The sequence below is a fragment of the Pararhizobium sp. P1_E7 genome (assembly GCF_056405855.1).
Genome location: NZ_JBFUBH010000027.1, coordinates 1 through 57671 on the forward strand (window position 1 = coordinate 1; position 57671 = coordinate 57671).

Annotated in this window: 46 protein-coding genes, 2 pseudogenes and 1 riboswitch; of the genes and pseudogenes, 8 read left to right on the plus strand and 40 right to left on the minus strand. The window is 61.0% G+C overall.

Annotation, left to right across the window (positions count from 1 at the left end; genetic code table 11):
* From AC1D17_RS19985 to AC1D17_RS20015, 7 genes are all read right to left on the minus strand, one after another.
* A partial coding sequence (locus AC1D17_RS19985; protein WP_477567070.1) for a hypothetical protein occupies window positions 1–375 on the minus strand: 375 nt, incomplete at its 3' end.
* Window positions 376–1033: 658 nt separating this feature from the next.
* The gene (locus AC1D17_RS19990) at window positions 1034–1996 is read right to left on the minus strand and encodes a glycoside hydrolase family 26 protein (RefSeq protein ID WP_477567071.1); all 963 of its coding nucleotides are present in this window, start codon (window positions 1994–1996) and stop codon (window positions 1034–1036) included.
* A 1-nt stretch (window position 1997) separates the two neighbouring features.
* Complete coding sequence (locus AC1D17_RS19995; protein WP_477567072.1) at window positions 1998–2525, minus strand: DUF995 domain-containing protein; 528 nt, start codon at window positions 2523–2525, stop codon at window positions 1998–2000.
* Complete coding sequence (locus tag AC1D17_RS20000; RefSeq protein WP_477567073.1) at window positions 2518–3981, minus strand: UDP-glucose dehydrogenase family protein; 1464 nt, start codon at window positions 3979–3981, stop codon at window positions 2518–2520. The genes AC1D17_RS19995 and AC1D17_RS20000 overlap by 8 nt, the downstream gene beginning before the upstream one ends.
* A 32-nt stretch (window positions 3982–4013) precedes the next feature.
* Entirely contained in the window at window positions 4014–5876 is a 1863-nt protein-coding gene (locus AC1D17_RS20005) for a glycosyltransferase family 2 protein (protein WP_477567074.1), read from the minus strand.
* On the minus strand, window positions 5860–6852 hold the full coding sequence (galE, locus tag AC1D17_RS20010) for a UDP-glucose 4-epimerase GalE (RefSeq protein ID WP_477567075.1): 993 nt from the start codon (window positions 6850–6852) through the stop codon (window positions 5860–5862). Before galE ends, AC1D17_RS20005 begins: the two co-directional genes overlap by 17 nt.
* An 11-nt stretch (window positions 6853–6863) precedes the next feature.
* On the minus strand, window positions 6864–7892 hold the full coding sequence (locus tag AC1D17_RS20015) for a UDP-glucuronic acid decarboxylase family protein (protein ID WP_477567076.1): 1029 nt from the start codon (window positions 7890–7892) through the stop codon (window positions 6864–6866).
* 1133 nt (window positions 7893–9025) lie between these two features.
* Here AC1D17_RS20015 and AC1D17_RS20020 point away from each other — a divergent pair.
* Entirely contained in the window at window positions 9026–9976 is a 951-nt protein-coding gene (locus tag AC1D17_RS20020) for a glycoside hydrolase family 26 protein (RefSeq protein ID WP_477567077.1), read from the plus strand.
* Between the two features lie 14 nt (window positions 9977–9990).
* Here AC1D17_RS20020 and AC1D17_RS20025 read toward each other — a convergent pair whose 3' ends face one another.
* The 18 genes and pseudogenes from AC1D17_RS20025 to AC1D17_RS20110 form a co-directional block, all read right to left on the minus strand.
* Window positions 9991–11577 (minus strand): ArnT family glycosyltransferase, encoded by a 1587-nt coding sequence (locus AC1D17_RS20025; RefSeq protein ID WP_477567078.1) that lies wholly within the window; start codon window positions 11575–11577, stop codon window positions 9991–9993.
* A gap of 396 nt (window positions 11578–11973) precedes the next feature.
* Window positions 11974–13182: pseudogene (locus AC1D17_RS20030) on the minus strand (ISNCY family transposase); the annotation flags it as partial.
* A gap of 403 nt (window positions 13183–13585) precedes the next feature.
* Window positions 13586–16138, minus strand: coding sequence for an SH3 domain-containing protein (locus AC1D17_RS20035; protein WP_477567079.1), 2553 nt, complete (start codon window positions 16136–16138; stop codon window positions 13586–13588).
* Between the two features lie 214 nt (window positions 16139–16352).
* On the minus strand, window positions 16353–17348 hold the full coding sequence (gene nrdF, locus AC1D17_RS20040; RefSeq protein ID WP_477567080.1) for a class 1b ribonucleoside-diphosphate reductase subunit beta: 996 nt from the start codon (window positions 17346–17348) through the stop codon (window positions 16353–16355).
* Between the two features lie 31 nt (window positions 17349–17379).
* Window positions 17380–19563 carry a class 1b ribonucleoside-diphosphate reductase subunit alpha gene (gene nrdE / locus AC1D17_RS20045; protein ID WP_477567114.1) on the minus strand — a complete coding sequence of 728 codons (2184 nt, stop codon included), beginning with the start codon at window positions 19561–19563 and terminating at the stop codon, window positions 17380–17382.
* Window positions 19560–19967, minus strand: a complete 408-nt coding sequence (gene nrdI / locus AC1D17_RS20050; RefSeq protein WP_477567081.1) for a class Ib ribonucleoside-diphosphate reductase assembly flavoprotein NrdI — start codon at window positions 19965–19967, stop codon at window positions 19560–19562. Before nrdI ends, nrdE begins: the two co-directional genes overlap by 4 nt.
* Window positions 19968–19995: 28 nt before the next feature.
* Entirely contained in the window at window positions 19996–20217 is a 222-nt protein-coding gene (gene nrdH / locus AC1D17_RS20055) for a glutaredoxin-like protein NrdH (protein ID WP_477567082.1), read from the minus strand.
* 372 nt (window positions 20218–20589) lie between these two features.
* Window positions 20590–20813, minus strand: a riboswitch (cobalamin riboswitch).
* Window positions 20814–20953: 140 nt separating this feature from the next.
* Window positions 20954–22168 (minus strand): ROK family transcriptional regulator, encoded by a 1215-nt coding sequence (locus tag AC1D17_RS20060; RefSeq protein ID WP_477567083.1) that lies wholly within the window; start codon window positions 22166–22168, stop codon window positions 20954–20956.
* Between the two features lie 248 nt (window positions 22169–22416).
* The gene (locus tag AC1D17_RS20065; protein WP_477567084.1) at window positions 22417–23226 is read right to left on the minus strand and encodes a phosphate/phosphite/phosphonate ABC transporter substrate-binding protein; all 810 of its coding nucleotides are present in this window, start codon (window positions 23224–23226) and stop codon (window positions 22417–22419) included.
* A 104-nt stretch (window positions 23227–23330) separates the two neighbouring features.
* Window positions 23331–24251, minus strand: a complete 921-nt coding sequence (locus AC1D17_RS20070) for a fatty acid desaturase (RefSeq protein ID WP_477567085.1) — start codon at window positions 24249–24251, stop codon at window positions 23331–23333.
* Window positions 24252–24406: 155 nt separating this feature from the next.
* The gene (locus AC1D17_RS20075) at window positions 24407–24967 is read right to left on the minus strand and encodes an RES family NAD+ phosphorylase (RefSeq protein ID WP_477567115.1); all 561 of its coding nucleotides are present in this window, start codon (window positions 24965–24967) and stop codon (window positions 24407–24409) included.
* Window positions 24933–25304: an antitoxin Xre/MbcA/ParS toxin-binding domain-containing protein gene (locus AC1D17_RS20080; RefSeq protein WP_264222342.1), complete on the minus strand. Its 372-nt coding sequence runs from the start codon at window positions 25302–25304 to the stop codon at window positions 24933–24935. The genes AC1D17_RS20075 and AC1D17_RS20080 overlap by 35 nt, the downstream gene beginning before the upstream one ends.
* Before the next feature lie 78 nt (window positions 25305–25382).
* The gene (locus tag AC1D17_RS20085; protein ID WP_477567086.1) at window positions 25383–26183 is read right to left on the minus strand and encodes a crotonase/enoyl-CoA hydratase family protein; all 801 of its coding nucleotides are present in this window, start codon (window positions 26181–26183) and stop codon (window positions 25383–25385) included.
* Window positions 26180–27061: a hydroxymethylglutaryl-CoA lyase gene (locus AC1D17_RS20090; protein ID WP_477567087.1), complete on the minus strand. Its 882-nt coding sequence runs from the start codon at window positions 27059–27061 to the stop codon at window positions 26180–26182. The genes AC1D17_RS20085 and AC1D17_RS20090 overlap by 4 nt, the downstream gene beginning before the upstream one ends.
* Window positions 27061–29046, minus strand: coding sequence for an acetyl-CoA carboxylase biotin carboxylase subunit (locus AC1D17_RS20095; RefSeq protein ID WP_477567088.1), 1986 nt, complete (start codon window positions 29044–29046; stop codon window positions 27061–27063). The genes AC1D17_RS20090 and AC1D17_RS20095 overlap by 1 nt, the downstream gene beginning before the upstream one ends.
* Window positions 29047–29164: 118 nt before the next feature.
* Window positions 29165–29548 carry a RidA family protein gene (locus AC1D17_RS20100; RefSeq protein ID WP_477567089.1) on the minus strand — a complete coding sequence of 128 codons (384 nt, stop codon included), beginning with the start codon at window positions 29546–29548 and terminating at the stop codon, window positions 29165–29167.
* An 11-nt stretch (window positions 29549–29559) separates the two neighbouring features.
* Complete coding sequence (locus AC1D17_RS20105; RefSeq protein ID WP_477567090.1) at window positions 29560–31167, minus strand: carboxyl transferase domain-containing protein; 1608 nt, start codon at window positions 31165–31167, stop codon at window positions 29560–29562.
* A gap of 44 nt (window positions 31168–31211) precedes the next feature.
* The gene (locus AC1D17_RS20110) at window positions 31212–32375 is read right to left on the minus strand and encodes an isovaleryl-CoA dehydrogenase (RefSeq protein WP_477567091.1); all 1164 of its coding nucleotides are present in this window, start codon (window positions 32373–32375) and stop codon (window positions 31212–31214) included.
* 384 nt (window positions 32376–32759) lie between these two features.
* Here AC1D17_RS20110 and AC1D17_RS20115 point away from each other — a divergent pair, with 384 nt between their 5' ends.
* Window positions 32760–33980: a TIGR03862 family flavoprotein gene (locus AC1D17_RS20115; protein WP_477567092.1), complete on the plus strand. Its 1221-nt coding sequence runs from the start codon at window positions 32760–32762 to the stop codon at window positions 33978–33980.
* A 10-nt stretch (window positions 33981–33990) separates the two neighbouring features.
* Here AC1D17_RS20115 and AC1D17_RS20120 read toward each other — a convergent pair whose 3' ends face one another.
* The 5 genes from AC1D17_RS20120 to gcl all read right to left on the minus strand — a co-directional run bounded on the left by AC1D17_RS20120 (window position 33991) and on the right by gcl (window position 39376).
* Window positions 33991–34410 (minus strand): DUF4174 domain-containing protein, encoded by a 420-nt coding sequence (locus AC1D17_RS20120; RefSeq protein ID WP_477567093.1) that lies wholly within the window; start codon window positions 34408–34410, stop codon window positions 33991–33993.
* A 125-nt stretch (window positions 34411–34535) separates the two neighbouring features.
* Window positions 34536–35804: a glycerate kinase type-2 family protein gene (locus tag AC1D17_RS20125; RefSeq protein WP_477567094.1), complete on the minus strand. Its 1269-nt coding sequence runs from the start codon at window positions 35802–35804 to the stop codon at window positions 34536–34538.
* 62 nt (window positions 35805–35866) lie between these two features.
* Window positions 35867–36796, minus strand: a complete 930-nt coding sequence (locus AC1D17_RS20130) for a 2-hydroxy-3-oxopropionate reductase (RefSeq protein WP_477567116.1) — start codon at window positions 36794–36796, stop codon at window positions 35867–35869.
* Window positions 36757–37569, minus strand: coding sequence for a hydroxypyruvate isomerase (gene hyi / locus AC1D17_RS20135; protein WP_477567095.1), 813 nt, complete (start codon window positions 37567–37569; stop codon window positions 36757–36759). The genes AC1D17_RS20130 and hyi overlap by 40 nt, the downstream gene beginning before the upstream one ends.
* 22 nt (window positions 37570–37591) lie before the next feature.
* A complete protein-coding gene (gene gcl / locus AC1D17_RS20140) occupies window positions 37592–39376 on the minus strand; it encodes a glyoxylate carboligase (protein ID WP_477567096.1) in 1785 nt (594 codons plus the stop codon).
* Window positions 39377–39595: 219 nt separating this feature from the next.
* On the opposite strand from gcl, the gene AC1D17_RS20145 reads away from it, so the two are divergent.
* On the plus strand, window positions 39596–40459 hold the full coding sequence (locus AC1D17_RS20145) for an IclR family transcriptional regulator (RefSeq protein WP_477567097.1): 864 nt from the start codon (window positions 39596–39598) through the stop codon (window positions 40457–40459).
* A 121-nt stretch (window positions 40460–40580) separates the two neighbouring features.
* Here AC1D17_RS20145 and AC1D17_RS20150 read toward each other — a convergent pair whose 3' ends face one another.
* The 3 genes from AC1D17_RS20150 to AC1D17_RS20160 all read right to left on the minus strand — a co-directional run bounded on the left by AC1D17_RS20150 (window position 40581) and on the right by AC1D17_RS20160 (window position 45219).
* The gene (locus AC1D17_RS20150; RefSeq protein ID WP_477567098.1) at window positions 40581–41600 is read right to left on the minus strand and encodes a glycoside hydrolase family 25 protein; all 1020 of its coding nucleotides are present in this window, start codon (window positions 41598–41600) and stop codon (window positions 40581–40583) included.
* Between the two features lie 1052 nt (window positions 41601–42652).
* On the minus strand, window positions 42653–43987 hold the full coding sequence (guaD, locus tag AC1D17_RS20155; RefSeq protein ID WP_477567099.1) for a guanine deaminase: 1335 nt from the start codon (window positions 43985–43987) through the stop codon (window positions 42653–42655).
* The gene (locus AC1D17_RS20160; protein ID WP_477567100.1) at window positions 43984–45219 is read right to left on the minus strand and encodes a urate hydroxylase PuuD; all 1236 of its coding nucleotides are present in this window, start codon (window positions 45217–45219) and stop codon (window positions 43984–43986) included. The genes guaD and AC1D17_RS20160 overlap by 4 nt, the downstream gene beginning before the upstream one ends.
* A gap of 138 nt (window positions 45220–45357) precedes the next feature.
* Here AC1D17_RS20160 and AC1D17_RS20165 point away from each other — a divergent pair, with 138 nt between their 5' ends.
* Window positions 45358–46275, plus strand: coding sequence for a LysR family transcriptional regulator (locus tag AC1D17_RS20165; protein WP_477567101.1), 918 nt, complete (start codon window positions 45358–45360; stop codon window positions 46273–46275).
* 2 nt (window positions 46276–46277) lie between these two features.
* On the opposite strand, the gene AC1D17_RS20170 is transcribed toward AC1D17_RS20165, so the two are convergent.
* Window positions 46278–47255 carry a quinone oxidoreductase family protein gene (locus AC1D17_RS20170; protein WP_477567102.1) on the minus strand — a complete coding sequence of 326 codons (978 nt, stop codon included), beginning with the start codon at window positions 47253–47255 and terminating at the stop codon, window positions 46278–46280.
* Window positions 47256–47357: 102 nt separating this feature from the next.
* Here AC1D17_RS20170 and AC1D17_RS20175 point away from each other — a divergent pair, with 102 nt between their 5' ends.
* Complete coding sequence (locus AC1D17_RS20175) at window positions 47358–47771, plus strand: winged helix-turn-helix transcriptional regulator (RefSeq protein WP_477567103.1); 414 nt, start codon at window positions 47358–47360, stop codon at window positions 47769–47771.
* A gap of 5 nt (window positions 47772–47776) precedes the next feature.
* Here the strand turns inward: AC1D17_RS20175 and xdhC are convergent, their stop codons facing one another.
* Genes xdhC through uraH form a run of 4 tightly spaced genes read right to left on the minus strand, consistent with a single transcriptional unit; the run spans window position 47777 to window position 52834 of the window.
* The gene (gene xdhC / locus AC1D17_RS20180; protein ID WP_477567104.1) at window positions 47777–48643 is read right to left on the minus strand and encodes a xanthine dehydrogenase accessory protein XdhC; all 867 of its coding nucleotides are present in this window, start codon (window positions 48641–48643) and stop codon (window positions 47777–47779) included.
* A 5-nt stretch (window positions 48644–48648) separates the two neighbouring features.
* Complete coding sequence (gene xdhB / locus AC1D17_RS20185; protein WP_477567105.1) at window positions 48649–50985, minus strand: xanthine dehydrogenase molybdopterin binding subunit; 2337 nt, start codon at window positions 50983–50985, stop codon at window positions 48649–48651.
* A 10-nt stretch (window positions 50986–50995) separates the two neighbouring features.
* Window positions 50996–52471, minus strand: a complete 1476-nt coding sequence (gene xdhA / locus AC1D17_RS20190) for a xanthine dehydrogenase small subunit (RefSeq protein WP_477567106.1) — start codon at window positions 52469–52471, stop codon at window positions 50996–50998.
* A 3-nt stretch (window positions 52472–52474) separates the two neighbouring features.
* Entirely contained in the window at window positions 52475–52834 is a 360-nt protein-coding gene (gene uraH, locus AC1D17_RS20195) for a hydroxyisourate hydrolase (protein ID WP_477567107.1), read from the minus strand.
* Between the two features lie 165 nt (window positions 52835–52999).
* On the opposite strand from uraH, the gene puuE reads away from it, so the two are divergent.
* The 3 genes from puuE (at window position 53000) to AC1D17_RS20210 (ending at window position 55430) form a co-directional block, all read left to right on the plus strand.
* The gene (gene puuE / locus AC1D17_RS20200) at window positions 53000–54418 is read left to right on the plus strand and encodes an allantoinase PuuE (RefSeq protein ID WP_477567108.1); all 1419 of its coding nucleotides are present in this window, start codon (window positions 53000–53002) and stop codon (window positions 54416–54418) included.
* Window positions 54419–54430: 12 nt separating this feature from the next.
* Window positions 54431–54916 carry an ureidoglycolate lyase gene (locus AC1D17_RS20205; protein WP_477567109.1) on the plus strand — a complete coding sequence of 162 codons (486 nt, stop codon included), beginning with the start codon at window positions 54431–54433 and terminating at the stop codon, window positions 54914–54916.
* A 145-nt stretch (window positions 54917–55061) separates the two neighbouring features.
* A complete protein-coding gene (locus AC1D17_RS20210; RefSeq protein WP_477567110.1) occupies window positions 55062–55430 on the plus strand; it encodes a YciI family protein in 369 nt (122 codons plus the stop codon).
* A 173-nt stretch (window positions 55431–55603) separates the two neighbouring features.
* Here AC1D17_RS20210 and AC1D17_RS20215 read toward each other — a convergent pair.
* Both AC1D17_RS20215 and AC1D17_RS20220 read right to left on the minus strand, forming a co-directional pair.
* Window positions 55604–56052, minus strand: a pseudogene (locus tag AC1D17_RS20215) (PNPOx family protein); the annotation flags it as partial.
* 140 nt (window positions 56053–56192) lie between these two features.
* Window positions 56193–57485: an NCS2 family permease gene (locus tag AC1D17_RS20220; protein WP_477567111.1), complete on the minus strand. Its 1293-nt coding sequence runs from the start codon at window positions 57483–57485 to the stop codon at window positions 56193–56195.
* Between the last annotated feature and the right edge of the window lie 186 nt (window positions 57486–57671).

The following is a 57671-nucleotide window of genomic DNA, read 5'->3' on the forward strand; positions in this document are numbered from 1 at the left end:
CCCTTGTAGGCTGCTCCTACGATATGAATGTAAAGCTTCCCGGTGAAGAATAGCGCCTTCGTTGGCGAAAGACACACAATGCGCATTCTTCTCATTCTTGGCTCCCTCATCGTTGGAACGATTGCCGGCATTTACGTGTTCGGGTTGATCTGGCGAACCACTGCTCCGGAAGGTGCAGTGGCGATGGTCATTGGAGGGGGCACACCAGTTGTCCTCGGAGCTTTGGCATTTCTTGGCACAAAGGCGGCTGACGGTCGGCGGCCAAGCTTCCGCGATGTACGGACATGGCTTGCCCTTCTGGGGATAGCGGCGGCGGCCGGGCTCTTCGTGATCTTGATCGTCGCTCTTTTTCTGGTGGTTCAGCGTGGATAGCATCACTTGGCCCTGTCGGCCCGAGCTATTTTGGCGAACTTGTAGAGTTTCTAGGGTAGCGTAGACCTTTTGACGCGCCGCGGGTCTTCAGGGGCAGGCAGCAGAAGACAGTATCGTCATCTGACTACACTGACACGTGTACAGTCCTCTGATTTCCACTACTCTACGGTGGATAAGGTGCGGGCGGACCAGATCAGAATTTGCTGCACATTTTCGGATCTCACGCGAGCCGATCGTGGCGCTTTCGTCGAACACCTCTCCAATCCGGCCACCGGCGGGCGTCCGGCCCTTCACGTCAACTGGATCGCGAAACGTCAGGAAACTCCGGGCGGCTCAAGGCGATTCAACGCGACAGAATGGCGGTCAGGTATAGGAGGAGAGGGTCCATTCCTCGATCCAGGCGCAAGAGCTCTACTAACCGCGACGTATCTGCGTCCTCTCCGCGATGCCGAGCGCGCTCTGTCTGCCGGACGTGGGTCTCGGCTARCTCAAATTCTGCAAAACACGCACGAGATAACCGATGATGGCATACCTTTTGATAAAGCAGCGCATAAACATCGACAGGAGCGGCGATGGCCGTTGCTCATGTTCGCTAAGCTGTCTGATCGGCCAGCTGAACGAGGGCCCGGCGCACCGCGCCGAGCCTACTCGCTGGCTGGATTCAGTTCACGCCCGCGTCAGGTTTCACGCGCCAGTTCGGGCGGCCGAGCCCGAAGGGCCATGCAATGACGTCGCGATCGTTGAAATAGACCACTTCCTTGAGATCCGGAAACTGCGGATCCGCGGCGGTGACGGTTTGTATCCATGGCTGCATGTAGGCGGCGTCGCCTTCATACCCCAATTCGGCAACCCAGATCGGTTTTTTGAACGGTGCCACTCGATCGTAACCCGGCTTCAATGCTTCCGTGAACGTCTTGGGCGCACCATAGACCTTCATGTCATACCCCTGCAGGCCAAAGACCGAGAGACCGACGAGATCGACGTAGTTATCGCCGGGATAGTATTTCTCCAGACCCTCCAACCCTTTTGGAGACCACATTATCTGCACCGTGGGGACGTCCTTGCGAAACGCGTCGGCAACCTTCTTGTAGGCCGTGATATAGTCCTGCGCGGGCCAGTTGGACCACGAGAAGCGGCCGGACGTGTCTTCCATTTCCTGACCCCAGCGGATGATCACCGGGCTCTTCAAGGTTTTCACCACATCGACAATTGCCCTGACGTTGGCGTCGTAGTCCCCGGCCAGCACCTTGCGGCGCAATTCGTCGGAGCTGAGCCGCCAACCTTCGTTCCAGGACCACGGCTCGATGGAGATCAGCAATTTGCGATTGCGCTGCATGGCGTAATTGTCGGCCACGGTCAGCGTCGTCAGATCGACGTCTTCCCAGGGTAGGAAGAGCGCTTCGGTAGCGACACCGGTTTGGGCTCCAAAGTCCCCATAGGGGTCATAGGCGCCGAACTTGGTCGCGTTTTCATGGAGGATCGGCCGCTTGTCGGTCGCGGTTGTATTCGTGCCGGCATCCTGCGCATAGGCGGGCCATGGGGCTGCGCCGGGGAGGATGGGTATGAGGACGGGCATCAGCAGAAGTGCGCCTCCCGCCACTGTTCGTACAAGTCTGTGTTTCATTTCAGCCTCCTTGGCTGGCCGAAACAGTCAAGCTCTTCTTGAGCCTGGCTATGTTCGGTGAGACCGTGTCTTCCGTTACGAGCTTTGCATATTCATCTTCAGGCTTAGGTCTGTAGGTCTTGAAGATGTACCAGTCTCCATCGGGTTCGCGCCGTTGATAGATTGTGCCGCGGTCGCGAACATGCTGAAAACAGGTATTGGCTGGCGCGCTGCCTTCCTGAGTGACCCATACGGCCACCAGACAGAGACGTCCTTCGTTGTCGAGTTTCCATCTGCCCTCGGCAAATGTCGCTTTACCCGGCTTGTCGGAAAAAGCGATGAGGCGCCGGCCCTTGCCGATGAAGCGGGCGCCGCCGGCAGACCACTTCCAGGTTTTGTCGCTATAGATCTGGCGCAATTCGTGGGCAGTGACCGGAACGGTGTTCTTTGGCAGTATGGTCGATCGGGCATGCGCCGGCGTCAGCAGTGTCCCGACCAGCATGGCGCCGACCGAAAGCGCTATAGCGCCGGCACTTGCGATTTTAATCATGGTCAAGTTCCTCCCTGCCACCTGCGGCGCCTGGTTTGACAAGGCTGGGATCACGGAGGCTGCGAATACCGTTGCGTACCTCAACGCTGGGCGGGATATAGCTGACACGGCGCTTGAGCCTGATGACGCTGTTTTCCGGCGCGCGCTTGGCAGGATGGCCGACACGCTCAACCGTGAATCCGTATCTGTTGACCAGCGTATCGACGTCGTAAACGCCACGCAGATCGAGAAGCACGCGCCGCTTCATCGTCGTAGCCAGCCGCTTGAAGTCGAGATTTTGAAGGCACTGCCAGTCCGTCATCAGGACAATAGCGTCGGCGCCCTCCGCGCATTCATAAGGGTTGCTGGAAAAGGTCACATCGCGCATCAGCACATGAGCATTCTTCATCCCACGGGGATCGAATGCATGCACATTTGCGCCTGCGGCTTGCAGCGCGTTGATGAGCGTCAGCGACGGGGCGTCGCGCATGTCGTCTGTCCCGGCCTTGAATGTCAGGCCGAGCACTGCGATCTTCTTGGACTGCAGAGTTTCGCCCAACAGTGCTCTTAGCCGGCTTCCAAGGGCACGCTTGCGGGACGTATTGGAGGCGATTGTTTCTTCGACAAGGCGCAAGGAAACGCCGCACTCCTGTGCCGTGCGCAGAAGCGCCGTCGTGTCTTTCGGAAAACAGGAGCCGCCATAGCCGGGGCCAGCCTTCAGGAACGCTGCGCCGATGCGGTTGTCCATACCCATTCCGGTCGCAATTTCATCGATATTCGCGCCGACTTTCTCGCAAAGATCGGCCATTTCGTTGATGAAGGTGATCTTTGTGGCAAGGAAGGCGTTGGCGGCATATTTGATAAGCTCGGCGCTGCGGCGCCGCGTCGCAATCATCGGCACGCCGGCGTCAACGAGCGGGCGATAGAGCGCGAGAAGCTGACCCCGTGCCCGGTCGCTATCGCAGCCGATGACGACACGGTCCGGCTTGTTGAAATCGGCGATTGCCGACCCTTCGCGCAGAAACTCGGGATTTGACGCAACCTCGAAGTCTGCGTCGGGCCGAACGGAGCGCATCAGCGCCTCAAGTCTTTCGCTGGTACCGACCGGGACGGTTGATTTGGTCACGATCAACGCCGGTCCGCTCAGGGCCAAAGCAATCTGTTGGCCCGCCTTGAAAACATATGAGAGATCGGCATCGCCGTCATGGCTGCTTGCCGGGGTCCCGACAGCGATGAAAACGACGTCGATGCCACGAACTGCGCTCTTGAGATCGGTCGAGAACTGAAGCCGTCCCGCCTGCCGATTGGATTCCACGAGATTGGTAAGACCGGGCTCGAAAATCGCAACCTCACCGCGGTTGAGCGCGTCGATCCGGGTCTTGTCTATATCAACGCAAATGACCTGATGTCCCCAGGCGGAGAAGCATGCTCCGCTCACGAGGCCGACATAACCTGTTCCAAGGATTGCAATTTTCATCTGGTTGTTCCCTCTATCGTCTTATAATTTCGTTATGAAATCCCATGCCATTTAATCTTGAACCGAGTAACCTTGACCTGCGAACCTCCCTGGCCCGCACCTGCGACGGCGAAGTGTGTTTCGGTGAATGTGATGACGTTTTGTCCGTAGGCGACCGCTTCCAGGCCGTGGATGCCGCGCGAATAGATCGCGTCGCCGGTCACCGCCAGGCACATCAGCAAGGTTGCTGCCGCGGCCAGACCTTTCCTCGATGTCGAGGCTAACGAAAGGCCATTTTCTCGGCCATGGCCGATGATGATGACTGCGAGCACGGCGGAATAGACCATCGAATTGACGATCGCGAAGATGTAGTAGCCCTTGGCGGAGCCTGGATTGGAAGCAAGCAAAGCGGCTGCCGACGAAGAAACAGACATGACAATATAGGGAGCGAGCACGCGCAACGGTGGGAAAGCGGCGATCTTGCCGTCCTTCGGCGTGATCCGGAAATCCACGAAGGAGCCTGTGATCTGGTCGCGCACTGCAAGCAAGGAGCCGGCCAGCGACCATGGCCAGCGCGCGAGCAGAAACACCGCCGATTCCCAGCCGAGAACCTTGGCGTCATGGGGCCTGAACGTTCCGGTCGAGCGCCAATAGAAAGCCAGCCCGATCAGCACGAACGACAGAGGCAGGATATGTGCGAGGAAATCGGGATACGTCACATCGACGAAATTGCGGCCCGTTGCCAGCGCTACGATCGGCAGCAGGAACATAGCCGCCATGAACAGCGAAAACAGCGGATACCAGAGCTGCGAGAACAGGAACTGGAACTGGAGCTTGCCTGAAAGGCTTGGCACGTAGTCCTTCGAATAACGAAGCAGGATCGTGACAAGGCTTCGCGACCACTGGAATTCCTGGATGGCAAGATCGGCAAAGGTTCGCGGCCCTTCGCCATGCGCAATCGCATCGATGGCGTGTACGCCCTTCCAGCCGCCGGCGTTCATCAGCAGCGTGGTCGAATGGTCCTCCGCCAGTTCGGGGCCGAGACCACCGATTTGTTTCAACGCTGCCGTTCGCACGGCATAATGCGAGCCGATGCACAGCGGAGCCCAACCATTATTATAACCAATCTGCAGGCAGCCATGGAGGCTGGCTTCCGCCTGAAGCCGCCCGCGTGCCGCCCAGCTGTGCACGGCGTTGGAATCGCAGATACTCGGAGCCGATACGTATCCTACGGCGGAATCCGCGAATGGCCGCATGATTTCCCGCAGATAGGTCCTGTCCGGCACATGGTCCGCGTCGAACTGGGCAACGAAATCATACCGGGCATATCCGTAGTGGTCGTAAAAGTAGGCAAGATTGCCTTCCTTGCAGCGTGTGCGCCGCGGCCAGGTCTTGCGATGATAGGCCTCTACACCCTGCCGGGTCGAAATGAAGATACCGCGGCGGGCGCACCATGTGATCGTCGCAGCATCCGGCGCCTCATCCGCCAGCCAGACGTCGTAGTCATAGCCAACCTGTTCGAGCATGGCGTTGAGAGTTTTCCGGACGACGTCGAACGGCTCCGAAGGTGCTTTGGTAACAACCAGGGCAATGCGTCCCGGGACGCATTGCCTAAGAATATGCCGTGGTTTCCGGCTGCCGGCGAACAGGTAGATAAAGTAGGCCGGAAGCAGGGTTATCCAGGCCATGATCAGGCTGAGCGCGACAAAAGAAACGTGCGAAATGAGGTGTTCGGGCTTGAACCACCATTGCCAGAACCAGACCAGCCCTCCGAGCCAGGCGGTAACGCCGGCGAAATATGCAGCGCGCCGTTCTCCTTCAAAGAGAGGCAACAGCAACTCGAGCGGCTTGCGTCTTTCGGCGCGCCGCCGTGCGCGGTTTGCTTCAACCGGGGGCTGCTCACGCCAGAATGTCATCGACCACCTCCAGTCCGAAAGTCGGAGCAGCCGTGCGAATGATCGTTTCGATATCCGAAAAGCGGGGGGCGAAATGCAGTTCAGACTGGGCAACCCTGAGATCGGAATAAAGCACCGGCGGATCGCCTTCCCGTCGTGCTTCGCGGCGAACCGGCACGCGCTGATCTGTCAGTCGTTCGATCGCATCGATAATCTGTTGGACGGACGTGCCCTGGCCGGAGCCCAGATTTGCCACCATGTTGTTGCCACCGGCGATCATATGCTGAACCGCCGATACATGCGCCTGAGCGAGATCTGTGACATGGACGTAGTCCCGGATGCACGTACCGTCCGGTGTATCGTAGTCGTCGCCGAAGACGGTCAGTTCAGGGATTTTGCCTGCGGCGGCCATAAGGGCGCGGGGAATGAGATGGGTTTCCGGGGCATGCCTTTCTTGAAGCTCGCCGTCGATGTCGGCGCCTGCGGCATTGAAGTAGCGCAGGGCGACATAGCGGAGATTGTATGCTGAGGCGTAGTCCATCAGCATCATTTCGCCGACCAGCTTCGTGCGCCCATAGGGATTGATGGGGATCTGCGGACTACCCTCTGCAATGGGTAGCTTGGCCGGAATTCCATAGGTGGCGCAGCTGCTGGAAAAAACGATATTTCGCAGCCTGATTTCCACGCATGTGTCGAGCAGCGACATCATGCCGGTAACATTGTTATTGTAGTATTTGCGCGGCTCAACAGTGGATTCACCCACATAGGCCGATGCGGCGAAATGAATGACGCAGACGGGTTGCCAGAGTTTGATCGCATGTTTCAGCTGGTCGCGGTCGCGTACATCGCCTCGAACCAACGGCCCCCATTTTGCATTCTCCTTGTGACCGGTCGAGAGGTTGTCATAGGCCACGGGCGTGAAGCCTGATTGATGCAGAAGCTTGCACGTATGACTACCGATATAGCCAACTCCGCCGGTAACCAGAACAGTGTCCATCTTGGCACCTTTCAGTTGCTCGCTGCGATGTGTTGCAGAGCGCGGTCGAAATAAGCGATGGCGGAGAGAAGGCCGTCTTCGATATCGACATGCGGGCGCCAGCCAAGCTGCGCAGTCGCTCGGCTGATATCGGGCCGGCGTTGCTGGGGATCGTCAACGGCGGGAAGGAGATGGATGATCGGGGATTTCGAATTGGTAAGGCGAATGATGCGCTCGGCCAGATCGATCACGGTCAGCTCGGTCGGATTGCCGAGATTGATCGGTCCGGTTACGTCGGGTGAGGTATGCAGAAATTTCACGAACCCGCTGATCAGATCATCGACATAGCAGAACGAGCGCGTTTGCAGCCCGGATCCATAAATCGTGATTGGTTCGTTGCGCAGTGCCTGGACGATGAAATTCGAAATGACGCGCCCGTCATCGGGACGCATGCGCGGCCCGTAGGTGTTGAAAATCCGGGCGACCTTGATCTTGATATTGTAAAGGCGGTGGTAGTCGAAAAACTGGGTTTCCGCACAGCGCTTTCCCTCATCGTAGCAGGCGCGAGGTCCTACCGTGCTGACATTGCCGAAATAGTCTTCGCGCTGTGGCGATATCAGTGGGTCGCCATAGACCTCCGAGGTCGATGCCTGGACGATGACTGCATCGCGACGGCGGGCAAGCTCCAACATGTTGCGCGCGCCGACGACATTGGTGAAGAGGGTGCCGATTGGATCAGCCTGGTAGGCTGGCGGCGAAGCCGGACTTGCAAAATTGAAGATTGCGTCAACCTTGACGTTGAGCGGCGTGCGCACGTCATGGCGCCGGAAGGTAAAGTTCGGCAGATCAAGCAGGTGCTTGATGTTCTCAATGCGTCCCGTCGAAAGATCGTCAACGCAGATGACGTCGTAACTTATCGCCAGGAGGGCTTCACACAGGTGGGAACCTAAAAAGCCGGCGCCGCCCGTTACAAGTATTTTCTTAACTAGTTTACTTTTAATACTAGGAAAGTGGAGAATATTTTCGGTAGTAATCTTTTTTTGAATGCCCGTACGCGCCATGTCTTAATCTCCCGCATGGACTACACAAAACCAAATGCCGAATGCAGAACCCCCTAAAATTTTATTGGGTACAAAAACGCCAGCTCGCCAATACTCCGGAAAGAGCACGAGATTGGGCAGATTCTGTCCTGTGGGCGGTTGAAAGTGCCAGATCGAAGGCTCGATCCGGACAAGTAAAAAATGGTTACCTATACATTAATTTCATTATGCCTCTGATCGTCACGGGAGTCAAAGAGGATTTAGATATCGCTTAAACGGTAAAAAACTACACGTTTTCAGTGTCAAATTGAGACGCCGCGAAAGACCCTCTTAGCGACATATACTTACAGAGGAATAATAATACTGTACGTACAACGGGCGCGCGCCGCATTCGGACAAGTAACGGCTGGGCCATAGGGGCGATCATTTACGAGATTGCTAATGAAATGGGTTGCAAATATAAGCTTACTCTGGCTATAGGGGGTTGTGTTGTGCCAAATCTGCGCATCTGACCGGATTGGCTACAAATGGTCGGAATTTCTTCACTATGTCCGTGGTCGCCTAATTGAAGAATTTCTAATAAAGCTCTCGTTAAGGATGCAATGAGATACTGGCATCCGAGACAGAAATTCGTCATTGGTGAGGCGGGGAATGAACTCGAAAAGCGTTGAGACAAAAGAGCGTCTTGTGTCTGCAAGGATGCAACTTCGCAGACTTTCATGCGTGGCCGCTATCGGCCTGGCGTCATTGCTGGCGGCTTGCTCCTCTGAGCGGCCACTCGAGTTGGCCTCCGCCGCACCGTATCACGCCCCCATGAAGGGTGCGGTTCAGAGCGTAGCTGCAATGAAGGCTTACCAGACGGGCACAAAGGTTGCCTCCGCGGACACCACCCGATACGTGGTGGGCCTGAGGACGGATACCCGCATGGTCGCATACGGCCGCGGGCCGTACATCTGTTCACCGAGCGGCTTTGGCCAGACATCGCGCTGCGTACTCCGCTGAAGTGTTCAACTGACGTTTCAGGGGAAACCCTCCTTTTGCACAAACAACCGTGCCGGCAAATCCGTGGCATGCGCGCCGCCGCATACATATATGACTGCGCATACTTGCCGCCTGGGCGCGCCTTGCCCTATCTCAAGAGATGTTTTTTCGCATTGGCGCTTGCGATTGTGCTAGCCGCCACCGGCGGAGAAGCGTCCGAAGTGGAATTGCCGTCGGTCGATACGGCGGCAAAGACGGGTTCCATCGGTGCCGGCGGGTCCACTGCCAGCGCTGCGAATCCGGTGACCCTGGGCGTCTATGATCCCCACTCCCTGGTAAAAGGCAGCGACGATTTCCAGATTGAGCATGTTTTCGTCGCCTGGCAGGCGCCGGACGAGCGTGCACTGGATCGCAAGATCAAGAGCGCCGTTCGCGACAATCGCGCCCTCATGATCTCCGTCGAGCCTTTTACCCACGCCGCTGACTGGCGGGAAGGCGGCGATCGCCTTTTCCAGGACATCCAGGACGGGCGCTTCGATTCCGAGATCGAGTGGATTTGCAACAAGGTTCGCGACATCCGCAAGCCGGTGTACATGCGCTGGGGTCATGAGATGGAGGACGTCGACGGCCGTTATCCTTKGGCGCGCAATGATCCGGAAGGTTATCGCAAAGCCTTCGTATATTTTGTATCCCGCTGCCGGACGATCCTGCCGGAGGCCCGCTACGTATGGTCGCCGAAGGGGCATAAGAACCTTGCAGCCTATTACCCGGGCGACGAATTCGTTGATATCGTCGGCATTCCCATCTGGGGCCTCGAAAAGATGGACATTGACTATTGGCGCCGCCCCAGACGCTTCAGTGAAACCGTCGAAGAGAAATACGAACGCGTGGCGGAGTTCCGCAAGCCGGTGATGATCGCGGAACTCGGCGTTTCCGGGAGCCGGACCTACAAGCAGGGTTGGTACGCGGAGATTTTCAACTCGCCGGAATATAAAACACAGTTTCCGCTGCTGCAGGCGATCCTGTTCTTCAACGATAAGGAACCTTACCGCTGGCCCATGGGATATGGTTCGCCGGATTGGCGTTTTGACCCCAAAACTCTCGCAGTGCTGGTACAGCGCTAGCGCAATTTACGCGACTAATTCGATGAGATGGCTGCGGGCGGTGTCAGCCGGTAAATGAGCATGGCGTCGTCATCGACGACACGCTCGGCGGTCCTGTCGAGATGCGCAATCAGACCCCGGTTGTATTCGACAAGTTTGCGCCCCTTCGAGTCGCGGGCGTTTTTGGCGATGCCGAACCACGCCGCGTTTCTTTCCCGCAGGCTCTCCAGTGTGCTGATCGCCTCGCCGTCGTCGAGAAGCACCGACCAGTCGTTCATCCCGCCGCCAGGCGGAAAAACCCAACCACGGCGCCTGCTGTAATAGACGGCGATCGGATCACCGATCGTGGCAGAGACTGCAACGACAAGATCCCCCGGCTTGCTCACGGAACTCAGACGCACACCGAGTTCATGACCGGACTGGGCATAAGGGGTCTTCATCAACTCCAGCCCGGGGAGGGTTCCGCCAAAAATCACGACACCCGCAATGGCCGCCAGCCGCAGCCAGCGCGATCGCGAACCAGCATGGAGGTCACCGCCGATGGCGCTCAACAGAAAGAGCCCCCGGCCGGCCAATGCCGCAACCGGCACGCTGAAGATATGGAAGTTCCATGGATTGGTTTTGATCTCACGTGCAGCGAAGAAATAGACTAGGGCCGCACCGGCGAGCCAGGCATGGAAAAACCAGGACGTTTTGCCGCGTGCCGGATCGGTCGTGGCCGGCGGTGCGACCAGCAAGGCTATGCCGGCGAGCATGATGACCGGCAAGGTATAAAGCCAATTGCTGACGATCTTCCATGCGGCAGGGACATAAAAAGCCTGGTCGAGGAATTTGGACAGCCCGTCGTCCCATAGATAGCCGCTGCCGGCGACATGATAAGGCGGATAATTCGTCCCCACATAGAGCGCCCATCGGTAGTAGCCAAGGATCAGAACGCCGGCAATCAGCGCGACGGGTACGATCGGCAGGATGCGGCGCAGATTCAGCCCACCTCTCATCTGGAGGATGGAAAATGTCGCATAGGTCATTGGAATGACCACGGCGATGCCAGGCAGCTTGGCGAGTACGCCCAGCGTCGTCAGCAAGCCGGAGATCACCAGAAGACCGGGGCGGTCTTCCTGTAGATAGGCGACATACAGCCAGGCGCCGGTGGTGACCAGAGAAAGCATCGCGGGATCAGGCAGAAACGACTGGTCAATGAAAACCGCGCCCGGCATGATGGCAAGCAGAAAGGCGCCGGCGTGCGCATGGCCTGCGTCCCACACGCGATTGAGCAAGCGATGCAGCGCAAAGACGCCCCAAACTCCGAAAACAGCGGCCACCATGCGCCCCAGCCAGTCGTGCCATCCAAACACGGTGTAAAGCAGCGCGGTAATATAGGAGATTATCTGCAGTTCGCGGCCCTGATAGGCGGGGTCCGGCCCGGTCCAGCTKACCTCCGGAAAAAAAATGTTCCAGCTGCGCGCAAAGAAGTTATCCGCCATCATGGCCGTGCTTGCCTCACGCCAGCTGAAGGCATCCACCAGGGGTTGCTGTACGTCATGAAGCCGAAACAGGGCAGCCAGCACCAATATCGCAGCCAGGACTGCAAAATCGCGTTGTCCGATACGGAACGCCGTCATCATGTCCTCCCCCTTAAATCATGACGAGGACTACGGTACAGATGCGGTAACGCCGATCAATATAAAACCGATAGCAGAGCCGAAATCTGGTTCAGTGAGGCTGACCGCGACGCGGGGTATGGTGCACTCGGAAATAGAATGTACCCCGGCTACAGGTTCTGTCAAAGCTGGTTAGATGCGCGACGTCGCCAGCCAGTTAGAAATGCGACACTCAGCATCTCCGCTGGCGCTGACGGCAGCCCCCGATCCGACCGGCTGGGCCGGGTTGCGAGGGAGGAGCGGGGGCGGGTGAAGGACACCCCTTCGGCTTTAGCTTTGAGACTATGAGTGCCAGCGGTTCATTCCGCTGCCTCCATGCGCGCCAGCGCCTGCTGCCTTTTGGCAATGACCTCAGGCGATCGAAAGCATGTCGTCTAGGCGCTTGTTCTCGACGACCTCCGAGCGATGGACCGACCGCAAGGTGTCGAAGGTTCTGTAGGGCAGAACGAAGCTCTCGTGCATGATCTCGAGGCGACCGTCCGGATAGTCGCAAACGACAACCTTCTTTCCCGCCAGCGTCTTGGCCTGCTCCGTCGGATCGAGAATGAACAAGACCTTGTCGTAGCGTAGCGTCAGGGACTGCGACAGCGTGCGGACTTCCTTCCGGCACATGGCGCCATCGAGATTCTCATGTGCGGCGAGGGGGCGGTGCATGTCCTTCGGATTGCGCGGCGGCTTGCCGAACCGGGCATTGAAGTCCGCCATGAACGCCGGCGCATAGGCGTTGGCTGCGTCGATCGTGTCGATGCCGCGCAGCCGCAGTTCCTTGACCAGACGATCCTGCAGCGTCTGGTTGGCCCGTTCCACGCGTCCCTTGGCCTGCGGGGTATTGGCGCAGATGATGTCGATGTTGAGTTCATAAAGAGCCCGGCCGAACTGCGTCAGACCGCTTGTCCGGTCTTTCTCCGAGGCATGGGTCGAACGAAAGACACCGTGCTTGTCGCTGTAAAATGCCAGAGGTTTGCCCCATTGCTGCAGATAGGCCTTCGTCGCATGGAGGTAATCGAAGGTGTTCTCCGATCCGGCGAACCGCAGATGCAATAGTTTGCCGGTGGCGTCATCGATGTAGACCAGCAGTGCGCATTTGGGACCGCGGCTCTCGAACCACCAGTGATGCGATCCATCGATCTGAACCAGTTCACCGAAACAATCGCGCCGGCCGCGCGGCTGGAAGACACGCTGCTTGCGCTCGCGTCGCGATATCCAGATGCSGGCCTCGGTCATCCATTGGCGCAGCGTCTCCTTGGCTACCGAGATGTGATGCAGTTCAATCAGCTTCTCGCGAGCCAGCGTCGGGCCAAAATCCAGATAGCGTTCGCGGATCAGATCCAGCGCCGCATTGCGAAAATCTTCGCTGTGGCGCCGATTGCTTGGCCGCGATCTCTTCTTCGAAACCAGACCGGCCGCACCGGCCCGGTCATAAGCTTGCAGAAGCCTGTGCACCTGGCTTCGACTGAGGTCGAGCAGCTCCGCTGCCTGGACAACGCTTAGGCGTCGATCATTGATCTTTTGAATGACTTCGAGGCGATGCAATTCTTTCTGCGACATGGTGATCAAACAGGACATCACGACTCCAAACGCTCATGGTCTCCACCAGGCTGAGGGTCGTCATCCTTGCTCCCAACGTTGACGTTGACCAGCGCATCGAGAGGCGAGAGTGTCGCATCTCTAACTGGCCCAACTGTCGCATTACTAAATAGCCCCTACAGGCTCAAGTCACGTAATCTATCTTATGGAACCAATCCGACGCCATGGATGCAACTGACACAGGCACGCCCATCTGCTGATAGATCACATCCATCGTGAGGAATTCAGAACCACACCCGCTCATTCGACTATAAAAAGACGGTTCACGGCTACCGGCGCCGCTCTCATTGTAGCGGATCACGACACTTGCGCCTTATGCAGCGAGGGTACCGGTCAGTGCCGTTCGAAGACAAAAGCTCCGAACGGCGAATGCATGCTGCGGTTAGCGGCGGAACCCGCCACCGCCGTGGAAGCCTCCGCCCCCATGGAAACCGCCGCCGCCAAAGTGGCCTCCGCCATGGAAGCCACCACCTCCGAAGCCGCCGCCACGCTGGAAATCACCGCCATCAAATCCGCCCGGAGACGGACGGCGGATCATGTCCTGCTGGAAGGACCGCTGGTTGCCGATCTGGCGGCCGGCACGGTCGAGGCCAAGATTGTCGGGCGCCATCGGCCGGGTGCGGTTTGTGTACCGCTGGACCGGGTTGGCGGCATCGTGGTTCTCGCCGATTTTCTGCACGGCGTCCGGATGCTTGGCCGCAAAATTCTCGCCGTGCTGCTTCAGATCGTCGGTTAACGGCTTCTGCACCGGATCCCAGCCGTCGGGCGTATGTTTTTGCCATTGGCCGTTGTCGCGGCGATAGACGTTACCATCACGGCCGGCATAGATGTCTCCACCCTTGCCGCCTGCGACAAAGCCATGATTGCCGTCGGAGTTGCGCCAGTGAACGTTGCCGCCCGCCGCGTTCGTACCGCCGGCAATATGAGCGAAGTCCGATCCGTGCTTGACGTTGGCCGAGCCCCAGGAACCGTAGACATTGTGGCCGCCCCGCGCCATCACGCCGTTTCCGGTGCGCGGATTGTAGGCGGCGATGAAGTCGCGCTCTCCGGCCGGACCTGAAATAGCGCCGCCGCGAATGTAGGTGCCGGTGCGTGGATTATAGGCCGCTCCGCCGGCGATGCCGCGATAGGGTCCATAGGCATAACCATAGCGGCCGAAGGTTCCAAAAGCCGGATTGTAGAAGGCGCCGACCCCGTAGCTGACGGGACGCGGATAGTAAGGCAGGTAACCGCCGCCCGCCCAGCCGTAATCCCAGTAGTCGTCATAGGCCCAGCCTGTGCCGTAGACAAAGGTGTCCCAGGCCAGATAGGCGCCAAGATAGCCCATGGTATAGCCGTACCAGACGGCATCCGGCTCAGACTTGTAAACACGCACATAGGTGACGTTGTAGACCGGCGAGGACGGCGGAATCTTGTAGATCTCATCCGGAACCGCCTTGGCGACGGTGAACGGACCCGTTGGGCTTGAGCCCTCGAACCAGACACCGTCCTTCAGGACGAAATACTGGTCGCCGACCTTGATGACCTGCTCGTTGGTATTGACCGCATAGGAGAGCGAGGTGCCGTCGATCGGCTGGAACTTCGGCTCGCCGCTATAGGAGACATCGACCTTCACCGAGCCGTCGGTGGAGACACGGGCCGTCTGCGGAATGCTGGCCTTCAGCCGCGCCTCGGCATTTTCCGAGGTGCCCGGTACCGATGCGCGCACTGCGTAGTAAGGCGCGTCGTCGGGAATGTTCTGGAAATCGGCCGGCAGCGCCGGCGTTGCAAATGTCCACGGACCATCCAGCGATGCGGCGGAGAACCAGCGGCCAGACAGAAGGACGTACCATTGCTTGCCCTTTTCGTCATAGAACACGTCGCTGGCGGAATTCGACGCCCATTCCAGTGCGGTACCCTTGACGGCTTCCAGCTTCGGTTCGCCTTCGAACTGGATCAGTTCGGCCGGCTTTTCCGAGTAAATCACCTTCGGCAGCGTGTAACCGTCCACCGTTGCCAGCGGAATGGCCGTCCGGGCAGCCTTCCAGCTGTCATCGTCAGGCAGTTTCGTCAGCGCGTCGGGAAGCGCAGTCGCGACCTGCCAGTCACCGGCAAGATCCTTGGATGTCAGCCAGGTCTTGTCGTCACGCAGATAATAACTCTTGTCGGCATCGGCCTGAAACAGGTCCCAGTTGGTGTTGACGGCAAAGGACAGACCCGTGACGCCCTTGACCGGAGCAAGAACGGGCTTGCCGTCCATCTGGAGAAGAATAGCCGGCGTCTGGCTGAGGAAGATCGGCGGCGGATCGGATTTCAGCCCCTGCACATCGTCCATGCGCTGATAATCGGCAAGGCTGGCGGTCAGCCGCTCCTCGGGATAGGTCAGATTGCCTGTCGGCATCAGCTTGCCGACTTCCAGCGACAGATCGGAAATTTGGCTCCGGTCGAGCGCCGAGAAATTGATCTCCGTGGCTTTGATATTGCTGAGGATGACCGTGTTGGCCTCGGCGTCGGAAGCGGTGTCCGCACTGACGCCGATGACGCCGAAGATCGGCTTTGCATCCTTAGCCGGCTTATATTCCGTGGCGATCAACGCCGAGAGCGTGGTGAAGTTTTGCCAGTCCGTCACCTGCGGCTGGTAAAGCGTGATCTCGGCACCGCTGTCGGTTGTGTAGACACGCGGCCAGCCCGGGCGGTCCGTCGTCGCGTCGGCCTTGTTCAGATACTTGCCGTTGACGAAGCCCTGTTTGCCATCGACGGAAATCGCACACCATGCGCCGCTGTCGTCACATTCGCCGAGATCAATGGCCGTCCCTTCGACCAGCTGGCCCTGGCTGTCAAATCCGGTGCCCGGACCTGAGCGGAAATTCACATTCGCAGTCGTGACCGCCGGTTCTGCCAGGGCAGAGCCGGCCGTCAATGCGGCGGTCATCAACACAAAACCAAATCTGACCATTGCTCTCATCCCTGTCATGGTGGCCTGCTGCCGGTTCTTCGGACGCGAGGTTCAGCTAATCCCACTTTGTTTTCAAAGTCTTTCAGGCTGGATAGTCCGATGTCAAGTAGCGGCACTTTGTTTGGCCGGCGGATACATATCTGTGCGTTTACTGGCGGCGTTGCGGCGGCGCCCGCCTCTGAGATGGGAGCCAAAACGGCAAACGGAGAACACGTCAGAAATCCCAGTCGTCGTCTTCGGTCGCAACGGCCTTGCCGATGACATAGGACGAGCCGGAACCGGAGAAGAAGTCGTGGTTCTCGTCGGCATTCGGCGACAGTGCCGAAAGGATTGCCGGGTTGACCTTGCAGGCCTCAGCCGGAAACAGAGCCTCGTAGCCGAGGTTCATCAGCGCCTTGTTGGCGTTGTAGTGCAGGAATTTCTTGACGTCCTCGGTCAGGCCGACTCCGTCATAGAGCGCTTCGGTATATTTGGCCTCGTTGTCATAAAGCTCGAAGAGAAGCTCGTAAGCGAAATCCTTGATCTCCTGCCGTCCCTCGACACTCAACCGCTCGAGCCCCTTCTGGAACTTGTAGCCGATATAGTAGCCGTGCACGGCCTCGTCGCGGATGATGAGCCGGATCATGTCGGCGGTGTTCGTCAGCTTCGCCCGGCTCGACCAGAACATCGGCAGGTAGAAACCGGAATAGAACAGGAAGCTTTCAAGAAAGACGCTGGCGACCTTGCGCTTCAACGGATCGGGATTGCGATACTGCTCAAGGATCAGCGCCGACTTCCTTTGCAGATGCTCGTTTTCCTCCGACCAGCGATAGGCATCGTCGACATCCGGCGTCGAGCAGAGCGTCGAAAAGATCGACGAGTAGGAGCGGGCATGCACCGCCTCCATGAAGGAGATGTTGGAATAGACAGCTTCCTCATGCGGCGTGATCGCATCCTCCATCAGTTTTGGCGCTCCGATGCTGGTCTGAATGGTGTCGAGCAGCGTCAGCCCGGTGAAGACGCGGATCGTCAGGTGCTGCTCTTCCGGCCGCAAAGTCGCCCAGGACGGAATGTCGTTGGAGAGTGGCACTTTTTCGGGCAGCCAGAAGTTTCCGGTCAAACGGTTCCAGACTTCGAGATCCTTGTCGTCCTCGATCCGGTTCCAGTTGATGGCGCGGACGCGCGACGCGGGCTTGATGGCGATGTTCATGGGTTTTAGTCCTTGATTCATATGCATGCGCAAAATGGAATTGCCCCTCACCCTACAACGTGCACGACACGCAGCCCTGCACCTCGGTGCCGGACAAGGCCATCTGCCGGAGGCGGATGTAGTAGATCGTCTTGATGCCCTTCTTCCAGGCATGGATCTGCGCCTTGTTGATATCGCGCGTGGTTGCGGTATCGCGGAAGAACAGGGTCAGCGACAGGCCCTGATCGACATGCTGCGTTGCCGCCGCATAAGTGTCGATGATCTTCTCGGGGCCGATCTCGTAGGCGTCCTGATAGTAGTCGAGATTGTCGTTGCTCAGATAAGGTGCCRGATAGTAGACGCGGCCGATCTTGCCTTCCTTGCGGATTTCGATCTTCGAGACGATCGGATGGATCGAGGAGGTCGAGTGGTTGATGTAGGAGATCGAGCCCGTCGGCGGCACCGCCTGAAGGTTCTGGTTGTAGAGGCCGGTCGTCATGACGTCCTTCTTCAGGGTCAGCCAGTCTGCCTGCGTCGGGATGTGGATGCCTGCGGTCGCGAACAGTTCCGCCACGCGTTCGGTGGCCGGGCCCCATTCCTGTTCGATGTATTTGTCAAAATACTCGCCCGAGGCGTATTTCGAGTTCTCGAAGCCCTTGAAGCTCGCCCCGCGTTCAACGGCGATCCGGTTCGAGGCGCGGATGGCATGGTAGGTCACCGTGTAGAAATAGATATTGGTGAAATCGACGCCTTCTTCCGAGCCGTAAAAAATGCGCTCGCGGGCAAGATAGCCGTGCAGGTTCATCTGGCCGAGACCGATGGCATGGCTGGCGTCATTGCCTTTCTCGATCGATGGCACCGATGAAATATGGCTCATGTCCGACACGGCGGTTAGTGCCCGGATCGACGTTTCGATCGTCTTGCCGAAATCGGAGGAGTCCATCGCCGCGGCGATGTTCAGCGAGCCGAGATTGCAGGAAATATCCTTGCCCACGTGCCTGTAGGAAAGATCGTCATTATACGCGCTCGCCTCGCTCACCTGCAGGATTTCCGAGCAGAGGTTGCTCATGGTGATGCGCCCGGCAATCGGGTTTGCCCGGTTCACCGTGTCCTCGAACATGATGTAGGGGTAACCGCTCTCGAACTGGATTTCAGCGAGCACCTGGAAGAATTCTCGCGCCTTGATCTTCCTCTTGGAAATGCGGGCATCGTCCGCCATCTCGCGGTATTTTTCGGTCACCGAGATCTCGGTGAACGGCACACCGTAGACGCGCTCCACATCGTAAGGCGAAAACAGGTACATATCCTCGTTGTTCTTCGCCAGTTCGAAGGTGATGTCGGGCACGACGACGCCGAGCGACAGCGTCTTGATGCGGATCTTCTCGTCGGCGTTTTCGCGCTTGGTATCGAGGAAGCGCATGATGTCAGGGTGATGGGCGTTGAGATAGACGGCTCCCGCCCCCTGCCGCGCACCGAGCTGGTTGGCATAGGAGAAACTGTCTTCCAAAAGTTTCATCACCGGAATGATCCCGGACGACTGGTTTTCGATCTGCTTGATCGGCGCGCCGGCCTCGCGGATGTTGGTCAGCGACAGCGCGACGCCGCCGCCACGCTTCGACAGTTGCAGCGCCGAGTTGATGCCCCGCGCGATCGATTCCATATTGTCCTCGATCCGAAGCAGGAAGCAGGACACGAGTTCGCCGCGCTGTTTCTTGCCGGCATTGAGGAAGGTCGGCGTCGCCGGCTGGAAGCGGCCGGAAATGATCTCGTCGACCATGTCGCGGGCAAGCGTTTCATTGCCCTGCGCCAGGGTCAACGCCACCATGCAAATGCGGTCTTCGTAGCGCTCCAGGTAGCGCTTTCCGTCGAAGGTCTTCAGCGTATAGCTGGTGTAATACTTGAACGCGCCAAGGAAGGTGGGGAAACGGAATTTCTTCGCATAGGCATGATCGAACAGGTCGCGCACGAAGTTGAACGAATACTGGTCGAGAACCTCCCGCTCGTAATAGCCCTCGGTCACCAGGTAATCGAGCTTTTCCCTCAGATTATGGAAGAACACGGTATTCTGGTTGACGTGCTGGAGGAAATACTGCTTGGCGGCCAGCCGGTCCTTGTCCAGCTGGATCTTCCCCTCGTCGTCGTAGAGGTTCAGCATCGCGTTGAGCGCATGATAGTCAATTGCGGTTTCCGTCGCCTTCAAGGGGCGCTCACCGGCGGAATGAGAAAAAGCGTCGAGCGGTTTTCCGCCCCGCGTCAAGGTCTCTGAGACGTCCAAAATCGTTCCAATCCATTGATGACATTGGCGACGTCCTCGTCCGTACCCAGAAGCTCGAACCTGTAGAGGTACGGCACCCGGCATTTATCCGAGATGACATTGCCCGCGAGACCGAACGTCGCGCCGAAATTGCTGTTGCCGGCGGCGATCACGCCCCGGATGAGGGATCGGTTGTCCGCATCGTTGAGAAAGCGGATCACCTGCTTGGGAACCGCGCCCTTGCCGTCCTCGCCGCAATAGGTCGGAAGGACGAGGACGAAAGGCTCGCGCACTTCGGGCGTTTCCGCGCCACTGCTGACGGGAATGCGCGCCGATCTCAGACCGAGCTTGGCGACGAAGCGATGGGTATTTTCCGACAGGCTGGAATAGTAGACGATCAGGCCCATCGCTTGTCCATCCCTGCTCAGGCCGCGCTCAGGAAAGTCCGCTGATCTTGTCCGGCCGGAAGCCGGCCCAATGGTCCGGCCCGGCAACCACCACCGGAACCTGCTGATAACCAAGCCCCACGACCGTCGCGAAGGCATCCTCGTCCTTGGAAATGTCGATGACCTGGTAATCGATGCCTTCGCGATCGAGCGCACGATAGGTTGCGGTGCACTGGACGCAGGAAGGCTTGCTGTAGACGGTGATGTTCATGACGTTCCTCGTGATCTGTAGTGTTACCGGCGCACGAAAGGGTTCCGAGCCGCTGCGCGCGGATCCGGCCGTGTGGTTTTTCATTACAAGCTGACGGACAGGCCAAGGCGTGTCGCGATCTTTCAGATTCGCTTCTCGCGCTTTAGCTCTTCGATTTCACGCATGTCGTTATCGCAAAACCGCTGCACATTTTTGCGCGACATGCTTTAGGCACGTGCCGCCGGTCGCGATTGGCATCGCGGCCCGCAGGTCTGCAAATTCGATTGTCTGACATGCCTTCGCTCCGAAGCCTTTTTGGCGGGTATCGGAGGAACGCAACACAAAGCGGAATCATTCCGCCGCACATCACGCGACCTTCCGGGCACCCCGCCCGTGGACGTTTTGTTCGAGGCAGGTCTCCTGGCTTGCGGGTCGTGGCGCCTGTTTTCGTCTTCCCGAAGACTGACGCTTCAGTGACTTAAAATGAAACAGGCGCTCGCCGCTTACAGTTGCGGGGGCAGCTTCGGCTTTGTCCGGCCAGAATGGCTGGACGCACCGTATTCCCTCTTAGCCTCCACACCTTGCGATTCGGAGGCACCTTGAACACCAGATATAGTATACGAGTCGTTTTTCCRGTCAATACCTAGCGGGCGGAAACCCGCCAGGCAGAATGCCGTTTTTTCGGTATCATGGTTAACCATTCGTCAACGCCGCAAACGAAGCGGCACCAGCCTTTCGGTCAGGATGTTCGATCCGCTCATTGCAGGGCCTCCCTGAAGGCCACCGTCTCTGCCGGCGGCAGCGACACGCGGCTGTCCGGGGCATCGGCGCCAAACAGCGCATTGTGGAGATGGCTGAGCCCGATTGCGGCTGCGCCAACAATCGCCGCGCGGGGTCCGAGCTGGCTCACCTCGATATCGACGGGATAGGGAAAGCAGGCAGGCAGGAATTTCCGAATGCGCTCGATCAGTTCCGGGCGCAGGCCGATCGAGCCACCCATGATGACCTTTTCCGGATTGGCGATCGCCGCAATCGCGCTGATGCCGCGCGCCAGATATTTCGCCGTCTCGTCCAGCGTCGTTGAGGCGTGCACGTCGCCGCTTGCCGCCCGATCGAAGATCACCGGCACGGTTGCCGTCTCGCCGGATGCCGCCGCATAGCGCTCCATGATGCCGATCGAGGCGGTGACCCGCTCGAAGGCGCCGGAGCGCAGCGATTCCGGATCGAAGGGGTCGGCGCCAAAGGGCAGGAAGCCCAGTTCGCCGGCAGCATTCATCGCGCCCCGCACCAGTTGGCCGCCGACCATCAACCCGCCACCGATGCCGGTGCCGACGGCGATATAGGCAAGATTGTCGATGCCCTGCCCCTGGCCGAGCCAGTTTTCGCCAAGCACCGCCAGGTTGACGTCGTTTTCCAGGATTACATCGATGCCGAGCGCCTTCTCGAAGGCGGCCGCCACGTTCATCGTGTCGAAATCGGCGATGTTGGGCGCCAGCAGGATGCGGCCGGTTTTTGCATCCGGCGCTCCGGGCGCGCCGATGACGGCCATGCGGATGCGTTCGCTCGGAATGTTCAGATGGCCTACCGCCTGCGCGCAGAGACCGGCGATCTGGTCGACGACGAACTGGCCGCCGCGCTGGTCGGTCGCCACGACCTCTTCGGCAAAGACCTGACAGGCGAGATCGGCGATGGCGAGCCGGATCTTCGTTCCGCCAAGATCGACCGCAGCAATATAGGCCGCATCCGGCACCAGTTCATAGGTAACGGCGGTGCGCCCGACATGGCCGCTGGTGCGCCCGGTCTCGCGAACCCAGTCGTCCAGCTCCAGCTGGCGAACGATTTCCGAGATGGTCTGTTTGGAGAGGCCCGTCTGCTTGGCAATCGAGGCGCGGGAGATCGGCCCGTTCTGGATGATCGCCTCCATCACGGCTCTTTGGGAAAACTTCCGGGAGATGCGCAGGGTTTCGCTCACAGTCGCCTCTATTAATTCGTTCTATCACCGAACTATTTAGTCAATTGCAAAATGAGTCAACCGGAAAGCGAGGTCGCATCCGGTTCGAGCGATTTCCCCCGTGCCTGAAGCACCGGCCGGACGCCGACGACCACCGGCTTTTCCGTGAGAACGCGCACCGAAATGGAAATGAAAAAACGGCCGCCTCGCCAGCGGCACGCAGGCCCCGGCGTTGGGAGTTCCCTGCAGCTACAGGCGTCCGAATGGCGTCAGGCGATGACGGGATAACCCTGCCGCTGCGCCTGCCTCTCCAGCTCGGCCAGCGGTTCATAGTCGGCATCGGAAAGAACCGCAAAATCCTTCAGGCAAAGCACATCGCGCGCGGCAGAGAGTGACGGTTCGGCGACGGCCTGCTTTAGGGCTTGCCGCAACAGCCTTACCTCCACATCCGAGGCATCCGCCCGGGTGATGAACGGCAATCCCGGTCCCTTGATCGTCTCGAAAAGGATGCGGACGCCGGCAAGGCTCTCAGGATCGAAGCGTAGCACGTTGCCATAGGTGACGCAGTCGATCGCCGCCACATCCGCTTTGCCGGCTGTGATCGCTGCAATGCTGTTGCGATGACCGCCCGTTTCGATCACCGAGGAAAAGAACCGGCCATCGCGCGACAGCGGCGCGATGGCCGCGCGAAACAGGTTGACGCCGGAATTACTGTCGGGCTGATTGATCGCCGCCCGCGTGCCCCGCAGGTCTTCAAGAGATTGGGCGGCGCTATCCCTTGCCACGACAATGAAGCTGCGCATCGACGGCCCCTCGCAGCCGGGATGCCCATAGACCGGCGTTGCCACGAGCCGCACCTTGCCGCRCAGGTGCTTGACGTAGGGAAAGCCACAGGTCTGGGCGAGCAGCAGATCGGGCTGCGTCCAGGCCTCATGATAGCGCACGGAATCATCCAGCCTAGCCGGAACCTCGTCGAGCCCTGACCGCTCCAGCGCTTCGCTAAGGAACCCCCACAGTGTGGCCGTCGCCTCCGCAAGCGGCGGCGGGCTGGCATACATGGCAAGGCTGGCGAGGCGCATTCAGACACTTTCACAAGGGACAGATGCCACTAGCACAATCCGGCCGGCGCCGTATCGCCAGACTTTGAGGTGGTGATGGCATCTTCGGCAAGGCTGCACGCAGCTCACGAATGTTTCGGATGCGTGATGCCGTCATGCGGCTTGAGGAAAAACCGGCGGGCGATGTCCCAGTAGCTGTTGTAGACCAGCCCGCCATTCGCGCCGATCAGAGCCTCGCGGTTGCGCCGGTACATAGACGGCAGACGGTACCACGAAATGCCGGGCTTCAGATGATGCAGCACATGCAGGTTGTTGTAGAGGAACAAAAACCCGAACAGCTGGCTGTTCTCGACGATCGCGGTGCGCTCCTCGTGCCGTTCGGCGTAGCGGTGTTCAGCATAGGACCGCAACCGCGTCAACGCCGCGCCCAGATAGACGAAACCGAAGAAATAGAGCCAGACCGGCATGCCGCAGATCACCGCGACCCAGAATAGCACGGCGCCGGCACCGATCAGGTGAACCGCCCAGATGCGCGCCCGGCCGGGCTCGCCCGCCCGCAACAGTCGTCCTTCCTGCACCAGGAAGCTTGCCAGCATCACGGCCGGCCCGATCGTCAGCCGCCCAAGCAGCGTCGTGTTCCAGCGCGCAAGCAGCCTGCCTGCGTTGCCCAGCCGCTCCCAGGCCGTTTTGGTCAAATAGGAGGATTCCGGATCCTCGATCGGATCGGTCAGATGCTCGTCGCGGTGATGTTCAAGATGGCTATCACGGTAGATTTCATAGGGCAGCCAGAGCGATAGCGGGATTGCGCCGATGGCATCGTTGATGCGCCGACTGCCGGTCGGATGCCCGTGGATGACCTCGTGCTGCAGCGATCCCTGCCAGGCGATCAGCCAGCCGCCCGCAAGCACCACGGCAAGGATCGGCAGCGACTGCCACCAGAAGGTCAACGCCAGAAAACCGCCATAGATCGCGACGGCAAGAATGACAGTCGGCCACTCCACGCGGCGGGCCGGGATTTTGATGATGTAGGATGGCATATTGGACATGAGCGGCTGTTCCCCGGAAATGAGGAAACTACATCACCACGATCAGTCTAGATAATTAAGTTTATCTATTTTATGGATTAATTGGAAAAAATCCTTCGTTGTCAACCGCATCACCAGTAGCATTCATCCCGCGGCGGCTTCGATTGGTCAAAGAATCAGACCCAGGATGCCGGCGTCTTCGGCAATCGGCCATCCGGATCGACGGCGTCGAGACGTGGCCCGCCCTTTGAATTCCATCGCCACAGCGCCACGCAGGTCCCGCCCGGCGACATGAAGGACGGATAGACGACGCCGTCGAAGCCGCTGGCAAGCAGCCGCTGGCGCAGGTGGTGCGTCTGCGGCACCTCGCCCCTGTCCAGATGCATCCGCCATTCGCAAACATGAATATCGGCCGGCACGGCAAGGCCGGACAGAACGGAGGAATCGGTGAGGTCGGCGAGCGCTGCATCCTTGAGTTCCAGCTGTACGATCAGCGCCGGATGCTGGACGAAACCCTGATTATATTCCGCCCAGGCGGTCGAGAGTTCGCGCGCCGCATAGATCGTCGGCGCGCCGACCGGATTCCAGCGGCCGCCGAACCGGGCTGCCCCCTCACCGGAAAGCGGCGCAAAAGCCCATTGCGGCACGAAGGCGCGCCACAGCGTCAGCGTTGCCCTTGCCTTGCTAGGCATAGATGTCTTGTCAGGCATAGACGCCGGACCGCACCGCCTCGAGATAGGCCAGTACCTTGTCCGATTTGCCTTCGCTCACCAGATCATAAGCGGTCTTGCCGCCCCAGCCGGGGATCGGCTGGTGCTTGAACCAGATGGTCGCGCGGTTCTCGTCTCCGGCCATTTCGCTGGCCATGGCAAGGATACGCACGACGTGGCTCAAGGCATGATCCACCTTGCGCGCCCCGGATTTCGCGTTCAGCGTATTGCGGGCAACGCCGATCAGCCGGGCAAGCTCTGACAAGGTGACGCCGAGCTGCTTGGAGACCCGCTCGGCAGACAGGAACGGCGACTGCCCGTCACCGAACCGGCTTGCCGTCATATCGAAGCTCAACGCTGTCATGACACTTTCCTAACACATCTTGATAAGCACAGTATCAAAATACGCTCAAACTATGCGCATTTCAAGCGCAACCGGCAATCAAAGCGGCGTCACCGGCTTGCGCCACCACGGCTCCCGCTTTTCCAGAAAGGCCGAAATTCCTTCCCGCGCCTCGTCCGTTTCCCAGACATCGGCCAGGCGCTCGACCGTCGCTTCGATGACGGCCCCGGTGATCGGCATCCCCAGCGACCGCGCCAGCGCCTTGGATTGCCCGACGGCCCCGGGCGCCACCTGCAGATAGGGGGCAATCTCCGCCTCGATCGCCGCGTCAAGATCGCCTGACGACACCACGCGCGTCAAAAGGCCCGCCGCCTGTGCTGCCTGCGCATCAAAAATCCTGCCGGACATGAACAAGGGCCGCGCCTGCCCCTCGCCGATCCGCGCCACGACATAGGGGCTGATGGTTGCCGGGATCAGCCCGAGCCGCGTCTCCGTCAAGCCGAACTTGGCCGTATCGGCGGCAATCGCCACATCGGCGATGCACAGCAGGCCGATGCCGCCGCCGAACGCATTGCCGTGAACCCGGGCGATGACCGGCTTCTCCAGATCGTTCAGGGCCTTGAACATCAGCGCCAGCCGCTTGGCCTCCTTCATGCGCTCAACCCGGTCCGCCTCGATCTGCGCCTTCATCCAACCGAGATCACCACCGGCACAAAAGCTTACGCCCTCCGCCGCCAGCACGACGGCCCGGACTGCCGTATCTGCTCCCAGCTGCCCTGCTGCGTTGGTCAGTTCACCGATCATCGTGCCGGACATGGCATTGTGCTTCTCCGGACGGGCAAGCGCCAGCCGCGCCACACCCCTGCCATCGATCTCGATGCGAATGGTCTCGAACGTCATGCCGCGCTCCTCAAACTGCGGGCGAAAGCCGATGCGGCCTCCAGCGCTTCTTCGTCAAGGCCGGTTACGAACCCGCGGTCTCTCACATACCGGTCGACCAGCAGCGTATCGACATTGCCTTTGGCGCCCGGCGCATAGGGACAACCGCCGAGACCACCGACAGAGGCATCGAACACCCGGATGCCCCGGTCGAGCGCCACGCCGATATTGTCGAGCGCGCGGCCGGACGTGTCGTGGAAATGCCCGGCCAGCTTTTCGGCGGGGATCCCCGCGAGCACCGTCGCCAGCATCCGGTCGATCGCTTCCGGCGTGCCCCGGCCGATCGTATCGCCAAGACTGATTTCGTAACAGCCAAGCCTCAGCAACTGCCCCGCGACAGCGGCGGCACTTTCCGGCGCAACGGCGCCGTCATAGGGACATTCCACCACGCAGCTGACATAGCCGCGTACCGCAATTCCCTCACCGCGCGCCGCCTCCGCCACCGGGCGAAACCGCTCGATACTTTCGGCAATCGAGCAATTGATATTGTGCTGTGAAAACCCCTCCGAAGCAGAAGCAAAGATCGCCACCTCGTCTGCGCCTGCCGCCAATGCGGCCTCAAAACCCTTCATGTTGGGCGTCAGAACCGCGTAGCGCACCCCCGGCCGGCGGGCGATCCCGGCCATCACCTCGGCAGCATCGGCCAGTTGCGGCACCCATTTCGGGCTGACGAAGCTCGTCACCTCGATCCGCTCGAAGCCGCAGCCCGACAGCCTGTCGACCAGCCTGATCTTGTCCTGCGTCCCGATCAGGGCCTTCTCGTTCTGAAGCCCGTCCCGCGGTGCCATCTCGACGATGGAAACGCGGCTCGCAGCTCCACTTTTCCCTACCGCCGGCATCACGTTTCCTCGGGCTTCAGCGAAAGAAGGACCGCGCCATCCGCGGTCTGGTCGCCCTCGGCGACAAACAGACTTTCCACCAGCCCGTCGCGGCTGGCCGAAAGCGTCAGCTCCATCTTCATGGCTTCCATGACGATCAGCGCATCACCCTTTAAAACGGCGTCTCCCTCCTTCACGCGCACCAGCTTGACCAACCCCGGCATCGGCGAAAGGAGGCGATCGCTTCCGGCTGTACTTTCCGCTTCGCCGTCCAGCGGATCGGGAACATGAAAGTCAAAGGCACGGCCATCGACAAGCAGTGTAAAACCTTTCGGTATCTCAAGCCGTTGCAGTCTGCTCTGCCGGCCATCCGCCTCGACAAGACAACCGCCGTCCAACCGCCCGGAGATCCTGACGGGAATGACCCGGTTGCTGCCATGGACGGCAAACAGGTCGAGACCGCGCGCTGCGACGCGCAGGATATGGCGCTCGCCGGCATGATCAAGGGTCACCGTGCGCGTTGCCTGCCCCCAAACCTGCCAATGGCCGAGCGACAGCCAGGGGTCACCAGGCGGCGGAATTTGCAAGGCCCCAAGCGACAGAACCCCCGCCAGCGCCAGCACGGTTTCGTCGGGCGCGGCGACCACCGTTAGCGCCGTGACCTCCCGGTCGATCAGCCCGGTATCGGGATGCCCCGCGACGAAATCCGGTTGACGGCTCAGACGGGCGAGGAAATCGAGGTTGTTGGCGACGCCACCGATGTGGCTATTGTCGAGAGCCGCCGCCAGCTGCGCAAGGGCCGCCGCCCGCGTTGTGCCATGCACGATCAGTTTGGCGATCATCGGATCGTAGAACGGGCTGATCCGGTCGCCCTGGCGCACACCGGCATCGACCCRCACGCCGTCCGCCGGGAACCCGACATGCGACAGCGTGCCGGTCGACGGCAGGAAGCCGCGCGCCGGGTCCTCGGCATAGACCCGCGCCTCGAACGCCCAGCCGTCAATCGACAATTCCGACTGCTTCAGCGGCAACGGCTCGCCATTGGCCACCCGCAATTGCCACTCGACCAGGTCGATGCCGGTAATCGCCTCGGTCACCGGATGCTCGACCTGCAGCCGGGTGTTCATTTCCATGAAGAAGAACCGGTCGGGCCAGAGCCCGTCTGAGACATCGGCGATGAATTCGACCGTGCCTGCGCCGCAATAGTCGATGGCCCGCGCCGCCCGCACCGCCGCCTCGCCCATCGCCCGGCGCATTTCCGCCGTCATGCCCGGTGCCGGGGCCTCCTCGATCACCTTCTGATGGCGCCGCTGCAGCGAGCAGTCCCGCTCGAACAGATGCACCGCATTGCCATGCCGGTCGCCAAACACCTGGATTTCGATATGGCGCGGCTTCATCAGGTATTTTTCGATCAGCACCGCGCCATCGCCGAAGGCAGCCTCCGCCTCCCGCCGCGCCGCCTCAAGGGACGCGCCAAAATCCTCGGCGTGGTCGACGCGGCGCATGCCCTTGCCGCCGCCGCCGGCCCGCGCCTTGATCAGCACCGGAAAACCGATGCCGGTGGCCTGTTCATAGAGAAATGCGGCATCCTGATTGTCGCCGTGATAGCCGGGAACCACCGGCACGCCCGATTGCTCCATCAGCACCTTTGCCGCGTCTTTCAGACCCATGGCACGAATGGCGGCGGCCGAAGGCCCGATGAAGGCCATGCCCGCCGCCTCGACGGCTTCGGCAAACTCCGCGTTCTCCGACAGAAAGCCGTAGCCCGGATGGATGGCCTGGGCGCCTGAGCGCTCTGCCGCGGCGATGATGCGCCCGGCATTCAGGTAACTCTCGCTGGCCGCCGCCGCCCCGATGCGAAAAGCTTCGTCCGCCAGCTCGACATGCAGCGCGCCGGCATCCACATCCGAAAAGACCGCGACCGTGCGAATGCCCAGGCGCCGCGCCGTGCGGATGATCCGGCAAGCGATTTCACCGCGATTGGCAACGAGTATCTTCGAAAACATCCGTATGTCCCTGTCTAAAGCATGTCGTGCAAAAGCGTGCAGCAGTTTTGCGACAATGACATGTGTAAAATCAAAGACCTAAAGCGCGAGAAGCGAATCTGAAAGATCGCGACGCGCTTTAGTGAGCAGCGACGACTTCAACCTCGAGCAGCCAGGCCCCGTCAAAGATACCGGCGATCACAACAGTGATCGCAGGCGCCAGGCTTCCCAGATACTCGCCGCGGACTTCGCGGTTGGCCATGGTGTGATGCCGGTCGGCGAGATAGGTCGTCACCTTGACGATATCCGCCTTGGTCATCCCGGCGGCCTTCAGCTGCGCATCGACATTGAGCCATACCTGCCGTGCCTGGGCTTCGAAGCCCGCTGGTACGTTGTCGTCGGAATCCGTCGGGATCTGGCCGCTGACGAAGAGCAGACGCTGGAAATCCTCAAGCCGGACAGCCTGCGAATAACCGCCGCGCGGCTGGGGGGCGTTCTTGGCATTGAAAGCATCACGTTTCATGGTCTTTCTCCTCACATCCTGAACAGGCCAAAACGGGTATCGTCGATCGGCGCGTTGAGGGCTGCCGAAAGGGAAAGCGCCAGCACATCGCGGCTCTTGCGCGGATCGATGATGCCGTCGTCCCATAGCCGCGCCGAAGCATAGAGCGGGTGGCTCTGGGTCTCGAACAGGTTCAGCACCGGCTGCTTGAACTTCGCTTCGTCTTCCTCGCTCCAGGGGCTGCCTGCCCGCTTCAGCGCATCGCCGCGCACCGTTGCCAGCACCCCTGCCGCCTGCTCGCCGCCCATCACCGAAATCCGGCTGTTCGGCCAGGTCCACAGGAAGCGCGGCGAAAAAGCCCGGCCGCCCATGCCGTAGTTACCGGCACCGAAGGAGCCGCCGACCAGCATGGTGATCTTCGGCACCCTGGTCGTCGCCACAGCCGTCACCAGCTTGGCGCCGTGCTTGGCAATACCTTCGGTCTCGTATTTCCGCCCGACCATGAAGCCGGTGATATTCTGCAGGAAAACCAGCGGAATCTTGCGCTGCGAGCAAAGCTCGACGAAATGCGTGCCCTTCAGGGCCGATTCCGAAAACAACACGCCATTGTTGGCGATGATGCCGACGGGAATTCCGTGGATGTGTGCAAAGCCGCAGACCAGCGTCGTGCCATAGCGCGCCTTGAATTCGTCCAGCCGCGATCCATCGACGATCCGGGCGATCACCTCGCGAATATCGTAGGGTGTGCGCAGGTCCAAAGGCACGACCCCGGCAATATCGTCGGGATCGTAGGCCGGCTCTTCCGGCGCCTGCCGCGCGACAGTGGCGATGCTGGAACGGTTCAGGTTGGCAACCGCGCGGCGCGCCAGCGCCAGAGCATGCGCATCGTCGCGGGCGAGATGATCGGCAACGCCCGAAAGCCGCGTGTGCACATCACCGCCGCCAAGATCCTCGGAAGACACCACTTCGCCCGTTGCAGCACGTACCAGCGGCGGCCCGGCGAGGAAGATCGTGCCCTGCCCCTCGACGATGATCGCCTCGTCCGACATCGCCGGCACATAGGCGCCGCCCGCCGTGCACGATCCCATGACGACGGCGATCTGCGGAATTCCCGCCGCCGACATATTGGCCTGATTGTAGAAGATACGGCCGAAATGGTCGCGGTCGGGAAAAACCTCGTCCTGGTTCGGCAAGTTGGCGCCGCCGGAATCGACCAGATAGATGCAGGGCAGGTTGTTCTCCGCCGCGATCTCCTGCGCCCGCAAGTGCTTCTTCACCGTCATCGGATAGTAGGTGCCACCTTTGACCGTCGCATCGTTGCAGACGATCATGCAGTCGCGCCCGGACACACGTCCGATGCCCGTGACCAGCCCCGCCCCCGGCGCCTCGCCCTTGTAAAGCCCATGCGCCGCGGTCATGCCGACTTCCAGAAACGGCGTCGCCGTATCGATCAGCTGCGCCACACGCTCGCGCGGCAGCATCTTGCCGCGGCTGACATGACGCTCGCGCGCCACCTCGCCGCCACCGCCGGCAGCCAGCGCCGCCGCCTCCTCGATAACACGCATCGCCTCCGCCATCGCCGTGCTATTGGCCCGGAATGTTTCCGAAGACGTGGTAACTTGCGATTTCAGAACGGCCATTCATCCCCCCGACCAAACATCCTGCAGAGTTTCACCCGTCGCGCTCAAGCCGTTTCACCAAAAAGCTCCCTGCCGATCAGCATACGCCGTATTTCCGAGGTCCCGGCGCCGATTTCGTACAGTTTCGCGTCCCTCAGCAGCCGGCCGGCCGGATAGTCGTTGGTGTAGCCGTTGCCGCCCAGCACCTGGATGGTTTCGAGCGCCAGCGCCGTTGCCCGTTCCGCCGCGTAGAGAATGCAGCCGGCCGCATCCTTGCGCGTCGTCTCGCCGCGATCGCAGGCGGCGGCCACGGCATAGACATAGGCGCGTGCTGCATTCATCGTCACATACATGTCGGCGATCTTGCCCTGCATCAGCTGGAACTCCCCGATCGGCTGGCCGAACTGCTTTCGCTCATGCAGATAGGGGAGTCCAACGTCGAGGCAAGCCGCCATGATCCCGAGCGGCCCGGCCGACAGGACGACGCGCTCGTAATCGAGACCCGACATCAGGATGCGCACGCCGCCACCGAGGCTTCCCAGCACGTTTTCCTCCGGTACCTCGCAATCGCTGAAGATCAGTTCGCAGGTATTGGAGCCGCGCATGCCGAGCTTGTCGAGCTTCTGGCCGGTCGAAAATCCGGCAAACCCCTTTTCGACCAGAAATGCGGTAATGCCGCGCGGCCCGGCGTCCGGATCGGTCTTGGCGTAGACGACCAGAACGTCGGCGTCCGGCCCGTTGGTGATCCACATCTTGTTGCCGTTGAGCACATAGCGGCCGTCGCGCTTGTCGGCCCGAAGCTTCATCGACACGACATCGGAGCCGGCACCCGGCTCGGACATTGCCAGTGCGCCGACATGCTCGCCGGAAATCAGCTTCGGCAGATATCGGGCCTTCTGGGCATCGGAGCCATTGCGGTTGATCTGATTGACGCAGAGATTGGAATGAGCGCCATAACTCAAGGCCACCGATGCCGACGCCCGGCTGATCTCCTCCATCGCCACGCAATGGGCGAGATAACCAAGGCCGATGCCGCCGTAATCCTCGCCCGCCGTGATCCCGAGCAGACCGAGATCGCCCAGCTCGCGCCAGAGCGGCATCGGAAAGCTGTTGTTCCGGTCGATATCGGCCGCCTGCGGCGCAATACGCTCGCTGGCAAACCGCCGCACGGTTTCGCGCAGAGCCTCAATCTCTTCGCCCAAGTCGAAATTCAAGCCGCCAGAATACATCGGGCCTCCTCCCTGTCGGATCACGCTGCCTGAACGGAAGGAAAAGGACGATATGCCTCCCGGCCCGCAAAGGGCCGTCATGGATATCTGCGTTCCTCCCCACACAGCAGCCGCTGCAAGACGCCGATGCCGCGGACTCCTCTCCACCGCACCGGTACCGATTTTCGAGACTAACACACCCGCACAACAATTTCCGAACCAAGACAGGAGCTTGCGCGCATGATTTGCAAAAAAATGCGCCGGAAACCCGCTCGGTTGAGGTGGCAACCGCGAAGCTGAGCGGACAATAGCGCCTATCCCGTGCCGGGAATGATCGCGATTGCCCTTGCGCGAAACGCCGGCAGTCTCCAAGACGGGATGAGAACAATCGGCAGCGGGCAGTTCATGACGGGAAAACAGATCGCAATCATCGGCGGCGGGCCGGCGGGCCTGATGGCGGCGGAGGTTCTGTCACTGTCCGGCCATGCGGTCTCGGTCTATGACGGCATGCCGACATTCGGGCGGAAATTCCTGCTCGCCGGCAAATCCGGCCTCAACATCACCCATTCAGAGGACTATCAGCGCTTCGCCGTCCGTTTTGGCTCAGCGTCGGAGCGCCTGCGCACGGCGCTGGACGCCTTCACGCCACAAGATGTGCGAACCTGGGCATCCGGTCTGGGGACAGAAACCTTCACCGGCACATCCGGCCGCGTCTTCCCGACCGTCATGAAGGCCTCGCCGCTGCTGCGCGCATGGCTTAGACGGCTGGAGGCGCAGGGCGTCAAGCTCGTGACACGTCATCGCTGGACGGGCTTTGCCGATCACGGCCTCGTCTTAGAAACCCCGGATGGAACGATAACCGTCCGCAGCGACGCAACGCTGCTTGCCCTTGGCGGCGCCAGCTGGCCGCGCCTGGGCGCCGATGGCAGCTGGATCCCGCTTTTGAGCGAAAAGGGCGTCGAGATCGCCGGCCTCCAGCCCGCCAATTGCGGCTTCGATGTCGATTGGAGCGATGTCTTCAGGGACCGCTTTGCCGGTGCACCGCTGAAATCCGTAACGACCACGTCGGATGCCGGCACCTTTCCGGGCGAATTCGTCATCTCCCGCCACGGCATCGAAGGCAGCCTTGTCTATGCCCATTCCGCAGCCCTTAGGGAGGGGCTGTCGCGGCAGGGCCATGCAACCCTGTTTGTCGATCTTGCTCCCGGCCGCAGCATCGAGCGCCTGGCAAAAGACCTTTCGCGGCAGGATGGGAAAATCAGCCTCTCCAATCGCCTGCGCAAGGGCGCCGGTCTCGAAGGCGTCAAAGCCGCGCTGGTGCGGGAATGCGGCTCTCAGACCATTCTCAATGATCCAGCCCAACTGGCGGGACTGATCAAGGCGCTCCCTATCCCCATCGCCCGGCCCCGGCCCATCGCCGAGGCAATCTCCTCGGCAGGCGGCATTCGCTTCGATGCTCTTGACGACTTCTATATGCTGAAAGCCCTGCCGGGCGTCTTTACCGCCGGAGAAATGCTGGACTGGGAGGCGCCGACCGGCGGCTATCTGCTGACAGCCTGCTTCGCCACCGGGCGGGCGGCGGCACGGGGAATCGACCGCTGGCTATCGGATGCGGCCCGAGCGTAAACTGACGGCTTCAGTTTGAGCGCTCCGCCGTTCGCGTCGGCAGCTGGTCGATCAGATCGAAGATCGTTTCAGGCGTAACCACCTCGCCGGAACGAAATTTGACCGCTCCGTCCTTGCCAACCAGGATGAGGGCAAAAAACCCGTCAGTGACGTCCAGATCGTAGCGGATTGCGTAGCAGTTGAGATCGTATTGCGGCCCGAACAGTGCCCTCACATCCTGCTGCCCGACCTCCAGCACGATAATGTCGCGCTCGCGCAGGCCCTCCGCTTGTGCAAGCAGCATATTTGCCTGACGCGCGGCGTCCGCATGCTCCTTGTCGGGGAAAATGACCAGAACCCGGTAGCGCCATTCGAAATCGGCAAGACTCATTCCACCCTGTTGCGGATCGACGTCGATGCCCAAGACTCCGGCGGCCAATGACTTCAACATCGCCTTCATCCTCTGCCGTTAAACCCATAAGGATGCTAACTGGCAACCCGGCCTTTGGTTCCGAACTTTTCGCGGTGATAGCCGTATGAATGCCGCTGGTTGGAAGACAAGCTATCCCCCGTCCGTCATTGCACCAAAATCGCCCGGAAATCGTTGACATTTGTGCCCGTCGGCCCCGGCTTGAAAATATCGCCGACGGCATCAAAAGCGGTCCAGGCGTCATTGTGGTCGAGCAGGGCCGCGCCATCGACACCGGCCTTGGCAAGGCGTGCAACACTCGTCCCGTCGGCAAACGCGCCGGCATTGTCCTCGGACCCGTCGATGCCGTCGGTATCGGCAGCAAGCGCCGATATGCCGTTGGCACCATCGATCCCCAAGGCTAACGACAAAAGGAATTCGCTGTTGCGCCCGCCCTTGCCCTTGCCCCGGATGGTTACCGTCGTCTCGCCTCCGGAAAGAATAACCACGGGCTTGCGGAAAGGCCTGTTGCGGACGGAAACCTCGCGGGCAATCGCTGCATGCACGCGCCCGACCTCCCGAGCCTCGCCTTCCATCGCATCGGACAGGATGACCGCCTCGACACCGGCTGAACGGGCGAGATCGGCCGCAGCCTCAAGAGAAACAGCAGCCGAGGCGACAAGCCGGACCTCGTTGCGGCGAAATTCCCGGTCGGCCGGATTTGGAGCGGCGGATGCATCGCTGCGGATGAACGCCATCACCTTTTCCGGCAATTCCAGCCGGTAACGTTCGATAAGACGCAGGGCATCATCGCGGGTGCTGCCGTCCGGAATGGTCGGCCCCGAGGCCACCAGCGCCGGATCGTCGCCGGGAATGTCGGATACAACCAGCGACACGACCCGGGCAGGCCAGGCCGCAGCCGCGAGCCGCCCGCCCTTGATGCCCGACACATGTTTGCGGATCGCATTCATCGCACTGATCGGTGCGCCCGATGCCAGCAGCGCCCGGTTGACCGCAATCTCGTCGTCCAGCGTCAGGTCACCGGCCGGCAACGGCAACAGCGCCGAGCCGCCACCGCAGATCAGCGCCACCACCAGATCGTCTTCGCCAAGGCCGCTGACCTCCTGAAGCAACCGGCGCGACGCCTTAAGCCCATTGTCGTCCGGAAGCGGATGCGATGCCTCCAGCACCTCGATCCGCTCGCAGCGTGCACCATATCCGTAGCGTGTCACGACGGCACCGGTCAGCGGACCGTCCCACAACCGTTCGAACACCTGCGCCATCTGGGCAGCACCCTTGCCCGCACCGATCACCACGGTGCGGCCCTTCGGTTTTGCCGGCAGATTGGCAGCCAGCACCTTGGCCGGATCGGCGGCGGCGACCGCCGCATGAAACAGTGTTTCCAGCAAGGTTTTGGGGTCGTCGATCACGGCCATGTCTTTTTCCTCATTCATGAAAAAGACCGGGCAGCCCTCCTCCTGGCTGCCCGGTCCTGTCGTCAGGCGACCGCGTGGTTAGCCATGCGTTCGAGCGCCTTGACGAGGCCTGAGTGATCGAGGCCGGCGTCGCCGTTGGCAGCGCAACTGTTGAACAGTTCCTGCGTTGCCGCCGTGTTCGGCAGCGAGATGCCGAGCGCCTTTGCCCCCTGCAGCGCCAGATTGAGGTCCTTCTGGTGCAGCGAAATGCGGAAGCCAGGCTCGAAGGTACGCTTGATCATCCGGTCGCCATGCACTTCCAGGATGCGCGACGAGGCAAAGCCGCCCATCAGGGCTTCGCGAACCCGCGCCGGATCGGCACCGGCCTTGGATGCAAACACCAGCGCTTCGGAAACCGCTTCGATGGTCAGCGCGACGATAATCTGGTTGGCAACCTTGGTCACCTGCCCGTCGCCGCAATCGCCGACCAGCGTGATGTTCTTGCCCATCAGCTTGAACAGCGGCAGCGCCCGTTCGAAGCTTTCTTCGGTGCCGCCCGCCATGATCGACAGCGACGCATTCTTGGCACCGACTTCGCCGCCGGAAACCGGCGCGTCCATGTATTCGGCACCCGTCTCGCGGACCTTTTTGGCAAACTCCTTGGTCTCGATCGGCGAGATCGAGCTCATGTCGATGACCAATTTGCCCTTCGACAGGCCGGAAGCGACGCCGTTTTCACCGAACAGCACATCCTTCACATCCGGCGTGTCCGGCAGCATCAGGATGGTGATATCGACCTTTTCCGCCAGCGCCTTCGGGGTTTCTGCAAACTGCAGGCCGTTGTCGAGGAGTTCCTGCTTCGGCGCGATGTGGAATTTCGAGGTAACGACGGTGTGGCCGGCATCCTGCAGGTGGCGCGCCATCGGCGTGCCCATGATCCCCAGTCCGATAAAACCGATTGTAGCCATGATGCTTAACTCCTGATCTTGATGATGTCTGCGCTGTGGGCGGATTTGGCGGCGGCAAGCCAGCCGAGCCCTTCGGATGTCGTGGTGCGCGGCTTGTATTCGCAGCCGATGAAGCCGTCGTATCCCGCCGCGTCCAGCGCCTCGAAGACGAAGGGATAGTTGATCTCGCCGGTGCCGGGTTCGTTACGGCCGGGATTGTCGGCCAGCTGCACATGGGCGATTCTTCCCTGATGCTTCTTGAACGTGCCGATCAGCTCGCCCTCGGTGCGCTGCTGGTGGTAGAGGTCGTACTGGATGAACAGGTTGTCGCTGCCGACATCAGCGATGATCGACGCTGCCTGCTCCACCGTGTTGAGGTAGAAGCCGGGAATATCGAACCGGTTGATCGGCTCGATCAACAGCCGGATGCCATGTTTGCCCAGTTCGTCCGCTGCCAGCCTGAGATTGGCAACGAAGGTGGCCCGCAACACCTCGTCAGACACCCCAGCCGGCGCAATACCGGAGAGGCAGTTGATTTGGGTGCAGCCGAGTGCGGTTGCATAATCGATGGCAGAGGCGACGCCGCGGCGGAATTCGTCGATCCGGTCGGGCAGGACGGCGATGCCGCGCTCCCCGGCAGCCCAGTTGCCGGCCGGCAGGTTATGCAGCACCTGCGTCAGGCCGTTGACCTCGAGCGCTGCCTTCAGCGCCTTGGCGTCGAAATCATAGGGGAAGAGGTATTCAACCGCCGTGAACCCGGCCTTGGCGGCCAGCGCGAACCGGTCGAGGAACGGCACTTCGTTGAAAAGCATGGTCAGGTTTGCCGCAAACTTGGGCATGGGAAGTCCTCCGTATTTTCTATCAGTCGAGCAGCGCCATGGTTGCGGTCGGGGCATCTTCGCCGCGCTCGGCGAGTTCCTCGAACTCGACCACCGCATTGATGTCGGCGCCCATCGAGATATTGGTGACGCGCTCAAGGATGAACTCGATGACAACGGGCACCTGGTGCTCGTCCATCAGGTCTTTGGCCCTCGAAAACGCCTCCTGAAACTCGTTCGGGCTCCTGACCCGGATGGCCTTGCAGCCCAGACCTTCGGCCACCGCGACGTGATCGACGCCATAACCCTTCTCCGCGTCACCGGAGGCGTTGATGTTGTCGAAGGCGAGGCTGACCTCGAAATCCATGTTCAGCCCGCGTTGCGCCTGGCGGATGAGGCCCAGATAGGAATTGTTCACGACCACATGCAGGTAAGGCAGCTTGTGCTGGGCGCCGACGGCCAGTTCCTCGATCATGAACTGGAAATCATAGTCGCCCGAAAGCGCCACGATCGGCCGGTCCGGGTCGGCAGCGCGCACGCCGAGCGCTGCGGGCAGCGTCCAGCCGAGCGGTCCGGCCTGGCCGCAATTGATCCAGTTGCGCGGCTTGTAGACATGCAGGAACTGCGCACCGGCGATCTGGCTGAGACCGATGGTCGAGACATAGCAGGTGTCGCGGCCAAACGCCTTGTTCATCTCCTCGTAGACGCGCTGTGGCTTCAGCGGCGTCTGGTCGAAGTGCGTCTTGCGCAGCATCGTGCGTTTGCGCGCGCGGCATTCTTCCGCCCAGCCCGACCAATCCTTCAGCTTGCCCGCCGTCTTCCATTCGGTGGCGACATCGAGGAACAGCTTGAGTGCTGCGCCCGCATCCGAGACGATGCCGAAATCGGGTGCGAAGACGCGGCCGATCTGGGTCGGCTCGATATCGACATGCACGAACTTGCGGCCTTCCGTATAGGTCGGGACGTTGCCGGTATGGCGGTTGGCCCAGCGATTGCCGACGCCGAGCACGAAGTCGGAAGCGAGCATGTTGGCGTTGCCGTAGCGATGCGAGGTCTGCAGCCCGCACATGCCGGCCATCAGCGGATGATCGTCAGGGATCGTGCCCCAGCCCATCAGCGTCGGGATGACCGGAATGCCGGTGATCTCGGCGAATTCGGTGAGCAGGTCGGACGCGTCGGCGTTGATGATGCCACCGCCGGCGACGATCAGCGGACGCTCCGCTTCGTTCAGCATGGCGATCGCCTTTTCGGCCTGCGCCCGCGTCGCGGATGGCTTGTAGGCGTCAAGCGGCGCGTAGGTGTCGATATCGAATTCGATCTCGGCCAGCTGCACGTCGACCGGCAGGTCGATCAGCACCGGACCGGGACGGCCCGAGCGCATCAGGTGGAACGCCTTCTGGAAGACGAATGGGACCAGAGCCGGCTCCATGACGGTGACCGCCCATTTGGTCAGCGGCCCGGCGATCTTGGCGATATCGACGGCCTGGAAATCTTCCTTGTCGAGCCGGGCGCGCGGCGCCTGGCCGGTGATGCACAGGATCGGAATCGAGTCCGCGGATGCCGAATAAAGTCCGGTGATCATGTCGGTGCCGRCCGGGCCCGAGGTACCGATGCAGACGCCGATATTGCCGTGCTTGGCGCGGGTATAGCCTTCCGCCATGTGCGAGGCACCCTCGACATGCCGCGCCAGGATATGGCGTACCGAGCCGCGCGCCTTCAGCGCCGAGTAAAAGGGATTGATCGCCGCTCCCGGAACCCCGAAGGCGCAATCGACGCCTTCCTTCTCCAGAACCAGAACCGCCGCATCGACTGCGCGCATTTTCGCCATGACTATTCCTCCATCGTGTGAGGATCATAGTAGTCCGATTTCTCCACCGCGCAATCGCATAATGGAAATCAATCCCATCATGTGGAAATAAACATTTTCAACGAAATCGGCATAAATGGCGTCGCCCGAACGCCCCAAAACACCGAATGTATCCCAAGGCGGTTCCGCTTCGAGGAACTATGCAATATGTCATGGACCATGAGACGACATGGAGCCGATATGCGCGACAAGCCGCAACCATCAAGACAGGATCAATTGCGCGCCAAGCCCGGCCGAAAGGCCGCCGAAAACGCCGCTCCCTCCTCCGTGCAGGTGCTCGACCGCAGCCTGAAGCTGCTCGATCTCGTGGCATCGTCGGATGGCGCAGCGCTCACCGACCTGTCCGACCAGTCCGGCATGGCGCCATCCACCGTCCACCGTCTGCTCACCTCACTTGCCAATCACGGCATGGTCACCCACGATGCCGAGACCGGTGCATGGATCATCGGACTGAAGGCCTTCGAGATCGGTAACGCCTTCCTGCGCTTCCGCAAGCTCGGCACGATCAGCCGCCCTTTCCTGAAACAGCTGATGGAGCACTCGGGCGAAACCGCCAATATCGGCATCGAGGACGGGGGCGACGTCGTCTTCATCTCGCAGGTCGAAAGCCACGCCCCGATGCGCGCCTTCTTCCGCCCCGGCCGCCGGGGTCCCATCCATGCTTCAGGCATCGGCAAGGCCATCCTCTCCACCTGGGACAACGCCCGGATCGAGCGCCTGCTCTCGCCGCGCCCGCTCACCGGTTTCACGGAGAAGACCCGCGACACCCTGTCCAAGCTTTTGGCCGATATCGAAACCATCCGCAGCCGTGGATGGTCGATCGACGACGAGGAACACACACTCGGCATGCGCTGCCTCGCTGCCCCGATCTTCAACGAATATGGCGAAGCGATCGCCGGGATTTCAGTGTCGGGGCCGGCGGTCAGGTTGCCTGACGAGACGCTGGCGGCACTCGGGCCGGTGGTCAAGACTGCTGCCGACGGGGTAACGCAGGCGATGGGGGGACGAATGCCTGCCGAACTTCCGGGAAAAATTGGCTCGTAATCACGCTGTGGGTGCAGTCAGCGTAAGCGGATTTTTCGATCCCCTTGCGACCGGCAGGCCCAATCCCGTCCGGTGTCGTTCCTGTGCTGGCAACAGACCTGACACCGGAAGCTGAGGCCCTTTAACCCCGCGCCACCCACCGGTGCCAATCCTCTTCGCTGCCATGGAAGACGTTGAGGTCGATCCTGCCTTCGACACCGTGCGAAAGTCCCGAGCCCGAATATTGCCAGAACAGCCATTTGCGGCCCGGATAGACTTGTGAGGGGTGGGCGGCAACCGAGCGGAGCCAGAAGGGATGGTTGGGGAACTCGCCCCTCAGGTTGTCGCGATAGAAATCCGGGGCCGTGTAGATCACCGGGCGCTTGCCGTAGTGACGCTCCAGCTTGTCCATGAACACCTGCATCTTCTCCAGCACGTTTTCGCGCGAGACGCGCCGCTTGCAGCTCGACTCGCCGTTATATTCGACGTCGATCACCGGCGGCAGCGCATCGGGGTCGCGCGGCACGTTGCGGATGAACCAGTCGGCCTGTTCGCCGGCGGTGCGGCACCAGTAGAAGAAGTGATAGGCGCCGCGCTTCAGCCCGGCATCCTTGGCCCGCTTCCAGTTCTTCTTGAACATCGGGTCGAGATGGTCGCCGCCGTCGGTCGCCTTGATATAGGCGAAGTTCGCCCCTTGCGTGCGCAGCTTCTCCCAATCGATATCGCCCTGCCAGCGTGAAATATCAACGCCGTGCACGGCCAGTTTGCGCGGCGAAGCCTTGCCGAAATTGATCGGATGCGCATCGCGGAACTGGCGGCTGTAGATTTGCGCGCGCCGCGTCCGCGTTTCGCCGCCTGCCGGGTTTTCCGGAATGGCCATCGCCACCGGCCGCTCCGCCGGAACCGCCATGCCTTCGGTCGTCACTGCCTCAAAGGCCTGCGGCTGCGGCACCTGCCCGGCCCAGGCCAGTTGTTCTGGATGATTTTCAGCCTGCGCGATCACAGCGCCGACATCGGCGACCGGTACCGGGGCCTGCACGACGGAACTGGTCGTCTCCTTCGACGGCAGCCCGGCCACAAGGCTTTCCGGCCCGGAACTGGATGTGCAGCCCGCCACAAGAAGGCAGGCAAGAAGGATCGCTGGAACAGCCGGTAAACGCATAGGAACCCGCACGCAAAACAAAAAACAGGCGGCATCCGCCCCACTGGCATCAATTCCTAACGGAAAATTACCAACAAAGATTAAATTCGACCTTTCTTACGGACGAAGGGTGCGGGGCGGCCGGGAGAAGGCTGTCAATACGGTCCTCATTCGACTGCGCTCCCCCGGGTGCCCTCCCCGTCATGTCTGCCCTTGTGGCGGTCATGTGGCGGCAACCCAGCCGCGCCGCACGGCCCCCTGCCCCGTCATCCTCGGGTCAAGCCCGAGGATGACGCAGGGCGATCGGTGCCTCCTCAGTGCCGAGCCATTCATGTGATCAGCTCCGGTATTGGCGAGCGATACCGACCTGCTTTCGTTGAGCGTCAAGCACTTATCGCTCCCACCCCGCCGGCGATCGCTGCCCTCACCACACCAAAAAGATCATCCCCGCAAATCCCCGCCGTCAAAACATGTGCCATCATTCCCAGCGTTCCGTCATTGGATACGCTGCCAGGCGTGGCAGTGAGACGGAGCCGGTGCCGGGTGAAGGACAGACGTAAGCCTTTGCCCGGTGGATGGTCAGAAAATGGTTTCCCTCTCGCCTGCAAAATGGCGGGGCGTGCCTGTGAGGCACACATGAGGACCGGCAACTGGGCTTGCGATCAGCAAATCCTGTCGTGGCGCGGCGGCGAAAACCGTCAGTCCACCCCGTCTAAAAGGGTGCCGCCATCCCCGCAGAGAAACCGGAGTTGCCCATCGACCAACACTGAACGGGGCGCTGGAAGGCGTCACATAAACTAACTTAGTCACGGCACTTTCCAGCGCCCCGGCCAAGTCAGTGAATGCAAGCAAACCCACGGCGGATTTTCCGGGCGTGGCTGAACGTGTTGAGGGTACCGCGATCTCCCTCTTCTCGCCAGCGGGGAGAAGGTGGCCCAACGGGCCCCTGCGTGATCCACAACCGGATCCGACATCTGCAAGTCGTACCACTGCCCGCATAAACTCAGCGCGAGAAAAATAACCCGCCCGCGACTGCGCTCCGGCCCTCCCCTCTCAAGGGGAGGGCTTAGTCATCACGCCGTTTCCAGCGCCCGCGCCCCGGCACCGGCCTTGCGCTTCTTCATCGCCTTGCCCGCCACATACACCTCGGAAACGCAGCGGTCGTCGCCCATCGTCTGCAGGATGAACAGCTCGTCGGTCAGCGATTTTGCCGTGCGCATCCGCAGCTCCATCGCCGATTTGCCGCTGGAATCGAGCACAACGATATCGGCATCGGCGCCCACATGCAGCGAACCGATGCGGTCCTGAAGACCCAGCGCCCGGGCATTGCCGAGCGTCATGCGGTAGAAGGAATTGAGCGGCGACAGGCGCTGGCCCTGCAGATGCAGCACCTTGTAGGCCTCGTCCATCGTCTCCAGCATCGAGAAGCTGGTGCCCGCCCCGACATCGGTCGCCACCGACCAGCGGGCGCCGAGCCTGTCGAACCGGTCGCGGTCGAACAGGCCCGAACCGAGGAAGAGATTGGAGGTCGGGCAGAACACGCCGACCGCGCCGGTTTCCGCCAGCACCGAAATCTCCCGGTCGCTCAGATAAATGCAGTGCCCGAGCAGCGTCTTGTCCGTCAAAAGATCATAGCGGGCATAGATGTCGGTATAGTCCTTGGCATCCGGATAGAGCGAGGTGGCAAAGGCGATCTCGTCCTTGTTTTCCGACAGATGCGTCTGCACGTAGCAATCGCGGTGCTCGGCGACCAGTGCCTGGCTCATCTCCATCTGCTCCGGCGTCGAAGTAATGGCAAAGCGCGGGCTGATTGCATAATGCGCCCGGCCCCGGCCATGCCATTTGCCGATCAGCCGCTTGGTCTCGTCATAACCCTTTTGCGGCGTGTCGCGCAGCGCGTCCGGCGCATTGCGGTCCATCATCACCTTGCCGCCAACCATCAGCATGCCGCGCTGTTCGGCAGCGGTGAAATAGGCATCGACGCTTTGCGGATGCACCGAACAGTAGGCAACCGCCGTCGTCGTTCCGTTCGCCAAAAGCTCGTCCATGAAGCGCCCGGCGATGAACGCCGCGTGTTCCGGCTCGGCGAATTTCTGCTCCTCGACGAAAATATAGGTGTTCAGCCATTCGAGCAGCTGCGCGCCATAGGACGCGATCGCCTGGGTCTGCGGAAAATGCAGGTGCGTGTCGATCAGCCCGGGCAGGATCAGATGCGGCCGGTGGTCGGCCACCTCAACGCCGGCACCGGCGGCCTTGCTGATTTCCGCATAATCGCCGACGGCAGCGATCTTGCCACCCCGCACCAGAACCGCCCCATCGTCCACGGTCAGGTAGGATGCGGTATCATCGATACCCTTGGGCTCATCGATGAAGGTGAGGACGCGTCCACGGATCAGGAGTTCGCTCATTGGGTTTTTCCTCCGTTCATAACGGTCTCGTACCAGGCGACCAGAAGCTTGCGTTCATCGTCGGTCACCGCGGTCACATTGGCTGGCGGCATTGCATGCGAGCGTCCGGCCTGCAGGTAGATTTCCCGCGCATGCGCGGCGATCTCAGCATCGCTTTCCAGCACCACGCCCTTCGGCGGCTTGATCATGCCCTCCCAGCCCGGCTCCTTGGCATGGCACATGGCACAGCGGCCAAGGATGGTGTCGCGCACCTTCGGAAAGGCTTCAGCGGCAACAAAGGGCTGCTGGGCTGCCGAGACCTGTTCCGGCTCGCCGGTCAGGATTTTCGGTACGGTCGAAAGCCACATGATGACGATGAACAGGAGCACGGTGGCAAGCCAGGTCCAGGTCGGATTGCCGGCATTGGCGTGGCGGGTGTTGAAATAATGCCGGATCGTCACGCCCATCAGGAACACCAGCGAGGCGATGATCCAGTTGAACTGAGTGCCGAAAGCCAGCGGATAATGGTTCGACAGCATCAGGAACAGGACCGGAAGCGTCAGATAGTTGTTGTGCGTCGAGCGCTGCTTGGCGATCTTGCCGTATTTCGCATCCGGCGTGCGGCCGGCGATCAGGTCGGCGACAACGATGCGCTGGTTCGGCATGATGACGGCGAACACGTTCGCCGACATGATCGTCGCCGTGAAGGCACCGAGATGCAGGAAGGCGGCCCGGCCGGTGAACAGCTGCGTATAGCCCCAGGCAACCGCGACCAGGATGAAGTAGAGCGCCACCATCAGCCGCGTGTTGTCATTGCCGAAGGGCGATTTGCAGATCAGGTCGTAGATGATCCAACCGAAAGCAAGCGAGGCGAGCGAGATGCCGATGGCGACCGGTTTGGAGACATCCAGCACATTCGGATCGATCAGATAGAGATCGGCACCGGCATAATAGACCAGACACAGCATGCCGAAGCCGGAAAGCCAGGTGACATAGCTCTCCCATTTGAACCAGATCAGGTGTTCCGGCATGTTGGACGGCGCCACCAGGTATTTCTGGATGTGGTAGAAGCCACCGCCATGCACCTGCCACTCCTCGCCATGGGCGCCGGCCGGAAGATCCGGCCGCTTGCGCAGGCCAAGATCGAGCGCAACGAAATAGAACGACGAGCCGATCCAGGCGATGGCGGTGATGACGTGGAGCCAGCGGACGGCAAAGGTCAGCCAGTCCCAGGCAATGGCGTATTCATACATATGGGCTCTCCCCCTGTTTGGGAGAGTTCTGCCACTGCGCGATATCAACCGAAATGCCGGTTAATCCCCAACACTTTCAAAAAAAACTATAAGATCGCCCCCGATGCCGTTCGATTCGCAATGTGATAGAAGAGCCTCATGTCCTATCTCGATAACATCCGCGTCTTTGTCCGCGTCGTCGAACTCGGTACGCTCTCGTCGGCCGGCCGCGACCAGCGGGTGACGCCTGCCGTCGCCAGCAACCGCATCAAGGAGCTGGAGCGGCATCTGGGCGTGCGGCTGTTCAATCGCACGACGCGCAAGCTGTCGCCGACCGAACATGGCCGCGTGTTCTATCAGGGTGCCGTCAAGATCATCGAGGCGGTCAACGAGGCGGAAAGCGCCATTGCCGATCTTTCGCACAATCCGAAGGGCTCGCTCAGGATCACCGCCCCGCTCGGCATCGGCCGGCGGCTGATCGCATCGGGCATTCCTGAATTCCACGATCGGTATCCGGATATCGAGGTGCGCCTGCGCCTCTCCGACCACAATGTCGATATCTTGAGCGAAGGCGTCGATGTTGCCTTCAAGCTCGGGGTTCTCGAGGATTCCAACCTGCGCATGCGCGGCATCCTCAACTGTGTGCGCGTCGTCTGTGCCGCCCCCGCCTATCTCGAAAAACGCGGCACGCCGGAAACGCCGGATGCCCTGATCGACGACAAGCACGACTGTTTGCTTTTGCGCTATCCCGGCTCGAAGGAATATTACTGGACCCTGCAGACGCCTGATGGCACCACCCGCAAACTGGAAATCGGCGGCCCCTACGATTCCGACGATGGTGACGTCCTGACCCAATGGGCGCTCGAAGGCCGGGGCATCATCAACAAGCCGTTGTTCGAAGTGAAAAGCTATCTGAACAACGGCACCCTGGTCGAGATCCTCAAGGACACCCCGCCCGCCAGCGTCCAGCTCGCGGCGATCTATCCGCACAAGCGCTTTCAGGACCCGAAGGTCCGGCTGATGATCGATTTCATGGCCGAACGCTGTCAGCGGATGATCGGCAAGATGCTGGAGTAGCGCTATGGAATGAGGACGACCTTTCCGGTCGTCCGGCGCGCCTCCATGGCGCGATGGGCTTCCGCAGCTGCCTCAAAGGGATACCGGCCACCTTTCGGCATCTTGATCCTGCCTTGAAGCGCGTGGTCGAAAAGTTCGTTGAGATCGGCCGGAACATTTCCAGGCGTCAGCAACGGCAGGAGGGCGAACCCCTTCAAGGACTGGTTTTTCGACATCATCTGGTCGACCCTCTCCGCTGTGAGCTGTAAGCGGCCCATGGCACCGAAGACAAGCTCGCCACCGGGTGAGAGAAGGTCGGGCAATGTCGCGCCCAGTTCCCCGCCGCCGAAGTCGAAGATCAGATCGACACCGTCGCCGATGGCGGGACGAGCAAGTGACAACCGATCCGGCTGCGCATATTCGATCGCGGCATCCGCACCCAGGGACAGTGCGAGAGTCCGTTTTTCCGGTGTACTCGCTGCAGCAATGATCTCTGCCGCGCCACCGGCTTTCACCAACTGTAGCAGAAGGGAGCCGACACCCCCGGCGGCGGCAGGAACGAGCACGCGTTTGCCGGCAACGAGACTTCTGCGGACGGCATGCAGCGCAGTCAGGCCCTGGATCATCAAGGACACCGCCGCTTCAAGAGACAATCCATCGGGCACCGCCACGGCAGCTTCCGCCGGAATAGCGACATATTCCGCGCAGCCGCCGAATCCCAGACCGAATGCGAACATCGGCACTGCGACCCGCATGCCGGCCACTGGCCAGGTCACACCCTCCCCCAATGCTTCCACCGTTCCGGCGATTTCGACGCCCGGTACCATCGGCAGCTGCGGCGTGACCACATAGCGATCTGCCCGCATCAGCACTTCGAAATAGTTGAGGCCAACCGCCGCGACACGGATCAGGACCTCGCCTTTGCCCGGTTGAGGCCGCGGTATATCAGCGATCTCAAGAACCTCGGGTCCACCGAATTGGCGATATTGAATGGCTTTCATGCTCTTCGGCTCCTGCATTGCAAATGTGCCGAGCCACATCTATCTGAAGCAGGAGAACGGCAGCTACACACTCTTTCGTCCGCTAGTCACCGAAAGGTCACCATGGCAGCTATCATCAAGAAATTGCCATCGCTTCCCTCCGAACGCGCCCTGAAGATTATCGCCGGGCGCTGGAAGGCAATCGTGCTCTACCACCTCTTCAGCGGAGCAAAGCGGCTGTCGGAATTGAAAAAACTTGTCCCCGGCGTCAGCCAGAAAATGCTGATACAGCAGCTTCGCGAACTGGAGGAACATGGCCTGGTCCGTCGCGAGGTGTTTGCCGAAGTTCCTGCAAGGGTGGAGTACTCGGCGACCGATCTGGGATCAAGCCTGCAACCGCTCTTGCTTGCGCTGTGCCAATGGGGTCAACGCCACGCCGTAGAAACCRGTGACGGCAACCGGATTTCGCCCTGCGTCATAAAACCTTCACTTCGCCGGACTGCCGTCGAAACCGTCCACGACCGAGGTATCCGTTAACGAAGTCAGGCCTCCGCAGCCTTGTTTAGCCGGCTTGATTTCACCTGCCTGGGCTTCGGCAGAACGTGATTGAGCGCCGCCGTCATGATCTCCGCGGCGGCCAGGGCGGCGATCACCGCCGGGCGTTTGTCCTTCACCGTCGCGCCGCCGATCGGGCAGATGAGCCGGTCGAAAATATCCGGCCGGCCCATTTCGCGGGAGAGCCAGTTCTTGAACGTGGCGCGCTTGGTCTTCGAGCCGATCATGCCGACATAGGCCGCATCGTCGCGGCGCAACGCCTCGGCCGCGATCAGGAAATCCAGCGCATGATCATGGGTCAGGATGACGAAAGAGCTGCCCGGGGGTGCATCGCGCACCACCGCTTCCGGCATCGCCGTCAGGCAGGTTTCGACACCCTGCACGCTTGACGCCGACAATTCCTCTTCGCGGGTGTCAACCAGAACGGTGCGCACCGGCACCAGCGACAGAGCCATGGCCAGCGCATCGCCGACGTGACCTGCCCCGAAGACGTAGACATGCGGTCGCTCTGCCATTTCGCGGTCGCTCCGTGCAATCAGAAAGGCGGCGATATCCGGGGTTACCCCGGTAAAGGACAGGCCGACACGGCCGCCGCAGCATTGGCCGATTTCCGGCCCCAGCGGGACGCTCATGGCCTCCGCCGGGACGCCCTGCCGCAAGGCTCTGCGGGCGTGGTCGATCGCCATATATTCGAGCTGGCCACCGCCGACGGTTCCAAACAGGCCGTCCTCAGCCACCAGCATCCACGCATCGGTATCACGCGGCGTCGAGCCGGCCGCACCCGTCACCTCGACGAACACGCAGTCCGGCTCGCGGCGCAGAAAATCCCTGATGTCTTCGCGTCTGGCAGCCATGCCGTTCACCCATTCTTTGCCGCGCGGCGCAGCCGCTCGATGGCAAGCAACACCCGTTCCGGCGTTGCCGGCGCATCGATGCGCGGTGCGATACGATACTCCGCAACGCTCGCCGCCGCCATCGAGATCGCTTCCAGCACCGAGATCGGCAGCATGAAAGGCGGCTCGCCGACTGCCTTGGAACGGCGGATCGTCTCTTCGCGATTGACAGACCATTCGGCGAGCTTGACGTTGAAGATGCGCGGCCGGTCGGAGGCGAGCGGAATCTTGTAGGTCGATGGCGCATGGGTTCTGAGCCGCCCCTTGGCATCCCACCACAGCTCCTCCGTCGTCAGCCAGCCCATGCCCTGCACAAAGGCGCCCTCGACCTGGCCGATATCCAGCGCCGGATTGAGCGACTTGCCGACATCATGCAGCACGTCGCTACGATCCACTTGATATTCACCTGTCAGCGTATCGACGCTGACCTCGGAGCAGGAGGCGCCATAGGCGTAGTAGAAGAACGGACGGCCCCGGCCCTCGGAGCGGTTCCAGTGGATCTTCGGCGTCTTGTAGAAACCCGCCGCCGAAAGCTGGATGCGGGAGCCGTAGGCAGTTCTAATGAAGTCCGAAAAGGCGATGCGCTCGGCGCCAATGCGGATCGTATTCGGCTCGAAGGCGACATCGCCTTCGCTGACGCCCCAGCGTTCGGCGGCGAACGTCACCAGCCGCGCCTTGATCTGCTGGGCGGCATTGGCGGCGGCCATGCCGTTGAGGTCGGAACCGGAAGAGGCGGCCGTCGCCGAAGTGTTCGGCACCTTGCCGGTCGTCGTCGCCGTCACCTTGATCCGGTTAAGATCGACCTGGAATTCGTCGGCCACCACCTGCGCCACCTTGGTATAGAGCCCCTGGCCCATCTCGGTGCCGCCGTGATTCAGATGGATCGAACCGTCGGCATAGATATGCACCAGCGCGCCGGCCTGGTTGTATTCCGTCTTGGTGAAGGAAATGCCGAATTTGACCGGCGTCAGCGCGATACCGCGCTTGATGACTTGGCTCTTGCGGTTGAAGGCGAGAAGCTCTTCGCGCCGCGCAGCATAGTCACAGGAGGTTTCCAGCTCCTCGATGATGCGACCGATAATGTTGTCTTCGACGGTCTGGTGATAGGGCGTCAGATTGCGCCCCTCGCCGCCGTAAAAATTCAGCTTGCGGATTTCGAGCGGATCCTTGCCGAGCGCATAGGCCACGTCCTCGATCATCCGCTCGCCGCCGACCATGCCCTGCGGACCGCCGAAACCGCGGAAGGCGGTGTTGGAAACGGTGTTGGTCTTGAGCGGCCGCGAGCGCAGCCGGACGTGCGGATAGAAATAGCAATTGTCGGCGTGAAACAGCGCGCGGTCGGTGACCGGGCCGGAGAGATCGGCCGAGAAGCCGCAGCGAGCCGAAAAGGTCGCGTCAACGGCCTCGATCCGGCCGTCATCGTCGAAGCCGACCTTGTAGCCGACATGGAAGTCATGCCGCTTGCCGGTCGCGGTCATATCGTCGTCGCGATCCGGGCGAATTTTCACGGCACAGCGATATTTCTTCGCGGCCAGTGCTGCGACGGCGGCAAACAGGTTCGCCTGCGTTTCCTTACCGCCGAAGGCACCACCCATGCGGCGGACATTGATCGTCACGGCATTGGAGGCGACGCCGAGCACCTGCCCGACCATGTGCTGGGTCTCGCTTGGATGCTGGGTCGAGGAATAGACCAGGATCTCGTCGTCTTCGCCGGGAATGGCAAAGGAGATATGGCCTTCGAGATAGAAATGATCCTGCCCGCCGATGCGCATCTCGCCTTCGAGAACGTTTTTCGACTTGGCAAAACCGGCAGCGATGTCGCCGCGCTCCAGCTTCAGGGGATCGATGACCAGCGGATAGTTGGCGGCGGCGGCCTCCAGAACGTCGGTGACATGCGGCAGGTCGCGGTACTCGATCTGGACCTTGGCGGCAGCGCGGCGGGCCAAATCGCGGGTTTCGGCGATGACGGCGAAGATCGGCTGGCCGTGAAACTCCACCTTGCTGGTGGCAAAAACCGGATCGTCGTGCTTGTGCGCCGGACTGACATCGTTCTCGCCGGTAATGTCATCGGCCGTCAGGACGCCAATGACGCCCGGCGCGGATTTCACCGCTTCGAAATCGATCGACAGGATTTCGGCATGGGCGCGCTGCGACAGGCCGAGATAGGCGTGCAAAGTGCCGGCGGGTTCGGGAATGTCGTCGATATATTCGGCGGTCCCCGTCACATGCTTGTGACCGGATTCGTGGCGTTCGTTTTCGTGGACGCCGCCGCGGATGCGGTCGATGGGCTGCATGACATTCATGGTTTTCTCCTCACACAGCCTGCTTGCGATCGAGCCGTACCGGCGCGTCGCCTTGCGTTTCCAGATAGAACCGGCGCAGAAGGTTTTTCGCGACCAGCAACCGGTAATCCGCCGATGCCCGCCAATCCGTCAGCGGCGTATAGTCGTTGCCGAGGGCGTCCATCGCGGTGTCGATGACCGCTTCGGTCCAATCGGCGCCGATCAACGCCGCCTCTGCATGGTCCGCCCGCTTCGGCGTGCCGGCCATGCCTCCGAAGGCAATCACAGCGTCGGAGACCTTGCCGTTTTCATCAAGGGCCAGGCGGAAGGCGCCGCAGACGGCGGAGATATCCTCGTCCAGCCGCTTGGTGATCTTGTAGACCGCATAGCGCGCGTTCTCATTCAGGAACGGGATACGCACGGCCTCGACGAATTCGCCGGGCCGGCGGTCCTGCTTGCCGTACTCGATAAAGAAACTTTCGAGCGGCACGGTGCGCTGCACCTTGCCCTTGCGCAGCACGACGGATGCACCGAGCGCGATCAAGGCCGGGGGCGTGTCGCCGATCGGCGAGCCGTTGGCGATATTGCCGCCGATCGTGCCCATGTTGCGCACCTGCTGGCCACCAATGCGGTTCCATAGTTCGACGAGCTGCGGAAAATGTTGTGATATCAGCGGAAAGGATTCGGTGTAGCTGACGCCGGCGCCGAATGTGATGCCGGTGTCATCGACCGCGATGCGGCGCAACTCGTCGAGATGGCTCAAATGCACGACGGGCGAGATGTCGCGCATGAACTTCGTCACCCACAGTCCGACATCGGTGGAACCGGCGACGATGCGGGCATTGGGCTGCGCCTCATAGATTTCGGCGAGATCATCGACGGAGGCCGGCAGCAGGAAGCGCTCGGAACCTTCACCGATCTCGACGCGCTTGCCGTCCTTCAGCCCCTCCAGTTTCTCAACGATCGTTGCTCGCTCGGCGACCAGCGGGTCCCGATCGAGATCGCCGATCACCGACACGGCCTCGGCGGCACGGATGATGGCGGCATAGCCGGTGCAACGACAGAGATTGCCCTGCAGCGCCTTCTCGATCTCGGTCACCGAAGGTTTTGGATTTTCCATCCAGAGGCCGTAGAGCGACATGACGAAGCCGGGCGTGCAGAAACCGCATTGCGAGGCATGCGTATCGACCATTGCCTGCTGCACCGGATGCAGCGGCCCACCGGGCACGGCGAGCGAATCCACCGTGACGATATGGCAGCCATCGAGCGAGCCGACGAAACGGATACAGGCGTTGACGCTCTCATATTTCAGCCGCCCATCCAGCAGGCGTCCGACCAGCACGGTGCAGGCGCCGCAATCGCCTTCGGCGCAGCCTTCCTTGGTGCCGCGCAGATTGCGGTCGAGCCTGAGGAAATCGAGCAGTGTCTGGACCGCCGAAACAGCCGAGAGTTCGACCAGGCGATGATTGAGCAGGAAGCGGATGGAGCTGCGGATCTGGACGGTCATGGCTCAGCTCCCGCGATAGGTCGAATAGCTGTAGGGCGAAAGCAGCAGCGGCACATGGTAGTGCGCCGACACGTCTGCGATGCCGAAGCGGATTGGGATGATGTCGAGGAACGGCACTTGCCCGGCCTCATGGCCGAGGTAATCGCCGGCGTGGAAGCGCAGTTCGTAGGTTCCGGATTTCATCGCATCGCCATTCAACAGCGGCGCATCGCAGCGGCCGTCGTCGTTGGTGCGGGCGGAGCCGATCTGCTCGGCGCGCTCGCCTTCGATGCGAAAGAGATCGATGCGCAGATTTTCGGCGGGTTTGCCGAGCGCCGTGTCGAGCACGTGGGTCGTCAGCCGGCCGGCTGTTCCAGATTGCATGCGTTTCACCTCCCGAAGACTGCATTCATTCGGCCACTATCCGTCACTCCACTTCCCTTCGGTAGCAGGCTGATCGTTCGAGACTTTCAAAATTTTGAGGGGGAATGGCGCGCGCGTTTTGCAGTTAGAAATTGGCCAATCGAACGTTTTGGGAGGAATGATTTCATGAGATATCCGCGCGATCTCCAGGGTTACGGCGCAACAGCGCCGAACGCCGCTTGGCCGGACGACGCCCGCATCGCCGTGCAATTCGTCGTCAACTACGAAGAGGGCGGCGAAAACTGCGTGCTGCACGGCGACATCGCCTCGGAAGCCTTCCTGTCGGAAATCGTCGGCGCCCAGGCCTGGCCCGGCCAGCGCCACTGGAACATGGAATCGATTTACGAATATGGCGCCCGCGCCGGCTTCTGGCGGCTGCACCGGCTGCTGACCGACCGGGATGTCCCGGTCACGGTTTATGGCGTCGCAACCGCCTTGAAACGCTCCCCGGAACAAGTCGCGGCGATGCAGAGTGCCGGCTGGGAAATTGCCTCGCACGGGCTGAAATGGGTCGAGCACAAGGACATGGATCCGGCTGAGGAGCGCAAGCAGATCGCAGAGGCGATCCGGCTGCATACGGTCGTGACCGGCGAGCGGCCGCGCGGCTGGTATACCGGCCGGTGTTCGGAAAACACCGTCGATCTCATCACGGAAGAAGGCGGCTTTGCCTATGTCTCCGACAGCTATGCCGACGACCTGCCCTACTGGCATGAGCACGGCGGCCAGCACCAGCTCGTCATTCCCTATACGCTCGATACCAACGACATGCGCTTTGCCACCGCCCAAGGTTTCAACAGCGGCGACCAGTTCTTCAGCTACCTGAAGGATACGTTCGACGTGCTCTATGCCGAAGGGGCGCAAGGCGCGCCGAAAATGATGAATATCGGCCTGCATTGCCGGCTGGCCGGGCGGCCGGGACGCGCGGCCGCACTGGCACGGTTCATCGACTATGTGAAGAGCCATGACAAGGTCTGGATCGCCCGCCGCATCGATATCGCCGATCATTGGGCAAAGGCCTTTCCGTTCAAGCCGAATGAAAACCGCCCGTCGCGTCTTGCCGAAGAGATTTTCGTTACCCGCTTCGGCGGTGTCTTCGAACATTCCGACTGGATCGCCAAGCGCGCCTTTGCAGGCGAACTGGCTGCGGCCAACGATACGGCCATCGGCCTGCATGCGGCGTTGACGRCCGTCTTTCGCGGCGCGAGCGAAACCGAGCGGCTGGCGGTGCTCAATGCCCACCCGGACCTCGCAGGTAAACTTGCGCAAGCCAGGCGCCTGACCGAAAGCTCGACCAGCGAGCAGGCTTCCGCCGGGCTTGACGCACTGACGGACGCAGAGCGCGAGCAGTTCAACATTCTCAACGGCCGTTATGTCAAAACGTTCGGCTTCCCCTTCATCATCGCCGTGCGCGGTCTTGGCAAAGCCGACATTCTGGCGGCCTTTCAGCGCCGCATCGGCAATGACTGGCAGACGGAGTTTCAAACGGCCTGCCGCCAGGTCGAGCGGATCGCACTGCTCCGCCTGACCGACATGCTGCCGAACTGAGGAGGGAAGACGATGAAAACGATCGACATCAAGCCGCTGACCCGCGAGGCTTTTGCGCCGTTTGGCGAGGTGCTGGAAACCGAAGGCGCACACAACTTCCCGATCAACGCAGGTAAATGCGTGCGTTATCATGATCTTGCCAAGATCGAGACGACGGGCGAAAAAGCCCGTCCGATGATCAGCCTGCTGCGCGGCGAGCCCTATCCGCTGCCGCTGGAACTCACCATGGTCGAACGGCACCCGTTCGGCAGCCAGGCGTTCATTCCACTCAGCCAGCATCCTTTCCTGGTGGTTGTTGCCGAGGAAACGCCGAATGGTCCGGGCGAACCGATCGCCTTCAAGACGGCGCCGGGACAGGGCGTCAACATCGGCCGCAACGTCTGGCACGGCATCCTGACGCCGCTCGACGGCATCTCGGATTTCGCCGTGGTCGATCGCGCCGGTGAAGGCGTCAATCTGGAAGAGCATTTTTATAAGACACCGTTCTTGATCCGCTGAACCTTCCAGCATTGTTAAGGTCGGGCCATCGCGCCCGCACCTCAACCGCCGAAAAAAGTTCTGCGGAACGATGTCGATTTCCGAAAAGCCCGTTCGTCGTTAGGATGCCAGGCCGATAAGGCCGGCTCTAACAAGGAGACTGACGATGCGCGTGATGGTGTTAGTGAAAGCGACCGAAGACAGCGAAAAGGGCTTTGTCCCGACGGCCGAGACGACCGCCATGATGGAGGCGATGGGCAAATTTAACGACGAACTGCGTGAAGCCGGGATCTTGCGCGAAGCCGATGGCCTCAAGCCTTCCTCGGCGGGCAAGCGTGTTGCGTTCAATGGTCCCGGCCGCACGGTCATCGACGGGCCTTTCGCCGAGACCCGTGAGCTGGTCGCCGGCTTCTGGCTCTGGGACGTCAAGGACATGGACGAGGCGGTCGCCTGGGTGAAGCGCTGCCCCAATCCCATGCCGGGACCGAGCGAGATCGAAATCCGGCCGCTGTACGAGATGGCTGACTGGCAATGAGAGTTTGATGCTGGAGATCACGGGAATCCGTGACCGGGCACCTGCGACACTGAGTGGCAACCGCGACTGCCGGCCGAGGCCCTTTATGGCTTTGGCCGGCAAAGCTGCATGACTGCAGGCGAGAAACACCAGGCGATCGAAGCGGTTCTTCGCATGGGCGCCCTCTCAAAAAGTTAGTAAAGTGTCTTCTTGTATTCTTCTTCGAGTTCGGCATCTATTTGGCGCATCTCATGACCGCCGCTTGGAGCGCCAGTTGTCTGATCCAGAATGATCTTTGAAAGCGACGGCATCTCGTCGCGGCCTTGAAAATGATCCGGGTTTCACAAATGAGAGCGCCGGAATGCCTTGACGCAATGCATCAAGACCTCACTCACCTTGACCACAATTGCCAGTTTTGGAATGCGATCCTTAACACTCATGCTCTCGAGAATTTCAGGGTCGGTCACCAGGCTGGCCTGCCCATTTACGCGCTATCGAGACGGTTGTTGCCTGGCCGGTCCGGTATCGCCAACGTGTGTTGATCAAGAATTTTGACAAAGCCAACCGGGTCGCGGCGAGGACTGACATCAGCCTTTCCATGCAAATTCTGTGTGCCGATGCATATGAATGGCGAACGCTCGATGAGGCTCGTTGAGCRACGGCCTTGGACTAGCAACAGCGGTCGGGGACCAGTCGCGAAAAACCGGGCCGCAGTGGATGCGGCCCGGTCCAGGTTCTGACGTATTGACGAACGGGATTATCGTTTACCCGCCATCCGATCCATCACTCCGCGAAGAACGCGAAGCGGATGACGAACAGGACGGCGACGATCAGGGTTGCCGGGTGGACGGCGCGCCATTTGCCGGTGAACGTCTTCAAGACGACATAGCTGATGAAGCCGAAGGCAAGGCCGTTGGCGATCGAGTAGGTGAAGGGCATGGCAAGTGCGGTGAGCGCTGCCGGTGCGGCTTCGGTCAGGTCTTCCCAGTCGACTTCCGTCAGTTCGCGCATCATCAGGCCGGCCACGTAAAGCAGCGCCGGTGCCGTCGCATAGGTGGGCACGGAGCCCGCCAGCGGCGAGATGAACAGCGAGGCAAGGAACAGCACGGCGATGACGAGAGCCGTCAGGCCCGTGCGGCCGCCGGCCTGAACGCCCGACGCGCTTTCAACATAGGCGGTGGTGCTGCTGGTGCCCATCAGCGAGCCGGCAACGATGGCCGTGCTGTCGGCCAGAAGCGCGCGGCCAAGCCGGCTCCGCTTGCCTTCCTGGATCAGGTTGGCGCGCTTGGCAACGCCGATCAGCGTGCCCGTGGCGTCGAACACTTCGACCAGGACGAAGACCAGGATGACGTGGAGCAGACCGCCATGCAGGGCACCGACAATGTCGAGCTGCAGGAAGGTCGGCGCCATGCTCGGCGGCATCGAGACGACGCCCTGGAACTGGCTGACGCCGGTTACCCATGAGAGCACGGTCACAGCGAGAATGCCGATCAGGATGGCCCCCTTGACCCTGAGCGCATCGAGCACCGCGATGACGAAGAAGCCGAAGATGGCGAGCAGCGGCCCGGTTGCCTTCAGGCTGCCGAGCCCAACCAGCGTTGCCGGATTGTCGACGACGATGCCGGCGTTCTTCAGGGCAATGATGCCGAGGAAGAKGCCGATACCGGTGGCAATGGCACTGCGCAGCGAGTGCGGAATGCCTTGGATCAGCCAGCCGCGGATACCCGTCACCGTCAGGAAGACGAAGATCAGGCCCGAGATGAAGACCGCGCCCAACGCCTGCTGCCAGGTGAAGCCGAGCGCCGCCACGACCGTGAAGGCGAAGAAGGCGTTGAGGCCCATGCCCGGCGCCATGCCGATCGGCCAGTTGGCAACCAGCGCCATGACGGCCGAGCCGAGGGCTGCGGCAATACAGGTCGCCACGAAAATCGCGTCGCGGTCCATGCCGGTGGTCGACAGAATGTCCGGGTTGACGAAGATGATGTACGACATCGTGAGAAATGTCGTCAGGCCCGCGACCAGTTCGGTGCGGACCGTGGTATTGTGCTCACTCAGCTTGAAGAGCCGTTCAAACATATTTCCTCCCTTGGCCGGAAAAATCCATCCCCGGCGCATGCCACTGGCTGAACCGCCTTCTCCTCTGGCGAACCAACCACAACTGTACCGATTTCAAGCCGACTTGGCTTGTCAGGGCCCGTGCCCGATCAGTATCCCGCCGCCCTGCAAGGGTGCCGGATGTCTCATTTACGGTTTTATGATTGT

Excerpts from the sequence above, each read along its gene's own strand:
- AC1D17_RS20085 (WP_477567086.1), bottom strand. The coding sequence starts at position 26,183 with ATGACGTTCGAGACCATTCGCATCGAGATCGATGGCAGGGGTGTGGCG.
- AC1D17_RS20090 (WP_477567087.1), bottom strand. The coding sequence starts at position 27,061 with ATGCCGGCGGTAGGGAAAAGTGGAGCTGCGAGCCGCGTTTCCATCGTC.
- AC1D17_RS20160 (WP_477567100.1), bottom strand. The coding sequence starts at position 45,219 with ATGTATGAATACGCCATTGCCTGGGACTGGCTGACCTTTGCCGTCCGC.
- AC1D17_RS20210 (WP_477567110.1), top strand. The coding sequence starts at position 55,062 with ATGCGCGTGATGGTGTTAGTGAAAGCGACCGAAGACAGCGAAAAGGGC.
- AC1D17_RS20170 (WP_477567102.1), bottom strand. The coding sequence starts at position 47,255 with ATGAAAGCCATTCAATATCGCCAATTCGGTGGACCCGAGGTTCTTGAG.
- uraH (WP_477567107.1), bottom strand. The coding sequence starts at position 52,834 with ATGCAATCTGGAACAGCCGGCCGGCTGACGACCCACGTGCTCGACACG.
- guaD (WP_477567099.1), bottom strand. The coding sequence starts at position 43,987 with ATGAGCGAACTCCTGATCCGTGGACGCGTCCTCACCTTCATCGATGAG.
- AC1D17_RS20080 (WP_264222342.1), bottom strand. The coding sequence starts at position 25,304 with ATGACAGCGTTGAGCTTCGATATGACGGCAAGCCGGTTCGGTGACGGG.
- nrdI (WP_477567081.1), bottom strand. The coding sequence starts at position 19,967 with ATGGGCCTGATCGTCTACTATTCCAGCCTGTCGGAAAATACCCATCGC.
- nrdF (WP_477567080.1), bottom strand. The coding sequence starts at position 17,348 with ATGAATCAAGGACTAAAACCCATGAACATCGCCATCAAGCCCGCGTCG.
- AC1D17_RS20100 (WP_477567089.1), bottom strand. The coding sequence starts at position 29,548 with ATGAAACGTGATGCTTTCAATGCCAAGAACGCCCCCCAGCCGCGCGGC.
- AC1D17_RS20205 (WP_477567109.1), top strand. The coding sequence starts at position 54,431 with ATGAAAACGATCGACATCAAGCCGCTGACCCGCGAGGCTTTTGCGCCG.
- xdhA (WP_477567106.1), bottom strand. The coding sequence starts at position 52,471 with ATGACCGTCCAGATCCGCAGCTCCATCCGCTTCCTGCTCAATCATCGC.
- nrdH (WP_477567082.1), bottom strand. The coding sequence starts at position 20,217 with ATGAACATCACCGTCTACAGCAAGCCTTCCTGCGTCCAGTGCACCGCA.
- AC1D17_RS20005 (WP_477567074.1), bottom strand. The coding sequence starts at position 5,876 with ATGACATTCTGGCGTGAGCAGCCCCCGGTTGAAGCAAACCGCGCACGG.
- AC1D17_RS19990 (WP_477567071.1), bottom strand. The coding sequence starts at position 1,996 with ATGAAACACAGACTTGTACGAACAGTGGCGGGAGGCGCACTTCTGCTG.
- AC1D17_RS20125 (WP_477567094.1), bottom strand. The coding sequence starts at position 35,804 with ATGGCCGTGATCGACGACCCCAAAACCTTGCTGGAAACACTGTTTCAT.
- AC1D17_RS20115 (WP_477567092.1), top strand. The coding sequence starts at position 32,760 with ATGACGGGAAAACAGATCGCAATCATCGGCGGCGGGCCGGCGGGCCTG.
- AC1D17_RS20120 (WP_477567093.1), bottom strand. The coding sequence starts at position 34,410 with ATGTTGAAGTCATTGGCCGCCGGAGTCTTGGGCATCGACGTCGATCCG.
- AC1D17_RS20035 (WP_477567079.1), bottom strand. The coding sequence starts at position 16,138 with ATGGTCAGATTTGGTTTTGTGTTGATGACCGCCGCATTGACGGCCGGC.
- AC1D17_RS20150 (WP_477567098.1), bottom strand. The coding sequence starts at position 41,600 with ATGCGTTTACCGGCTGTTCCAGCGATCCTTCTTGCCTGCCTTCTTGTG.
- AC1D17_RS20070 (WP_477567085.1), bottom strand. The coding sequence starts at position 24,251 with ATGTCCAATATGCCATCCTACATCATCAAAATCCCGGCCCGCCGCGTG.
- AC1D17_RS20145 (WP_477567097.1), top strand. The coding sequence starts at position 39,596 with ATGCGCGACAAGCCGCAACCATCAAGACAGGATCAATTGCGCGCCAAG.
- AC1D17_RS20000 (WP_477567073.1), bottom strand. The coding sequence starts at position 3,981 with ATGAAAATTGCAATCCTTGGAACAGGTTATGTCGGCCTCGTGAGCGGA.
- galE (WP_477567075.1), bottom strand. The coding sequence starts at position 6,852 with ATGGACACTGTTCTGGTTACCGGCGGAGTTGGCTATATCGGTAGTCAT.
- AC1D17_RS19995 (WP_477567072.1), bottom strand. The coding sequence starts at position 2,525 with ATGATTAAAATCGCAAGTGCCGGCGCTATAGCGCTTTCGGTCGGCGCC.
- AC1D17_RS20015 (WP_477567076.1), bottom strand. The coding sequence starts at position 7,892 with ATGGCGCGTACGGGCATTCAAAAAAAGATTACTACCGAAAATATTCTC.
- AC1D17_RS20105 (WP_477567090.1), bottom strand. The coding sequence starts at position 31,167 with ATGGCCGTTCTGAAATCGCAAGTTACCACGTCTTCGGAAACATTCCGG.
- AC1D17_RS20165 (WP_477567101.1), top strand. The coding sequence starts at position 45,358 with ATGTCCTATCTCGATAACATCCGCGTCTTTGTCCGCGTCGTCGAACTC.
- hyi (WP_477567095.1), bottom strand. The coding sequence starts at position 37,569 with ATGCCCAAGTTTGCGGCAAACCTGACCATGCTTTTCAACGAAGTGCCG.
- xdhC (WP_477567104.1), bottom strand. The coding sequence starts at position 48,643 with ATGGCTGCCAGACGCGAAGACATCAGGGATTTTCTGCGCCGCGAGCCG.
- AC1D17_RS20110 (WP_477567091.1), bottom strand. The coding sequence starts at position 32,375 with ATGTATTCTGGCGGCTTGAATTTCGACTTGGGCGAAGAGATTGAGGCT.
- xdhB (WP_477567105.1), bottom strand. The coding sequence starts at position 50,985 with ATGAATGTCATGCAGCCCATCGACCGCATCCGCGGCGGCGTCCACGAA.